Consider the following 57,671-nt stretch of genomic DNA (forward strand, 5'->3'; position numbering starts at 1 on the left):
TGCACCGGTAGAAATGCGAGAGGTATCTTGTAGCGTTCTCCTCTTTGCAAGCGAGGTATGCTGGTGTCATCGCGTGTCGTGGACGCTCACGTCGAAGGCTAAAGCCAGGCCCGCCGACGTCGTGAGACAAATGCAACTCCAACCCATAGAGCAATCCAATAGACATTCCGCCGCAGTCGGCTACTACTGGATCGAGAGCTCGCATATCTCTAGTTGATGCGGGCCGGACCGGTTGGGTATGTTGATGAAGATACTGCAAGTCCGACCGCGGAGAGGTCAGCGGCGAGCTTATCCGGGCTGATCTCGGCTGCCATTGAGGCGGAGTGTTCCAAAAGAGCTAGGAGATCATTCCTATGCTTCGAATGAAGGTTCTCTGAGTACATTTCGATCTTTTGCGCGATGACGTCCGAAAAGCTTGCCCGGGTCCCCAGGTGCGGATCTTCTATTATTGCCCTTGGCCGTTCCTGTACAAGAACCCAATTCATTGCCAAGACCCCTTCCAATCCAGAGAACACAATTTCCAGCTCCGAGACAGTAGACTGCCCTGACACTATCAGGAAGCCCAGATCCGCAAGGGACCTGCAATCCTTGTCCACAGCGTCTGTAAATGCGGCAGGATCGACATGATGAATGTCAACATCGTTTGGCACACGCTGGATGAATTGCGAAAGGACGCTGCTTCCAGCGAGCCAGCTATCTTGTGATCGATTGGACGAAATGGCGGCTAGAGCAGTCCGGAGAAGGTCGGAAATCATAGGCTCGTCGCCTTCCGGAATAATGAGAACAGCCTATATATTACGTCCACTTTGAGATACGTCCCGGACCCCAGCATCAACGAAGTGATCGTTCTCAGCTGTGATTTGTTCGAGAAGGTCGTCACGGGCGTTAGTGCCGGCGAACGGGGGAAAGTTCTCGCTAATCCAACGCCAACTCTGGAAATCTTCGGAGGAAAACACCCTCTCGTAAGATCAGGTCCAACTCGAACTCTCCATCTGCCGCGGGAGGTTTGCTGTTGGCTTGCCGTGAGTTTTGTCCTGATTCCATTCAGTTCATTCATATGTTCTCGCCGATGTGGACGCGATAATCGTCGCTGACTGGCCCCACAGTTCGACGTCTTTGACCGAGAAGGCAATTCCAGAGAGGCATCGAATACAGACCGGCCTCGAGGATAAGGCGGTCCCAAGACGAGAGGAGAGATGCGTGCCGGATGAGGCCTTCTAAGCCGGCGCGATCGCCACGAAGGTAATCTTGGACCGTCGATGTCAGCCCCGACTTCAGTGCGAGCAGGACTGCTCTCCTGTAACAGAAGCGCGCGTGAGCAACGGCGCTACCGTCACTCCAATTGTCCAGCCTCCGTGTACCGCCCCTGCCGCTGAGAACTTTTAGCAACATTTGGAAAGATGAATGGGCGATGCAGCCCGAGTTGAGAGAATTCCAAGCGGCCACTTCGTCACCCATGAAACGTGTCCGAAGTATTCCCAGCTCGGCCTTCATTATTTCATCACTGTCGCTCACATGGACGAGGTTCGTCACCGGGTTGTCGCAGAAAAAAAGACTGCGTACGGTGCCACTCCTAGCCTGGGCTGGCTGACTGTTACCCTTAAGTTCTTGCGAGAGTGGCAGCGCATTTGGTCCGCTCCAGATTGTGACGCAAACCGGACGCATGTCAAATAAGTCCAGCACGAGTGGCCAGTGCCTCCCTCCGGTCGAACCTGTCAACGAATAGAATGCGTCAATCGATCCACGACTATGAAGTGAGAAGAACCGTTCCGCGAGTTCAAGACCGGTTCGCTGGCGAATAAAGTCGTCGAGCAGGCAGGTAAGATCAGATCGTGCGACCTCTGGGCCATAGACTATCAGCGCACTAGAGGCCATTATGTATCCCCATGATTTGAGAGTCGATACGCGCTTCTTCGCTTCGATTCACCGTAATGTTGGTGGCTTTGACGGGCCTCCCTGCGAGCCAGTCGGCGAGACGTGCTGGATACCGAGCGTTAATTACGGCGCCGGGGAGATGCTTCTGCGCCATGAAATCGACGGCACATGCATCAATCGATGTGTGGCCGAAACGGACAAGGTCTTGGGCGGTAATCTGTTCTACGAGTGCGGCAGGATCATCTATCGCGCCACCGCGATGCACGCCATCCACACTCGTCCAAATCACCAGCCTCGGCGTGCTAGTAAGCCAAGCTATCCACGCGGCCACGGCGTCGGATGTGATGTGCCAGGTCCATTCCACTGGGTCAGCCGCAAATAGCAAGCGGGAAGGCAGTAGGACTGGGACTTTCCCGTCTTTCGCGACAGCTCGGCATTCGCCCAGGCTCGCCGATGGGACCAGCTTGGAAGAGAAGGCAGGGTCAGCAAGCATGTATCCGGTTTGGTCCTGCGCCAGAGCGCACGCATGATGCGCGGTTGATGGAGTTAATGAAGCTGCCGCATCGATCGCCTCTATTGCTTTGTCCGGGATGCCGCCGCCGGGAACAACCAGAATTCTATGACCATGATCGGCAAGACGCTCGAGTTCGGCTACAGCGTGCTTGCATACTGCAAGATCGCGCATGATGCTCCCGCCGAACTTTACAACAGCCGAAAAGCCGTATGGCGGAAATCCTGTAATTGCGCCGTCCATTTCCTAGCCCCCCCAATCCGAAGCAACAAGCACGATCCTGGGATTTCTCGAAGTATGGCTTAAAGCCGCCGCCCGCACCTTTTTTGGGCGATCTGCGGCACACAGAAAAGCCACCCTTCCTATTCTCATAATGTTTGGAGGACACCATTCTGACCACTTCCGCGGACGTCCGGCAGATACTTAGAAACTAGATGAGCTTGTTCATTGCGCAAGCTTATGCGATCTCCGGATCCTAATCGGACGATTCTTACGATGATGTCCTAAGAACCGTGCCCTCAGCGGTCGCAGGTAGCGCTCCTCGGCCAACCTTTGCTCGTCGCGACGATTAGTTGAACAGCTCGCTGGCCGGCAACTTGGTCGTTGATGGCTGCAATGCTTCCTTCCTATTGAATGCAGCCGGAGATCTCGCGCATCCCGACAACCATTGCCCGCATGGAATGGTCAGCCCAGATCACGGTCGAGATACCGGCGTCGCGGTAAACTGAGACGGGTGCCCTGTAATATCCCGTCGGGACGATGACGACCGGCAACCTGTTGTTCCACTCTCTGGCAAAGTCCAGAATATCATCCGGGACAACTTTGCGGGAATGGATCAGGATGGCGTCGGCGCCGGCCTCCGCACAGGCATCGGCGCAAGCCATCGTTGCGTCCAATCCATGGCAAGCGATTTGGGTTTCGACGCGGGCAACGAGGACGAAGTCCGGTCCAGTCGTATTCTTAACAGCCTTCAGATGACCGGAAAAATCCTCGATAGCGGCCAAGGGGTAACTGTCCCCGTCAAAAGAGTTCATCTTCGGAAAGCGTTTTCCATCAAGGCAGATTCCGGCGGCACCGCATTCCTCAAGCTTGCGTGCCACAAAACAGGCGTCTTCGAAAAGACCGCTGTCGCAATCGACAAGGACAGGGATATTGATTGCGTCGCACATGCGGCCGACGATGTTGACGATCTGGGTCCAGTGCACTTCGCGGGCATCCCGATAGCCGAGAGCTGAATAGATCGAACGCCCGGACGCCCAAAGGCCCTTGAACTCGGCACTTTCGGCGATCACCGCCGAAAGGCAGTCATGGGCTTCCGTCAAAAATGTGAGGCCGCTTGAAAGAATGAGGTTACGAAAGATCATCGATGAGCTGTTGGCCGATAACAATTCGGCGTTCGCCGAAGATGTAGACGCCTGGTTCATTGTGATGGCTCCTTCTTTGAACTGAAGGTGAGCCTCCTTCCCAGAAAAAGCAACTAACATACTGAACATAAATACAAATATATCAAAAAATATATCCGCAATGACGAACTGACTTGGCAAGTGATGGTCTGTCGACGCGGTTGGGCCACGCCTGAGTCGTCAATCGAGACCTGAGATTTCGTTCCAGTCGCCGACGGAAACACAGCCTTAGGGCGGCCAGTCGAATTGCCGTCTTAAGCGCGTCAAATTCGCCCGTTAAAATGGCGATTCAGGAGCCTGAGATGGAGATGGAGATGGAGATGGCCCGTACCCTGTTTGATCGCGCAGTCTACGTTCAGCGTAAGTATTTCATTGACGAGATCACCAGCCTTGACGAGGTCTTCACTTTTCTCGAAGCTTGGCCGGAGGCAAAGAGAGACCTCGCCTACGACACGCTGTTGAAGGCGTGCCGAGAAGCGGCCAACGGTCGATTTCCAATTGGCGCCGCGCGTGAGAATGTCCGGCGTTTTCTGAAGAAGGCAGGCATGTTGGCCGAGATCGACGATGTGCCGAATTTAGGCCAGCGGATGGCCGACCGAAATATTGGGAACGCCTAAGCCAAGGCGATCGCGAGCCGGCATCGAGCCCACGCAATTGCCATATAGCGTTGGGTCCAGTCGCCAGAAGCAGGAGCCGATGGGTGCGGCATTCGCTTCTCCGCCGGCAATCGCAGCCTTGTAAAAGTTCATTGGCAGGTCACCCTCGAGACAGCTTCCTCTTCGATATTAAGGCGGCGCACCAATAAGGATTTCACCGCCTCGGTGCCTCGCAATTGTGAGTGATCCTGTCCTTGCAAGGCTTCTTGCGAAAGCACCAAAAATCGCGGGGGTGGTTATATCCAAGCCCTGGATGGGAACAAAAGACGAGAGGGATGCTCAAAAGCTTCTCGCGACACGAGGAAATTCTGTTAGCCGTCCTTTGTTCACCCATTGGACCACGCGCGCGATAGCTCGCTGTTCTACATCGAGGTGATTCATGAGTGCGGATTCCACAAGAGTCGTTGCCTTGCCGCATTGAGACATCGCGTCCGTTAGCCTTGACAGGCTCTCTCTGAAAGCAGCGTGGAGTTCCGACGCGATTATTTTCATCCGGAGAGGATGAGAGCAAAAGCAGAACTTGTCGATGATCTTGCAAACCTCGCAATTTGAAGATCCCTCGGCGATTCCGGCGAAGATCATTTCCGCGCGGACTGTCAGTTCGCCGGGAGACAGGTCATCACAAGAGGTGCCGGTGAATGGAAATTGTGGCCGTCTACGTGTTAGTGCGAACCCCAGAACTTCGCGCGCCACGGCATAAGAGTCTAATAAAGCGCCTTCGACCAGTGGCCGCGTGAAGTAACCCCTTTGAGGAGCGGATAGAATTTTACCCTCGGCTGCGAGCCGGATAAGCGCTTCGCGTACCGGAGTTCGGCCAATGTTGAGTTTACAGGCAAGCTCTTGGTCGCTGAGATGCTGTCCCGGCACTAGGGAGTAGCTGTAGAGCAGTTGAAGAACGGCATCGTAGGCAGTGTCAGCCTTCGCGGGCATCGATTCATTAGCTGGTTTCGGAATGCTGATTCCACGACACTGAGGCGCTTTTTCACAGAGCCACATTTTCATCGTCTCCTTTATCGACGTCGTTGTTTAATGCATTTCAATGTGGAGACCTGCAAGACAAATTGAGACCCGGACGAGAATCCGCCTCGCAATCGCGTGACGGTTCTTGGCTGCAATACTTAGGCGAGAGCGATTGTCGGCAGAACCTTTTTCATCAAAGCTGCTTCGCCATACGGTGTTCGTATACGATCAATTTCCTTCCAGCCGCTCTTTTCGTAAAGGTATTTCGCGTCCTCTGTTGTGAGGTAAAGGCTTTTGCAGCCGAGGCGCATCGCTTCGTGCTCCAGGCTCTCGATTAACAACGAGGCTATTCCTTTATTGCGGTGAAATGGATGGATGTAGAGCGACTTCAGCCACGGGGAAAGATCGGGTCTTCCCTCGAAATCACGCTCACCCAGGGTGATCATTCCTACAGGTTTGCCGTCTTGGGTGGCGATCAATGTTACCGGCATGGAACTTTTCGTTGCTGCTTCAAATTCGCGTGTTGTCTGCTCGTACGAGCCATCCGATTGACAACCCCATTGTCCGAAAGTCCAGCTCGCGCAAACGGGTATTAAATTCGGATATGTTTCCAGATACTCGATCGCTACTGGAGCTCCGGATTGGATTGGTCTAGCAGTCATAGTGTCTCCATTTTTTCTTGATGTGCGCCGACGTATCGGGTGTGAAACTACGGAGTTCGAGTGAGCTTAACGAGGTGAATGACTAACATAAAGGGTACTCCATAGCCATAAATCACAGCCGCTCTCAGCGCCCGTGGGACGTCACCTGCAAAACGACGCCCTTTGCGATTCAAGGGATCGGCTTCCTGAACGATTTTCGACAGTGCGTAACTGTTCGACTACAAACCTGCTAAGGTCCCTGGCAACGCTGTCATACGGTTGAATATCCTCATAGCACCTGCTTCCATCAATTTCTCCGCATGGCCGGGAGGGCAATGAGAGCCCCCAACGAAGCCAATTACCTTCATCCCGGCCGCCACCGCCGCCTGAATTCCAGCAACGCTATCTTCAATAACGACGCTACTGCCAGCCGGTGTGTTCATTTCCTCCGCTGCAAACAGAAAGAGATCCGGGGCTGGCTTCCCACGCGCAACTTGCGAAGCGCTGAAGACATGGGGCGTAAAACTATCGTGCAGGTCTGTGATCTCAAGTGTCAACCGCAACTTTTCAACATCGCTGCTCGATGCCACGCATTTCGCCGCCCAGCTGATAGCTTCCAAAGCTTGATGAATGCCCGCGACGGCTTTGAGATTGCCCGTATATCGCTTGGCGATCTCCGCCGTCACACATTCATGATGGTCCTTCGGCAGACGGAAGCCGGCCTCAGCTTCTATGATGGAGTAACTCTGCTGATCAGTCATCCCTATGAAGCGACTATTATAAGCATCAGCGGATATAACATACCCACATTTAGCCAAAGCATCGATGTGCACAGCCGTCGCGATGATCTCGCTATCGACTAGAACCCCGTCGCAGTCGAAGATCAGGAGTTCTGGGTTTGTCGAAAAGGCCATGCGAGTAATCCTTGTTTAGTAAACGTTCAGGTTCGGCGGGTTGCAGCGCTCGACACATTGTAATCGACGGAAGATTATACGCGTCGAACCGGAAGAAAGTCTGAGCGCTTTTCGACATGGTGACTAGGCAGGGTTGTTTGCCGCCCCGGACGGAGGAAGGTCACTGGTCCCAACATTTGAACTTACGCACCGCGGAGTATGACGCTGGCCGGGTTGGCTGCTGTCGAACACTACAGGCGCTGCCGGCATCAACGATTGGTCGCTCTTTGGCGCTCGCCATAGGTACTCTTCCTCGGGCCATGCGGTCACCAAAATGTAGGGCGAAAAGCGTGGGCTTACCTGGATTTCGCCTTTCTCTCACCCCGCCCGTTGGATGGATGTTGCGATACCGGCTATCTTCGGACCCAGCTTATAAAGAGCCTTCCAAACCTTGTGAAACGCCTCTGCGTAAAGCTTCATCACTTCAGCATCATTGGGCGGCGCGATCTCGGAAACGTAAAACATCGTATCCAAGAGTTGTGCCGTGTTTGGAAAATCGGCGGCTCTCCAATCGTCGCGGATGTCTGGGAGATATTCGAAGACGGGCTTCGTAAGCCAAACCCAGATGGGCACGCCTTCGGCCTGCAGCGATTTGACCACAAAGTCCCTTGCAGCCGCGCCTGGCCCGAAGCCGAGTGCCTCAGGTTCGATACGTAGGGGGAAGTTGAGCATTGATTGATTGCAGTCAGACGGATTGAAAAGCGGAAATATACCTGCAAGCTCCCGAATCATCTCCCACAAAATCCTTCCATTGTCTCTTCGGATTTGGAGTTGCGCGTCCAGCCTTTCGACCCGAAGCTTCGCTATTGAAGAGGAGAATACGTTGGGTCTGTAGTTATATCCCTGGGAATAGGGTGAGAATATTCGCTCGCCATTTCGCGATGAGCTCGTCAGCGATACGCGATCCACGTGTGCAATGAGGTTGGAGTCATCGGTAATGACAAACCCTAGTTCGCCGGCACCAAGGTGCTTGGCGCCGTTTCCGGAAAGAGCGAGTGCGTCGGCATCAACATGGGCCCCGTTGACGATCGCTTTGGTGGCTCCGATCGATTGACAGACGTCGTCGATCACCGCAATGCCTTGAGCACGCGCGGCAGATCTCGCATCGGGAACAAGAACATTATTGCCGAAGAGGTGGGTGATGAGAACCGCAGCGACGTCTGGTCCGAACTTTTCGGTGGCCGCCCCTTGATCGATCCCAGCTAAGTTCATGTCGACATCAACGAAGACCGGCTTGAGACCACTGATTGTAATTGGCCCGACCGCTCCAGGCCAATTCAGCGCCGCGGTAACCACGCGCTCCCCTCGCTTCTTGACGTAGTCGAGTTCGATGTGGATGGCCGCCGTACCACTGCCCACGGCGCGCACCTGCCACTTCCCGGTCCAGCTTGCAAGATTTTGCTCCAGCTCGCTCACAATCGGATGGTTAACCCGGTGATATCGTCCACCATCTACAACTCCGCGAAGAGCATCCAAATGCTTCTTTTCTGCGGCTGGCCAAGGTGTGATACGCCCCTGGGGGACAACAGGCTCTCCACCGAAGATGGCGAGCTTCACGTCGGAGAAAAGACCTCTTGTATTGCTGGCCTCGAGACCTGGTGCGGTATGTCCGTTCATTTACTGCTCCGATCATTAATCATTGAATTGCTATCACCGTGTATGAGATTTGGAATACTCTAGTGTGCTTTGCTTGACGTTCACGGCTGTAATGAAGTATATTATAAAATATATTTTCAGATCCCCCGCGGTTCTCTGTATATTTGCGTGTCGGCTTATGTATATCAAGGATGCGCCCGTTGCGAGAAAGTCCGACATCCAGGCGGCGTCCGGATCACGGCCTGTAGGAAGCTTCAACTGTTTTTTATTGGTTACCCACACCAATTGGGGACATTGGATCGAAGGAGGTTTGAACCGCGAGGCCACAGATTTCCTTTGGCGGCCTTATGCCGATAAAATGGTCTGGAAAGAATGGCGCATATTGCCAGTTACAATCCCATGGTTCTTCAAAGCGCCCCGAGCGACGGTTGAACCTCAGCTAGTCAATAGACGGTGCGAGCAACCGAATTTCGACGAAAGTGGATTTGATGCAATGGATTCGATGATTAAAAGACTGGAAAGTCAACGGATTGGAGAAAGTGCAGGCACTTCTAACGATTTTAATAAGAGCGACGGCATCAAGCGTATGCCGGCCCAAAGGCTGATTTCAACCGGGACCTTGGGGCCTGCAAATCGGGGCCGGTTGCTCCAGGCATTGTACGACATGGGAGCATCTAGCAGGGCGGATCTGGCACGCTTTACCGGTGTAAATCGAGGAACTATCGGCGGGATTGTGCAGCCCTTGATCAATCAGGGCATCCTTGCGGAAGGAGAGGTGGTACCTCCTAGTGAGGCTGGCGGAAAACCGGCTACCAAGTTGTGGTTCTCAAAGAATGCAAGGCCGATCTGCGCGGTCCTCCTGATGCACAATCGTGTGCGTACGTGCTTGGTGTCTCTCGATGGCGAGATTTATGCACAGCATGCCACCGATTTCCCCAAAGGTCTAACAGACGCCTCCGACGCATTTCGGATTGTCAGCACCTGTGTCGAAGAGACCATCGCATCTGTTAACTTACCGATTTTAGGGATCGGTGTTGCGGTTGCAGGAATGATCGATACGGAGACAGGTTCAATTGTGACTGTCAGTCTCGCTCCATATCTTAATGGATTTCCGGTGGGAACAGAGTTGGCCAAAAGATTCGGAGTTAATGCGTGTGTCGACCAGGATACCAGAGCTTTGCTCGTTGGCGACCGTTGGTTTGGGCAAGGACGTGGCCGCAGGACCTTCGCGGTGGTCTATATTGACGAGGCTTTGGGTGGGGCGCTGTACCTTGATGGGCATCTTTATCGGGGACCTGCGGGTGCAGGCGGCGAAATTGGCCATACCATCGTGCAACTCAATGGCCATGTGTGCCAATGCGGCCGACGCGGATGTTGGGAAACAATCGCCAGCTTGAAGTGGTTAAGGGACGAGGCAAAAGCCAGGGGGTTGCCGCAACCTCACTTGTTGAATGCGGGCCGATTGGTGACTTTGGCCGGTGGCGGCGTCAAGGGCGCAAAGGAACTACTTCAAGAGTATGCGTTCAACATTTCGGTTGGATTGGCGAATCTTCAGCACTTAATGGCGCTCAATTGCATTATTCTTCATGGGGATGTCGTACGCGGGGGAAAAACGATGCTCAATCTCATTGAAGAAAGCTTCCGAGAATTGGTATTCCATCGCCCGGATGAAGCGATTACGCTCGCCTTTGGCGATAGCGAAGACGTGGCAGCCCTGCGCGGCGCCGCCAGTCTCTTTCTTTCTGAATTGCTCAATTTCGTCATCTGACCGATGAATGGTCAGATGCGTCGACCGACATTTGGTGCGGCTAGGTCGAGTGTCTCGTGCACAAGAAAGACGGATGACGTGTCTATTTCGGATCCACTCTCGCCAACCTAGAGCTTGCTCAAAGCTCAGGTCCGTTGCCTCAGTCGCTCGCTGCAGACGTCGTAGGCCATCGTCCGCTTTGGCTAGTTTCAGTCCTTGGAGCCGCACGACGGGTACCTCTTTCCTATAGCTTGTTCGATCTCGCGATTTTTGACGAGGCGAGCCAGTGCGACATAGCATCTGCCCTACCGATTTTTGCTCGCGCCAAATGCGCTGTTGTCGTCGGCGATAATCGCCAGCTGTCCTTCATCAGCCAACTGGGGATCGCCCACAACCGAAACCTGATGCAGGCGCAAGACTTGCCTATATCGAAAATGGGTCGTTTCGCTCAGAGTCGCCGATCGCTCTTCGATCTCGCGGACCTTATCCCAGTCCTCGATGTGTTCTACAAGCGCAACCTCACCCCGATCCCGGAAAAGCAGTCTGATGGCAGCGAATCCGTCAAAGCCCGGTTCGCGCCGCTCGAAACCGTGGCCATCAAACCCAACATCGCTTTGGCTGCCGTCGCCGAGTTGATGGACCTGGCGTGGGCCATCACTATGAAAGGAAGCGTTCTCATACCAAATCCCCCGCAAAGAAAGCACCGGTCAAAAAGAGCCCGACAGTTACAAAGCGCAAACACTAAGAGGGCTTAAAGCGATCAGGGGAAGAGTCGTTTATGAATGAATCGAGTTAGCAATTGCACGTCCGATTGTTCGGAAAAGGAGTGTTCAATGACTGACCACAACCTCTTTTACTATCCCTACGCGTCCTTCACCGACGCACAGCTTCCGCTGCTGAAAGTGCCGGCGCTGTGGTTCGACAAGCTCGTCATCCTCGACCCGGTCGGTGCGAGCTGGGACACCATCGGCGCAGACCACATCGCTCGCGACGCCGTACTGCAGCTCAAGGATGCAGGCATTCTCGAGATCGTGACGCCGGCGGCCGTGCTTGCGAAGTACAAGCGGCCCATTGAAGATGCCATCCGCCGCGACATGGCGGACCGCGAGTTCTTGGGCCTGTGTGACACCCAGAGCCAGGCCACAGGTAAGCAACGCTGGACCCTCTCCCTAGCCAAAGTGCCACAGGACCTGCAGAGCGACCAGACCATGCGGCACCTGATGGGCGACTTCGTGCGCGAGGTCGCGCGGGAGTCTGGTCAGTACCGCGAGAGAGCGGGCGGGAATCCGAGCGAGTACTACGAGTACGCCGAGACCGGCCAGGTCTACGACGAGTACCGCGAGGGTTACGGTGGCGACGTCGAATACCGCTACGCCGACTTTCCGCTGGCGCTGGGCGAAGCGATCATGATGAACCACGCGCTTTTCGCAGGGCTGTTGCACGCTGGAGCGACGCCGATCACCGACGACCTATTCCACAACCGCGCACTGTCCCTGAAGCTGCGTCGAGCATCTCGCGATCCAGCGGTGCAGCCGGCCCGCGCCGAGCGCGCACGGCAGCTCAAGCTCGATCTGGTGGCGGCCACCGCTCTGATGGACTCGCAGCTGAATTTGCCGGTGCTGAGTCACGAGCTGCCGCTGGCAGAAGTGCTAGAGTACCGCCGGCAGCACGACGGCGACCTGCGTCAGGCGCGCAACAAACTTGGATGGATGGCGCGCCGCATCGAGGCGGAGCCGTGGACCAGGGAGTTCGCGGAGGAACTCGAACACAAGACCATTCCCGACCTCGCCAACGACTTGGACGAAGCACGCAAGGCGCGCGACAGCTGGCTCGGCAGCAACCGCGGTCGGCTCGCGCTGAGCACAACGGGCATCGCGGTAGGAGCGGCGGCTGCCGTGCTGTCGGTCTTCGCCGCGCCTCTCACGCCCGTCGCGCTTGCCACGGCTGGCCTGGGCCTCGTCTCGGCCGGGCGCCGAATGGCTGCTCGATTGGCGCGACGGGAAGAAGAGCATTCAGGAAAACGGATTGCACTACTTGCTGAACGCATAAACAAGCAGACGAAGAGGCAGGTCCGACGGAGGACGACTATGGGCACACAAGGGACGAATCAGTCCCAGGAGCCTCGCACTTTCGTGGTGACCGGTCACGTCCGCTTCGTCGACGACATTCCGGCGTTCCGGACCATGGTCGTCGCCTTCGATCGGGATCTGCGGAGGGAGCAGCCGCTGGGGAGGCGCAAACGGACCGGAATGGTGCCTTCAATCACAACTCCAATGATTTGAGAATCCTGAATCACAAAATGCGAAACGCTTGAGGTCATTGATTTTGTGAGAAAAAGATGATCTTGGGCAGGGTTCCGATCGGCGCGGATCGGGACCCCGTAAGGGATGAAATTCGCTAAACATCTGAATCGGCACCGAAGGTTGGCTCTGACGCAAAGTTGGTGCACCTTGCTCGTGTGGCACCTTATCCGGGCTTGAAGATCGTCGAGCGTTCCGCCGCCACTGACGCTTCACGAGCTTGAGCTTTGTGATCGGTCCTTCGGTCTGTCCACTCGACCACGATGAGACGATCGCTGCTCGATCCGCCTGCATGTCTTTCGCTACCCCGTTGCCGAATGAAGCAACCAGACTATCGCGGGCGCGGTCGATCCATGGGTTAAGCTGACACTCTGCTTTGCGCCGGATCATGATGTGGAAGTCGGCGATGATATCGCGAGCGACAACAAGCCGTGGCACACCACTTTCGATGGCGGCGATCGTGACGGTTTCCGATTTGGTCAGGCTATCTCTGCTTGTCGTTAGCAAACGGGCAATAGTCCGGGCGGATGGAATGTAAGCGCGTAGGCTACCCCACGTAGCTTTAGGGCCGCAGAGCGCGCATTTTCTGCATGAGTCATGCGGAGAATCCTATGAGCGACAGTGTGAATCAGCATCGAACATTCGAGGTTTTGACAGCGGAGCCGGTGCAGTCTCGACGCAAGCCGCGTCATTGGTCGGATGAAGATAAGGCACGGCTTGTGGCGGAGGCGCTCTCGCCGGGGGCCAATATCTCGGCGATTGCGCGTTCTCAGGGACTAGACCCATCGCAGCTCTACGCGTGGCGTCGTAAGGCGCTTTCGTCGGGAATGGTTGCCCCATTGACGGAGAGACCGAGGGCGCCAGTCAAGTTCACGCGCTTTGAAGCGGTGGGCAGTTCCATGGTGGAAATCGTCGTAGGCGATGTCGTGGTGCGCGCCGGCGGCGATGTTGACCCCGATCACCTGGCGAAGATTCTCTGGGCGGTGCGCAAGACATGATCGCCTCCGGTGTGGTGGTTTACGTGTCGTGCCAGCCGGTCGACTTCCGCAAGGGAGCCGCGTCTTTGATGGCGCTGGTGAGGGATGGCGGCCTCGACCCGTTCAATGGTTCGCTTTACGTGTTCCGGTCGAAGCGGGCGGACCGTGTTCGGATCGTCTGGTGGGACGGCAGCGGGGTCTGCCTCTATTCGAAAATTTTGGAAGAGCAGAGCTTTTGCTGGCCGGGCATATCGGCGGCGCGAATGCGTCTGGACCATTCGCAACTGATGGCGCTTCTGGCTGGGCTTGATTGGAAAAGGATCCGCCCGGCCAAGATCAGGCGGCCGTTGTTGACGGGCTGAAACCGACCTGCGACAAGATGAATCATGCGGCTGTAATGGTTGGGAACGGCTGTTTTTGTGCTCTATTACCTCTCATGGTTTTACCCGCTTCCGACCTGCCGGACGACGTCGATACGCTGAAGGCGATGATCCTGGCGATGGTCCGCGAGCAGGCTGCGAACGAGACGCGGCTTGCCACCGCGGCTGCGGAGATCGCCCGGCTGGAGGCCGTCGAGAAGAGCGCCAACGAGCGGATCGCCAATCTCACATCGATCCTGAAAGTTTTGCAGCGCACGCAACATGGCAAGCGTTCCGAGCGGCTGCGCCTGGGTATCAACGACGAACAGGTATCCTTTGCTTTCGAGGAGGTCGAGACCGGCCTTTCGGAAATCCAGAGCGAACTCGACCGCGCGGCCAAGGACAAGCCGAAGCGTGCCCCACGTCCGCGCAAAGGCTTTGCCGCTCACCTCGAACGCATCGAGGAAGTTATCGAGCCGGAAATCCCGGCCCACTGCGCGGGTCTTGAAAAGGGTTTGATCGGCGAAGACCGCTCCGAGCGGCTGGACGTCGTGCCACCGAAGTTCCGGGTCATCGTGACGCGCCGCCCCAAATACGCCTTCCGGGGTCGTGACGGCGTGGCTCAGGCCTTGGTGCCAGCACACATCATCGAAAGCGGCCTACCGACGGAACGGCTGCTTGCCTATATCGCTGTCTCGAAATACGCCGACGGTCTTCCGCTTTACCGGCAGGAGGCGATCTATCTACGCGATGGCGTCGAGGTCAGCCCGTCGTTGATGGCGCAGTAAATGGGGCATCTGGGCTTCGAATTGCAGATGCTCGCCGATTATATCCTGAAACGCGTCAAGGAGGGCGAAAGGATCTTCGCCGACGAGACGACCTTGCCCGCTCTTGCCCCTGGGTCCGGGAAACCACCAAGGCCTGGCTATGGGCCTACGCACGCGATGATCGACCATATGGTGGAACCAGTCCGCCGATGGTTGCCTATCGCTTTGAAGACAGCAGAGGCGCCGATTGCGTGGCGCGTCATCTCGCCGGATTCAGCGGCATCCTGCAGGTTGATGGCTACTCGGCCTATACCAACCTGGCCAAGACGCGGGCCAAAACCGGCAGCAGTGAAACGATCCAGCTCGCAGGGTGCTGGGCGCACCTGCGCCGCAAGTTTTACGATCTGCACATCAGCGGTGTCTCACAGGCCGCGACGGACTCGATCTTCGCCATGACCGAGTTGTGGAGGATCGGGGATGAGGTTCGGGGCAAGGATGCCGGGAGCCGCGCGGCGTGGCGCCAGGAAAAATCCGCGGCCATCGTCTCCAGCCTGTTTGACCTTTGGGAAAAGGAGCTGGGTAAGGCCTCGGGAAAATCCAAAACCGCCGAGGTGATCCGCTACGCGCTCACCCGGCGCGAGGCGCTGGAACGCTTTATAACGGACGGCCGCATCGAAATCGACTCCAACATCGTCGAACGGGCGATCAGGCTCCAAACAGTTACGAGAAGAAATAGTCTTTTTGCCGGCAGCGAGGGTGGCGGACGAACCTGGGCGACGGTGGCCACCTTGCTGCAAACGGCCAAAATGAATAGCGTCGATCCCCTCGACTGGCTCTCCCAAACATTGACCCGCATTGCTCAAGGCTGGCCAGCATCCGAAATCGAAGCGCTCATGCCCTGGAGCTTCAAGCCTGACGTTATCGGCTGACCGCTTACGATGGAATGCGACTTAGGCATTCCGCATCGGCCTATCCGCCCGTCGGCGTCGCGTGGCCCATTCGCTGACCACCCGCCGCGAGCCGCGGAAGCCTGGCGTTTTTAGACGTCGCCATAGCTCGGTGGCGTTCCGCTTGCCGGCCGTCCACTGCGCGTCGAGCCATTCCAGGTAGAGTTCCAGTGAGCTCTCGTGAGCGGAATACATCGCTACGTTGACCTCTGAGAACCTACCTGACAAGTCCTCGGCTATGACCGGTGCAGCGCACGATTTCCTTGATCGTTGTGCCATCCGTCAGCTTGGCGTTCTTCTATCCAGTTGGCGCAGCCGCTTCATCTTCGAGGGCATCAGATCGGCATATTTTTGCGCCAATTGTAAAAGGTCGCGTCCGAAATGCCTGCCTTGCGGCAGACCTCGCCGACCGCCGTTCCGTCCTCCGCCTGCTTCAGCACGAACGCGATCTACGCTTCCGAAAACCTCGAGGCCTTCATCGAATTCTCCTCCTCTTCCCCATGGGGGATCATAAGTGGAAAATTCCAGTTCCAATTGGCCTAAATTAACGGGGGGGCATGTCAAGTGTAAGGCATCCATACTGTGAATGGGCTACATCCAAACAATCACTTTGGGGGACCTCAAAAAACTCACTATGGTCCAAACGCTACCAGCATGCGGTTAGGATCCGGTGCGCATGAGTAGCACGGAATTAAGAAGGCGAGGGTGACAATTGGCCACGTTCACAGTAGTTATTCCATTCTACCAGAAGGAGGCCGGCATTCTGCGCCGGGCGTTAGCGTATTTAGTCAAACCTACACTAGCACAACTAGCAAAAGGTAAGTTGACGGGTGCCCAATGGTGAGAAATGCCCCTCATTTTCTCGCATCCTGCGGAGGCAATGAGACCATCTCACTGAGAATATCATCAGGACAATCTTCGCGCTTCTAGGAAGTCGATATATTCCTCCGCGTCACGGCGCTCGGACAAACCCGGCGTGTTCAGACGCGACGCAGCGATGGATTTGTCAAAAAACCTGTCATTGCACTGCTTCACCTCTACCGCGCTGGAGGTGGCCTTGATGCGTGCATAACGAACATGGATGGGAGAAAGAAAACATGCGTCGGTTATGGCGGGCCCGAGACCTTCGTCCGGAGATCGCGAATGTTGACGATGTCTTGTGCCTGATTGCACGACACGGAGGCGTCTATAAAGTTAGGAGAGGCAGTGCGCTGTTCAAGGATCCGCTTGTCATTCAAGCGAGGCGCCACGGTCTGATTGATATGACTTCGGCCGCCTTTGGTCGCGTCGCTCTCACATTCACTGAGCGGGGGGCAATCCTGGCCCTTGCTACCGAAGCGCGGCGGCAAAGCAAAACACAGTCTGTCAGTCAGATGTGAAAGGCTTGCGATCTTCTTCACGCAGTCGCTAGGCCCGTTTCGCAACCCTGAAGATCGTCGGCGATGAAGCCAAGACGGAACCGGCAGGTCCGACCGTCGATGTCAAAACGCTCCATGCCAAGATCGGAGAACTGACGTTAGAGAATGATTTTTTATCCGGTGCGCTCGGCAAAGCCGGATTGCTGAGCGGAAAGAAATGATCAATCGCGTGCACAAACTATCCATCGTGCGTCAGGCGAGGCTTCTCGGCCTCAGCCGTGGCAAACACTCTCGGCATAATTCCAGGAATCTTCGCCCGAAGTGATCATGCTAGAATTTTTAAGCAACTATCCCATTTCTCGCGGCGACAGGTTTCATCGATCTTGTCGATTTCCCGCGGCATGCAGCAGCAGGATCGACGTCCACTCTATTCGTCAGCCCCTAACCCATTGGACGCGGCGATAAAGCGGAACGCCGCCATCGCGCAAGAGAGGGCGGCCTCGGATGAGCGTTGCGATTGTCCGAATACCAGGGTTTCATGCTCCCGTGACCTGCGCTGTCGGCATGTGAAGACTGGCGCGGCTACTAACGCAAAGAGGAGCTTGAGCTCGCTCCGGCGAGCGTACCGGACGTGTTCGGCGTCGATCCCACCACTTTGTGCTTGATTCATGCCGCAGCGCATGGTGCAAAGGTCCCAAGTCTAGTGTGCATCCATCGAAATCGCCAGCTGCACGTTGCTTTCCTGGCTTCCCGGCAGTGGGGTGTCGTCGAGGCGCGCCGGATTGGCATCGACCTCGAGAAAACAGCCGAAACCATGATCGACCCGAAATGATGCGGATCCATGTCCACCACATTTCCCCGCCATCATACCCGCCGGATTACGCCCGGGTATTCTCTCGGCCGCAACCCCGCGAGGCGCAAATGGCCACGCGGGATCGTTCACGCTCAGTGTCCGGGATGCCATCGACGCTTCTGTCGGGTTACACAAACCGCGCCGGCGCAAAGTTAAAAATGTGACTGTCTGCTGCCTATTTCGTCGCTCCAATCGGGTTGGCCGGGCAGGGCGGAGACCCCCGTATCGCAGCCTGACCGGCCACCTGAGGGCCGCCACACGGCATTTCTCGACGGCCGGGTCGTCTGGGCCTTCGGTGATAATCGATCTTCGCGGCTCTTCGGATTCTCGGGGCCGTTGAGGAGATCGAGAGAATGACAAAGCATGTTGGCGCATCAGTCGGTGGGGTGGACGCCAGCATCGGCTGTGTACCACAGTTGACAAACTATGCAATCTGCGTACTGTAATACACATGATTGAAGTTCGACTGACAGTCGTTTTTTCCCGATGGCTGGAAGATCTCAAAGACCGGCGCGCGCGTGACAGAGTTCTCGCCAGATTGCGCCGTTTCGAATTAGAAAATTTCGGAGACGCAAAGCCCGTGGGGAGCGGGGTGAGCGAGGCACGAATAGATTATGGGCCGGGGTATCGCCTATATTTTGTGAGGCAGGCTGATGTTGTCGTGGTGATGCTGTGTGGTGGCGACAAAGCAAGCCAGAAACGCGACATAGCGACGGCGAAGGCAATGGCGAAGGAGCTATAAGATGGCATTGGAAACAACGCGCTTCGATATTCAGAACTACATCAAAAGTCACGAGGATCAGACTGGCTATCTCGACGCTGTTCTGGAGGATGGAGATCCTGCTCTTATTGCAGCGGCCATCGGCGATATTGCCCGCGCACGCGGCGCATCACAATTCGCGAAAGACAGCGGACTCAGTCGTGAAACCATCTATAAGGTTTTTCGCCCAGGGGGAAACCCGACGCTCGATACGATCGCCAAAGCGGTGAAAGTGCTTGGCCTGCGGCTGTCGCTGGTACCGGCATCCAACTCCACCAAAGGCCCGATCTGACAGATTGGTATCTCCCGCAAGTCGCACTTCATCCTTTGAACCCACCCCCGTTACACACAAAATGTGGCGGGGAAGTTGGAATGTCCGTTTATTCGCAAAGTTAAAATGTCACTTTGGGCGCGTCGGCAGCCAGTTAGAAATGCGACACTCAGCATCTCCGCTGGCGCTGACGGCAGCCCCCGATCCGAGCAGGTGAGACGCACCCCTTCGGCTTTAGCTTTGAGACGGTGTGCTGACGGATCATTCCGCAGCATCAAGCCGGGAAAGCGCTGCCTCTCGCCGCGCAAGTACCACCGGATCGTCCATGAAATCCTTCCGCCGTCCCGGGCCGCGAGCACGTCGCACATAGCCGTTCTTCTCGCTGTTGGTCTTCACCACCGGCTCCGATTGCTGCTCCTGACGCTCCTTGATATAGGCCAGGACATCGCCGAGCCGCTTGTTCTCGGTGATCGCCGCATGCGTCACCCGCTGGTCCTTGTCGAACGTCCTGTGGGGCAGGGCCCCTTCCACCGCACATCCAATCGACCATCCGCATAGGCATAGGTCTCAACATAGCGACCAGCCAATCCGCAGCGTCACCTCGGTCTCCTCCAGCATGATCCGCTGGCGCTCAAACGAAAACGTCAGCTGCGCTCCGACATAACGCTGCTCACGCTTGCACAGGATCTCCTGCAGTCGATCCGGTGCCAGATTCATCAGCCGGTGCAGGTCTTCGGACCGGGCAGGGACAATCGCAAACCGCGCATTGTAGTGCTCCATGAAGCCAGGCAAAAACGCATTGCCAGTCTCCATGGTGTCGATGCCGGCCAGCCGTAGCTCCTTGACCAATCGGTCCTGCAGCGTCCGGTTCATCCGCTCGACACGACCTTTGGCCTGGCTCGAATTTGCACAAAGAATCTCGATGTTTAGCTCGCACAGCGCCCGCCCGAACTGGGTCATGCCCTGGCCACCCTTGGCGTCCTTCTTCGCCACCCGGAACACCGAATGCTTGTCGGAGTAAAAGGCCACAGGCGCGCCGTGATGCTTCAGATAAAGCGCCAGCGCCTCGAAATAGCTGAAGGCGCTTTCCGAGCGCACGAAACGCAGCTGCATCAACTTGCCCGTCGCATCCTCGACGAACACCAGCAGCGAGCACGGTTCACCACGATCCTCGAACCAACTATGCTCGGAGCCGTCGATCTGCACCAGTTCGCCATAGGCCTCGCGCCGCGAGCGTGGCTGATGAAACGTCCGCCGCTGCTGGCGCGATCGCCAGATGCCGGCCGCCGGTCCAGCACGTTCGGCATGATGACCGAGCGCTCACCGCCATCTTTCGGCAGCCCACGTCGCCTCGGCCTCGCCCTCAGCGCATTTTCGCGCATCAAGCGTTCGACGCGATGAAGGCCGCAGAAGAAGCCTTCGGCAAGGAGGTCGTGCCAGACACGCCGGGCACCATAGGGACGGTCGCTGGATTTGAAGCTTTCCCGGACCTCTCCAGAAGAACTTCGTCATGGCGGGCACGTTGGATCGGTGAGCGATTGAGCCAGGGATGGAAGCCGGAACGAGAGACACCCAGCGCTGAGCAGAGCCATGCCACCGGCCAGATCGAACGGCGCTTTGCAATGAAGGCGAACTTCATATCGCGTCCTTTGCAAAGTGGGCCGCCGCGTTTTTTTAGGATATCGCGCTCCGCCTTCAGCTTCGCGATCTCACGGCGCGCCTCTCAATCTCAAGCTGCTCCGGCTTCATCTGCCCATGGCCGGGAAAGGCCTGCGTCGGATCAGCCACCATATTCCTTGACCCATGTGCGCAGGACATTCTCATGAACATCCAGATCGCGGGCCGTCTCCGCTACGCTGACGCCGCGACGCTCCCTAACCAACTTCACCGCTTTAAGCTTGCATTCGCGGCTGAACTTCCGTCTCTGCATCCACACTCTCCGGTTTCGGAGGAGCACCTTATCTCGGTGTCCATGAAACCGGCAGCAGGCCAGCCCTTTACGGTCGGCGCCGAAGTGGGAAGCACCAAGCAGGAGCTGGATCTGGCCGAAGATGCCAGATTTCCGGCTTGATTCGAAGAGAGTTAAAGCAGTGATGCCAGCATCTATAAGTGGAAAGCCAAGTTCGGCGGCATGGAGGTGTCCGAAGCGAAGCGGCTGAAGGCGCTGGAGGACGAAAACACGAAGCTGAAGCGGCTTCTGGCGGATGCCATGCTCGATAATGCAGCTTTGAAGGACCTTTTGGGAAAGAAGTGGTGACGCCGCAGCAAAGCGGAACGCTGTCGCGCATCTGATGAGCCCACATGGGATGAGCGAACGGCGGGCGTGTAAAGCCATCGGCTTTTGCCGGATGACGATTCGTTATGAAACCAGACGCAGCGACGACCTTGGCCTTCGCGAGCGAATGAAGGCGCTGGCCCATGAACGCCGCCGCTACGGATATCGACGCGTTCATGTGCTGCTCACACGCTTGTGAACCACAAGAAGCTCTTCCGGCTCTATCGGGAGGAGAAGCTGACCGTGGCAAGCGCGGCGGGCGTAAGCGAGCGATCGGCACTCGAGCGCCGATGTGATCCCGATGGCTGCCAATGATCGTTGGTGGCTGGACTTCGTGTCGGATCAACTCACGGATGGCCGCAGGTTCCGGGTTCTGACGGTCTGGATGACTGCACTAGGGAATGCCTGGCTCTCGTCGCCGATACATCGCTTTCGGGCCTGCGGGTCGCCCGTGAGCTGGATCGGATTACAGAGGAACGTGGCAAGCCCAGGATGATCGTCAGCGATAACGGCAGCGAATTCACCGGCAACGCCATCCTGCAATGGACGGATCGGGGCAAGGTGGATTGGCATTACATTGGCCAGGCAAGCCTTCATTGAAAGCTTCATGTATGGACGTATATGGACCCGCCCGATTGCAACAGTCGGCTGGATCAGGATCGATGGTCACAACTGCTGACGTATATCCGGCTTCGTGATGCGGCTGGACAACGTCTTTGCCGCGAGCCTCGATGGGTTTTCGCCCGCTTCCAATGCCATGCTCGGACAGAAGACCGCGTATTTGATTGACGAGCCTGACCCTGTCGGCGACCAGAATGATCCTCGCAAGTTTGTTGGCCACTGCGACTGCCACAATCATTGGGCGTCGTCGCTGCAATAGGGAATCGATCCAGTGTCCTGCCATATTGGCTCGTCTTCGATGAATGCAGGCTCCTACGCCGTCAAAACCTACTTTTGAGCCCGAAGGAGATTGACGTCCTTTGGAATGTGGCGCCGGCGCCATCCTTGTAGAATTCATTTTTGCGCGTCTTCCCGTCGTACTTTTTCGTGTCGCCGCGGCTGCCAAACACCCGGTCGAAGGACCCGGACAGATAGAGCGAGGTGGCCGGCGTCAACGCGTAGTTGACCGCGACAGTGGCGCCGATCGCCGGCGCCGGATCCATGTAGTCATGATACCGGTCATTTAACAACCAGTGGTCGTCGATGTCCTTTATGCCGAAGCTCAAGCCCGTCTGAAGGGCGCCGCTGATCGTGAGATCGCCCAGGACGTGCTCGCCGCTCAGGCTGAGGAAGCCAACCCCAATCTTTTGCCGGTAGCTGCTTAATCTTGCCCCGTCTGGGACCTTCCAGGGGGCGTCTCGGAATTTTCCCTCGCTCGAATAGATGCCCGATCCGCCATACGCATTCCACTTGACGTCGGTATAGCGATAACCGGCGCCGACCGCGATACTGCTGGTATCATCGCCGTAGATGATCCGGTCCAACTCGATCGCTCCGGCGACATAGTGATCGAGTTCGGTCTTGGGGTGGATGGAGCGGTTGCTCCAGTCGTCCCGGCTATAATACATCCAATCGAGGTCGACCATGTGACCGTTGCCGCCGGTGCCGACGTTGACGCTGCCCTGCAAGCTCCAGTCGTTATCAATCTGCGCGTCGACGCCACCGGTGAAAAGGGTCACCCCCTTGCTCTTCCAGTTCAGCTGGCTGTTCTTGTGGTCGCCGTCATAGACAAACTCCTGGGCCTTGATGTTAGCAACGCCGATTCCGCCGAAAAGGATGAAATTGCCGCCGTCGGAGGAAAACAGAACGTCGTCCGCGGCGGCGAATGACGGGGTGGCCATCAGGAAACACGAAGTGACTACTGACCCGACAATGACGCGATTTATAAGCTGACCGCGTGCTTCGTCGTCCAGCACCTCCGTGTTGGCCCTGAGCTTCTCCGCCTCGCATACTCCTTGTCCAGACTTGCCCACGGCGCGAGCCGCTGCTGTTGATGGACCGGTTTCGCCGTGCTGTTGCGAGGCAGGCCGCGTGAGCCGCTTAAGTGAAGGGAAGTATTCGCAGAACATTAGTCTTCCTTTGCTGGAGAGCGATGGAATTGTCAGGACTGGGTAGGAGCGCGGCGTACGCCTAGCGATCCGCGGCGCCGATGTGGAAACTGCCGGGCGCGTTCAGACGAGGCGCTCTACAGTGTCGCTCCGCCGGGTTTCATCAGGCGGCGGGACGAGCGAGCGCCTTGTTGTCAGGCGTCGACCGCGTCGTGAGATCTTGGCTTCCCCACATGCGGCGGGAGATTGACGGTTGCAGACTTGGCCACATGGCGACCGGTGGGTGGCTTCGCTTGCATTAATCTCGTCGTGGCGACTGCCTGGCCGGCGAGGCTGTTCATGGCGGAACTCCTGTTGGCTGTGTTAAGTGTAGCTCTCTTTATCGAAGCAACTGCTGTGCCAACCCGAAAATCGTTTCAAATCAATGCGGTCACGCTGACATGCAGTGTCTCATTTCCGACTTTGTCGAATATCCGACAGTGTCGACAACTCGACAATGAACGCCTGATCGCCTCTTGCACACCATGAAGAACTAAGCTGCGAACTTCAGTGTCTGACGACGCAGCAGCACGGACTGAACTGTCTATGTCAAACGGGACCGGACCACAGGTACTTCGGCATTCTTAACCATAGGCCCTATTGCCTTTGTTCGCATCCATGACAGAGAGCTCAGCAGGGCGGCCCGGAGGAGGCCAGTGTCGTGCGGTTGGATAGAAATGACAGCAGCCTGCGTGGGATGCGGTGCGGGTCATGGTGGGCGGCGAAACTGTGCTGACGGGTGAGAAGCTGATCAGCCTCTTCCATGCCGAATCATCATCAAGCTCAGTCGTGCCGGCGACTACGGTCACAAGCTCAAGCTGACCGCCGGCCCGGAGCGGCACCGCCGTCATCCAACTGCGCAACGTCTCGCGCGACACACGCAATCCATCGCGTTCGGAAAGCTTCTCGGCCGCCAGCGTCGGACCGAAGTCCGCATAGCGTTCGCGAACCAGCGTCACGGCGTAATCGCGAACACCGTCGCTGATCCGGTTGTTCGACGGCCGGCCGATCGCCTTGTGTCGGATCGACGCCGCACCGCCAGTGCTGATCCGCTCCAGCAGACGCACCTGGCGCGTGCTCAGGTCAAGCACATGCGCCGCCGACACCAACGTCATCATCCGGCCGTCGATCACCTTCGACAAAACTTCGATCCGCTGCAGATCGCGCTCGCTCATCGCAATCAGTCCCATCCGCAATCTCCCACGTCATTAAAACGCGGGGAGTGTGACATTCTAACTTTGCAGAATCAGGACACTTCAACTTTGCGGCTACATACAAATTGAGTCATAATAGATATTATGGAACTAAATGATTGATATTAAAGGACAGTATATCATCACTGGTTAATTCCGGTACGAATGGAAACGGCTCGGTTGCACCTCATCCTGGACACATGAACTCCCCAGCCTGACAGACTCATGCGACTGCTTGCAAAAAGGAGGGCTTGCCGCGACGGGCCTCGGCCGCCACGATGAGATGCTGGAGCATCTATGCGAACTCGAGGCTGAAGCCAGTCAGATGCCTTTCGTGCGGTAAGTTCGTGCGTTTTGCTCCACTACCAACTTTGGGTTTTGGCAGCCAATGGCATTCGACCGGGGCCGCGTACGTATGTGTCGTGGGAGGGCTAGCGCCTGTGATTTTTGCGCCACGGTCGAGGCGGGGGTGGTCAAGCGCTAGGGGCAGGACCGTCAGCATTATGCTGAGAAAATGACTATAGATTACTAGGAGGTCACCATGGGAGCCGCTGCTCTCGAAACGTCACCGATAGCCCCCGCTCGGAAGGGGCTTTACGAAGTGGGGGAGATTCCCCCGCTCGGACACGTTCCTGAACGCATGTACGCTTGGGCCATACGCCGAGAGCGTCACGGGCCGCCGGAGACCTCGATGCTCGTCGAGGTGGTACCGACCTGGCCTATAGCGGACGACGAGGTACTGGTGTTCGTAGTGGCGGGTGGCGTCAACTACAACGGGGTGTGGGCCGGGCTAGGTCATCCGATGTCGCCGTTTGACGTGCATAATGCCCCTTACCACATTGCCGGCTCAGACGCGGCCGGAGTAGTGTGGGCGCTGGGCGCCAAGGTGCGGCATTGGAAGGTCGGAGACGAGGTTGTCGTCCACTGCAACCAAGACGACGGCGATGACGAGGAGTGCAACGGCGGCGAGCCGCTGCTCTCACACTCCCAGCGGATCTGAGGATACGAAACCCCTGACGGCTCGTTCGCCCAGTTCTGCCGTGTGCAATCGCGGCAGCTGATGCCAAAACCGGAGCACCTCACCTGGGAGGAGGCCGCGTGCTACCCACTAACCCTCGCCACAGCTTGCCGCATGCTGTTCGGGCATGAACCGCACATCCTCAAGCCGGGCGATAGCGTGCTGGTGTGGGGAGCCTCGGGTGGGCTTGGGGTGTTTGGGGTGCAGCTGGCCGCCGAGGCCGGCGCCAGCGCGATTGGCGTCGTGTCGGACGCCAGTAAGGCTGAGTACGTGTTGGCGCTGGGCGCCAATGGGGTCATTAACCGCAACGAATTCGACTGCTGGGGCGCCATGCCCACAGTAAATTCGCCCCAGTATAACACCTGGATCAAGGAAGCTCGGCGGTTCGGCAAGTCGATCCGGGATATCACTGGACACCGCGACGTCGACATCGTTTTCGAGCATCCAGGCGAACAGACATTCCCAGTCTCAACTCTGGTCGCTAAGCGCGGGGGCATGGTGGTATTCTGCGGCGGCACGACAGGGCTCAATATCACGTTCGATGCCCGATACGTCTGGATACGCCAGAAGCGAATCCGGGGCTCGCACTTCGCGAACCTCAAACAGGCCAGCGCGGCGAACCGGTTAGTGATCGATCGCCGCATCGCCCCCTGCATGAGCAAGGTTTTTCCATGGGATGAAATCGCCAAAGCCCACACGAAGATGTGGAAGAACCAGCACAAGCCGGGGAATATGGCGGTGCTGGTCAATGCGCCACGCGTTGGCCTGCGCAACTTCGAGGACATCGTCAACGCGGCCAGCGCCTAACCAGCAACAATCGTTGCGCCTGCGGCGTGGCTTCGAGCTTCCTTCTGCGCCCTCATCGAGATTCGCTCCGCCGGATATCCGCGCGGGGGCGTTCGCAGACGTCGTTACCGCCATCCTGACGATGCGCTGCACGGCCAATTCCTTGATGATGTTTTGTCCTCGCTGTTGGAACGTCCGGGCATCATTGTCAGGTCGCGATTTGCGCATTGTATTGCGTAAACCAGGACGCAAAATTCAAAACAAGCTCCCCCTCTATGTTGCTTATCAGACCATGCGACGCTGTCATGCCGGCGGCGCCTCGTCCGTCGAGGATTGAAGGGCTGAAAAAATCGCGCAGCCGAGCGCGCTGATCGCTCGTCAGCGCGTCGATCTGGCTTGCGATCTGCGAAGAATAGGTTGGATCGGGCACAGAGGGATAAGGCGACTTCTTCCTTTCGAGGACACCGACCGGCAGCATATCTTTCGCAGCTTGTCTCAACACGGACTTTTCTCGGCCATCGGCCGTGTGGACGGCTGCCGGCAAGGTCACCAGGTGTTCGACGATGCGGTGATCGCAAAAGGGAACACGCACTTCCAGCCCGGTTGCCATGCTCAGGCGATCGTTTCTATCCAGGAGTGTCGGCAGAAAGTGCGTCACCGCGAGATACATGATCTCGCGATGACGCCGGTCCGCCGCAGACAACCCGGGATCCAAATCGAGCTTGCTCAAAGCTGCAGAGTAATGGTCCTGAAGATATTCCTCGAGCTGCAGCTCAGCAAGCAAGGCCGGTTGGAATGCGTTGAGGATTCGTTGGTGAAGATATCCGTGAGCGGGACTGTCCGCCAGCCACGGAAACGTATCCGCCCAGACTGCGGTTGGCTCTTGGAACCAGAGATACCCTGCGAGAAGCTCGTCGGCAGACTCACCTGAAAGAGCGACGGTCGCGTGTTCTCTGACTTTCCTACACAGAAGCAAAAGGCTTAAGTCAAGGTCGCCGATCCCGTTCGGAAGGTCACGTGCGGCAACGCAAGCGTCTCTGGTTTCAGGCGCTGCCAGGAGCGAGGTGTCCAGGACGATGTTACGATGTTCCGACCCGATGAACGCTGCCGCCTCATGGGCAAATTTCCGATCCAGTGCTGAGCGGGAGGTTTGGGAATCTGCCGCGTCGTTAAAATCGACGGAAAAGGACCTAACCTTGCTGTTCCCCGTCTGGATTTTCTGGGCCCCAGCTGTGATCGCGGATGAATCCAGACCGCCGGACAACAGTGTGCAAAGCGGAACATCGGCGATCGTTTGACGTTCTATCGTGTCAATCAGAAGTCCACGCAGGGATGCTCCTGCTTGCGTAATTTCGATCCGTGGTGGAGCCCGGGAGATGATTTCCTCCAGATTCCAGTAGCGAATTGAGCGGAGCCCGTTTCGCGAGAACACAGTTGCGCTTCCTGGAAGAACTTCGAAGACATCCTTGTACGGGTTGGCGCCAGGGAATTTGATCAGCGGCAGAAGCAGTTGAGCGACGCCTTCAGCATCGATTACTGCATGAACGGATGGATGGGCAAAGAGAGCCTTCACCTCTGAAGCGAAGAGGAGACTGGAGCCTCGCCAGTGATAATAAAGCGGCTTGATGCCGAGATGGTCCCGCAGGAGCCACAGCTCCTCACGACTGGCATCCCATAGGGCAAACGAAAACATTCCGTTCAGCCGTCCCAAGGACTCATATCCCCATTCGGACCAGGCGGCGAGCAGAACCTCAGTATCGCTTTGCGTTTTAAATGTGTGGCCACGGGCAAGCAGTTCCTGCCTGAGTTCCCGGTAGTTGTAGATCTCACCATTGTAGGTGAGCGTGATGCTGCCCCTCTCACGGGAGAGCTCCATAGGCTGGGCTCCTCCCTCGAGGTCGATCACGGAAAGTCGGCGATGGCCAAGACAGGCGAATTCCGATCGCCAGACACCGCTTCCGTCGGGACCGCGCCGCGCCAGCACATTGTTCATGGTTTCTACAAGTTGATCCGCGTTGGACGGTAGTCCGGCAAAATCTATCCATCCTGCAATCCCGCACATGTTGTTTTCCTTCGATCAGATGCATTCAGTGGTGGATTAGCCGCCCGGTTCGTTCTTCAGGCCAGAGACGCAACACTTGATGCCACGCTTCAGCCTTTCCGGCATAGCTCGCGGCATTTGGATCAGTTTGAACGGTCAGACAAACCACGAGTCTAGAACACGGGCCGTCTGCTCGGGATTAAGGCGAGGGTCGAGCAAGGATGTGTACCGGTGAGTTGCGTCGGGTTCGACGAAATCATCCGCGCACTCGTAGACGTCGTCTGGTGTGGCTTCGAGATGCAGGCCGGAGGCAATCAGCTTCTCTTCCTGAAGGATCTTTTGGAAATCCTGCAACTCGGAAATGATGTGGGCGAGGTGCCGGGTTTTGAGGCCGGACCGCGCTTTCACGGTATTGCCGTGCATGGGGTCACTGATCCAGAGGACGTTCTCAAATTCTCGGCGCACGGCCCGAACGATCGGCCGGAGCTTTCCGATTTGCTCAAAGCCCATGCGGATCACGAACGCGAGCTTGCTGGGCTCATCAAGCGGGTTGAGCTTTCTCACCAGGGCCACAGCCTCGGTTGGGTCCGTATCAGGTCCGATCTTCACGCTAACGGGATTGCTGAGCCTGGCGGCCACCGCGACATGGGCACCGCCCAGCTGGCGCGTTCGCGCTCCGATCCAGGGCCAATGCGTCGTGGCGAGATGGCGGCCCCGGCTCCCTCGAGCCAGAAAGCGAAGTTCGTAGTCGAGAAGCAGCATCTCATGGCTGGTCCACACATGGCCGTTTTCGCCACTCGTCCGATTGTAGTCAGCAACCACCCGATGCGCGACTCGCGGCAAGGCCACATGCGCCCGCTCGATTCTGCCGACATCAGGCAGTCGGGCTTCCATCGTGGGTTCAGCGGAGTTAACGATGGGACCCCTATAGACAGGAAGCTGGAGACCATCGATCTGCTCGGTGTCTACGGAGCGCGGTTTGGCATATTGTCCTGCAATCCTGCCAATTGCAGTGACGCTCTTTCCGGTGCGCGCCCCGAGTTGGGTGCGGCCAGCATCTATGAAGCGCAGCTTTTTGAGGGTGTCGGCCCGGACGTCGAGCTCAAGATCTTCCACGCAATCTCCAAGTTGGAGGATCAGCCCGTCCTTCCCGAGCTGGGCGAGTTCTGTTCGCAGGGCCTGAACGGAGTGTTCGCTCACGAGCCCATCGGACGAAAGGCTCGCAAGCTTGGTCGCGAGCGCCTTTCTATTGGGCCAATCCGGTTGCTGATGAGCGACAATGCGCGAATTCAGATTGGGCGGCAGCATCGAAGAAGCTGCCTTGCAGTTGAAAATACTGCGTCATCGCAAACTCCAAATTGTCCGTTGTTCAATATCGTTAATCAGGATCGAACCTGAGACGCCGTCCATTTGCACCCGCGTCCGTTATCGCCCTCGATCAACTCGTGGGAGGCATGGAGCCCTTTGTTGGTGATCATGGCCGTTGTGGCGGGCACGCAATATTCGCAAGGCGCCTTAAGGGTGAGTTCGACGCCCCGGCTCCGGGCTTGTTCCCGGTAATCCCAGATTGCGCAATGATGAATATGGAGCGTCGACTGTCCGCTCTGATGCTCGATCCACTGGCGTTGTCACGTTGTTTGAATGTGGCCACGTGAGGCCGACCCTGCGCTTTTCAGGCAGGCCGTGCACTCACAGCTTCCCACGCGGCCATTGCCTGGCGTCGATGGGTTCGAATTTGTGCTGCGGAGCGGTTGGTCTGGGATGGGACGAAGAGGTTTCGGACGGCGGAGAAGATCGACACGAAATGTTGCAATGAGCCAACCGACCGGAAACCCTGTCGCGTTCGCTCCCGTTTTCTCAACGGCAGGTGAGAATTCTCCGCCCGGTTGTTCAAGCCTTTATGCGAGCGGTGTTCCACGTTCGGCATGACCTGGCGTTTGGCCGCCCCGTAGGAGCGCAATTTGTCGGTGATCATACGCTTTGGCGGCATGCCCTGCTTCTTCAGAAGTCGCGTCAGCAGGCGCTTGGCCGCCTTGGTGTTACGGCGCGTCTGGACGATCTCGTCGAGCACATATCCGTCCTGATCAACCGCTCTCCACAACCAGCATTTCTGACCGTTGATGCGCACCACGACTTCATCGAGGTGCCAGACATCGCCTTTCGTCGGCGCCTTGCGGCGTATGCGGCGCGCATAATCAAGGCCATGCTTTCGGCACCATCGGCGGATGGTCTCGTAGGAAACGACGATCCCGCGATCGAGCAGCATTTCCTCGACATCGCGCAGGCTCAGATTAAAGCGAAAGTAGAGCCAGACAGCACGGGCTACGATTTCGATCGGATAGCGGTGGTTCTTGTAGGTCGGTGCACTCACGGTCATGGGTGCGCTGCTACCTCAATTTCCTTACCGCTCAATCAATGTGACAGTACCCGAGAGATTGCATGGAAGGGCCAGGTGCGACTTTGCGCGCGCTATCGCAAGCTGATGGCGGCAGGCAAGCCGAAGGTCGTCGCGGTCACCGCCATTGCGCGAGAAATGGCAGCGTTCCTGTGGGCGATCGGGCATGAGGTCGCTCCCACAGCAAAGCCCTAAGCCGATAGTCAGCTTGAAGAGCAACGCTTAACCGAAAAATTGAAGTCATCTGCTGTTGGACAAAGATGGAGGCAGGGCTCCGGTGGGAAACCCTCGTCAAAGCTATGTGGCGGATAAAATCCACGCCCGATCCTAGACCGAGGCAGCCCCAGACGAACACACGGAAATGCGGTACCCAACCCGCGCATAAGAGTATGCCAGCCGTCGTCGAAACGCCCTGTCTCCTGCTTTGTTCAACAGCTTCACGCATGTGCTTTCGTCGTCAAAACCGGAAAGGAAAGAGTCATGATTAAAGAGCTTGCAAATGAACATAAAAGCTTTTTCGCACTTGAGCTCGGTCAGAGCATGCTGCTGCTTTATTGGTCCTGACCTGCCACTGAAGTTTCATCCAGCGGCGACTAGAGCTCCAGTGGTTCTTGAACCGCCCCCAAACGCTGGACCAGCGGAGGCGGTTCAGATCACTACAGACAAGCCGCTGTTTGTTCGACTCTTTGGTTGATATTCACAGAAGCGCCCTCCGGCATCGGCCTTTCATTCCATCGCTTTAACAAGGTGGATTGGTTCCTCAACTTGTGCAGCAAACCACCTACGTCACGGCACTTGCATCGTTCGTCTAGTGCTCGCGGACGCGTTAGAGCGTATTTACTTCAGATGAAACCAAAAGATGGAATTGCAACATCCTAGAGTAACAGACCTCCCCCAAAACGGCGACTGACAGATGACGCTGATTCTTTCTGGCAGCCGCAACTGAGGTGATAGGAAAATGTTACACGCAGCTTGGCCATTGGCCCTCGTGGTGGTGACCTCGACGTGCCCATCAGCCGAGGCCGCTCCATTCTCCTTTCGAGAGTTCGAGCGCCTCGCTCGCAAGTGTGCTCCGCGGGTTGATCCTTCAACGCTTGCCGCAATTGCCAAGGTTGAAAGCGGCTTTGATCCGCTTGCGGCACACGACAATACAACCGGTGAAACTCTTCACTGGAATGATCAAACGCAAGCGCGCCAGAGCGTCAAGAACCGCATCGAAGCAAAACATTCAGTCGACGTTGGACTTATGCAGATCAACAGTAAAAACTTTTCCGTCCTCAATCTCACGATCGAAAAGGCCTTTCAGCCCTGCATGTCACTTGCGGCTGCGGCGCACTTGCTAGAAAGCCGCTATGCTGGCGGCGGCACTGCCGCGGCAAAGCAACTGGCGCTTCGCCAGGCGATCTCGGCTTACAACACGGGTGACCTGACGCGCGGGTTTGCGAACGGTTATGTGCGGAAGGTTGAGGCGGCCGCTCGAGAGATCTTGCCACCGCTGGTCGAACCACCGGAAGAGGCCGAGGAAAAGCCGATCTCGGAAGACAAATGGGATGTCTGGGGTTCGTATGAGCGAGACCGTTCGGCACACGACATTCCAGCACTCCAGAGGTCTGGAGACCATGAATCCTCGAACAAGAAACAATTTGTATTCGATTGAATGGAGATACAATAATGGCGTCATCTAACAGATATCGTTCGCGTTTTAATCCTTTTTCTCTCCGGGAAGCTATGTTGCGCATGGCGGCTAACTATGCGCCAGCTGGTGGCGGCGCGGCGGCTTGGAGCCTTATCTGCTCCGGGCCAGCGATGGCGCAAGTGACAGGGGGGACCGACCCTGCCACAATGGTGAATAATATCTGCGCATTCATCCTTGGTCCCTTCGGACAGTCTCTGGCTGTGCTCGGCATCGTCGCCATCGGCATATCATGGATGTTCGGCCGTGCTTCACTCGGTCTCGTTGCCGGTGTCATCGGGGGGATCGTCATCATGTTTGGGGCCAGCTCCCTTGGTAAAGCCCTCATAGGGGGGGGCTGATGAGCGACCGACTGGAAGAGAGTATTCTATACGTAGCGGCGACACGCCCTGCATTATTCCTAGGCGTGCCGCTGAACTTGGCGGGATTGCTCATGATGTTAGCCGGCCTGATCATCGTCGTCGTCCAGAACCCTCTGTACGAAATTATTCTTGTGCCACTGTGGTTCGGATCACGGATTGTTGTCGAGCGCGACTACAACGCCGCGAGTGTAGCGCTACTCTTTCTCCAGACGGCTGGAAGAAGCGTGGATGCGCCGTTCTGGGGCGGGGCAAGCGTCAGCCCCAACCCTATCAAAGTGCCGAGACGAGGAAGAGGAATGGTTTAATGTTCGGGACAAGTGGGAGGACCGAGAGGTCTGGTGAGATATATCTACCATATGTTGGCCACCTCAGCGACCAGGTTGTCCTTCTCGAAGACGGCTCAGTCATGGCCATGGCACATGTCAGAGGTTTGCCCTTCGAACTGGAAGACGTTACCATCCGCAATGCACGCTGCCGAGCGTTTAATGCGCTCTTGCGCAACATTGCCGATGACAATGTATCAATATGTGCTCATCTGGTCCGACATAACGATGTGCCGTCGCCCCCGGCACGGCACTTCCATAGCGCGTTTGCTGGCAGTCTGAGCGAAGCTTATGAGCGGCGCGTGCTGTCCGGAAAACTCTTTCGCAACGATCATTTCCTCACCTTGGTCGTGTTTCCCCGCACTGCAGTTGGCAAACTCACGGGCCGGTTCATCAAGCGCAACAATAGAAACGAGAACGATCTAGCAAATCAAACGCGGAACCTGGAAGATCTGTGGCACGTCACTGGTGCCGCCCTCGATGCCTATGGTCTCCGCCGGCTCGGTATCCGCGAGAAAGATGGCGTGATTTTCTCAGAAATCGCGGAGGCGCTCCGACTGATAATGACCTGCCGTGTTACCCCGGTTCCAATGGTTAGCGGCTCACTGGGCGCTTCGATTTATACCGACCGAGTAATCTGCGGTAAGCGGGCACTAGAGATTCGAACCCCCGGAGATAGCTACGTTGGCTCAATGTTTTCATTTCGAGAATATCCGGCAAAGACGCGGCCGGGCATGCTCAATCCGCTATTGTCCGCGAATTTCCCGCTTGTGTTGAGCCAGAGTTTCTCCTTCCTCACGCGTGCACAGGCTCATGCCAAACTCAGTCTCAAGTCCAATCAAATGACGAGTTCCGGTGACAAGGCCGTCACCCAGATCAATGAACTCGCCGAGGCAGAGGACGCATTGGCAAGCAGCGAATTCGTAATGGGCTCGCATCATTTAAGCCTGTGCGTCTATGCCGATGATCTTAATAGCCTTGCCGACCGCGCCGCAAGCGCCCGCACGCGATTGACGGATGCGGGCGCCGTTATCGTCCAAGAGGGTATTGGTATGGAGGCGGCTTACTGGGCGCAACTTCCGGGAAACACCAAGTGGCGCACGCGACCCGGGGCGATCACCTCACGAAATTTCGCGAGTCTTGTCTCATTAGAGAATTTCCCAAGCGGCACCGATTCGGGCCACTGGGGCAATGCGGTTGCGCGCTTCCGCACCAACGGTGGAACTCCTTTCGATTACCTTCCTCACGAGAATGACGTGGGTATGACGGCAATATTCGGACCCGTCGGAAAGGGCAAAACAACGCTCATGACCTTCGTCCTTGCGATGCTCGAGCAGAGCATGGTTGGACGCAATGGTACGATTGTTTTCTTTGACAAGGACCGCGGTGGTGAATTGCTAGTACGTGCCACGGGAGGCACGTATCTGGCGCTACGCAGAGGCGTTCCCAGCGGCCTGGCGCCTCTACGGGGCTTAGACGATACATCGGCCTCCCGGGACTTTCTGCGCGAGTGGGTGACGGCCCTGATCGAGAGCGACGGACGCGGAGCTATTTCGCCGGAAGAGAACCGCCGCCTCGAACGCGCTATCGTCCGGCAGCTTTCATTTGAGCCCAGTATGCGTTCACTCGCGGGCCTACGCGAATTCCTGTTACACAGCCCATCCGAGGGCGCGGGAGCGCGACTGGAGCGGTGGTGCAGAGGAAACGCGCTCGGTTGGGCCTTCGATGGCGAGGCGGATGAAGTAAGGCTGGATGCCTCGATTACCGGCTTCGACATGACTCAGCTCTTAGAGTACGAAGAGGTTTGTGCGCCGGCCGCTGCATACCTCCTGCATCGAGTGGGCGCTGTCGTGGATGGCCGTCGCTTTGTCATGAGCTGCGACGAGTTTCGGTTTTATCTATTAAACCCCCAATTCGCTGCAGTCATCGACAAGTTCTTGCTCACTGTTCGCAAGAATAACGGCATGTTGATACTCGCAACACAGCAGCCTGAGCATGTTCTCGAATCGCCCCTTGGAGCCAGTCTCGTTGCACAATGCATGACGAAAATCTTCTACCCATCACCGACAGCGGACCGATCAGCCTACATCGGCGGCTTAAAGTGTACCGAAGGAGAATTTCAGGCCATCCGCGAGCAGATGGCAATCGGCAGCCGCAAATTTCTGCTGAAGCGCGAGAGCGGAAGCGTTATCTGCGAGTTCGATCTCGGCGAGATGCGCGAATATGTCGCCGTACTGTCGGGGCGGGCCAACACGGTGCGTTTTGTCGATCAGCTCCGTGACAAATACGGAAATGCCCCTGATGCGTGGATCGACAAGTTCATGGCACGTTACAACGAAGTGCAAGATTGACGGAGGAAGTTTCATGAAATTCACCCAATTGACAGTAACGACGCTTGCCGCTTGCCTTATTATGCAGGCGCCGGCCCGAGCGCAGTTTGTCGTCTCCGACCCCACTACAAACGTGAACACGTGGCTGACTTATGTAAACTCTGGTCTGTCCCTTTTGAAGACAGCGGATCTGCTGGAACAGACGATGACGATGGTGGCGATGTTCACGTCGACCTTCGCGGTCACCGGGCTGTTGAGCCAGCTCAACCAAGGGAATAAGTACCCCTCGACGAATAACCTAAGCGAGCAGATGTTTGACAGTAAGAGACCAGTCTCGGCCACAGCACGCTCGATCGCCATGGATCGCGATCGCGTAATCGATGGCGGCGACGCACATGCAGAGTTGCTCCGTGAGCAGATAACCGGTGCTGCTAATACCGCGAGTATTGCAGCCGACAATCTGGAGTTGATGGACAAGCGCCTTCGGGAAAATGGCAACACGCTAGGTCAGCTGTCGCGTTCACGGAACATTATGCAGGCTACCGTCACAAACGGATTGCTTCTCAAACAGATCCACGACGCAATTATCCAGAACAGCCAGGCTACGAGTCTGCTGACGATGGCCACTGCACGGGCCAGCCTCCACGCCGCAGAGGAGGCCGCAGCCCAGCGACGAGAACGCCAGGAAACCTCGAAGATCTTCTTACTCCCATAGTTGAACGGTGGGCAATGCGGCTCAGATAGGAGTTCAACTCCGCCCAACTGCGGTGGAACGAGCCAAATCAGGTTGGAGCGATGAAATTCTCAATTTCTGCGCCGTTTACGGCTATACATACGGTCTTCGATAGTGCCTTTACACTCGCACTGAACTCAGTGCTCGAAAAGATCCAGAGCGCAGTCAATGCGCCTCTGGTGGCGTGCGTCACGCTTTGGATCATAGTCCAGGGCATTCTGGTGATGCGCGGCGAAATCGATGCTCGTGGTGGGATCATGAAGATCATCAAAGTGTCGATCGTTGTCTCCCTTGTCTTGGGGCAGGCGAACTATCATGGTTACGTAGTCTCATTCTTTGAGGATACAATTCCGGGCTTCGTTCACAAGGTCAGCGGCAGTGATATTCCGCTGATTAAAATTCCGCAAAAGCTTGACATCATGTTTGCTCTAAGCCAGGTCGCCTTTCAGAAGATTGCGTCCGAAATCGGACCAATGAATAGCCAAGACATTCTCGCCTTTGAAGGCGCACAGTGGGTTTTCTACGGTGCGCTTTGGGTAGCGTTCGAGATCAATGACGCCTGTGGCATTCTTACCAAGGTACTCTTAGCGATCGGTCCGCTGATCCTGGTAGGCTATCTCTTTGATCACACCCGCGACATGGCTTCCAAATGGGTCGGCCAGCTCCTCTCCTACGGGCTGCTGCTTCTCCTGTTGAACATCGTGGCGACTATAGTCATCGCGACGGAATTAGCCTGTCTCACAATAATGCTCGTGGTGATCAACAATGCGGGCACGACGGCAGCCAAGATTATCGGGCTTTACGAACTCGACATGCTCTTTCTAGCTGGTGACGCCCTGATCGTCGCGCTTCCGGTGATCGCCGGCAATATTGCAGGTGCCCATTGGTCAGGCTCAAATAAATCTCTCGGCAGCCTTAACCGCCAATTGGCCCAAGTTGCGCGCCGTTAAACGCAATGATAACGAAACTAGTAGGTTGACTGCATGAAGTATTGTTCTTTGGTTTTATTCCTCGCATTGGCCGCTTGCAAGACAAGTGATACACTGGCGACCTGCAAGGGTGCTGCGTTTCAGCTGAATGTGGAGCGATGGCAACCCACGGCGTCGGATCTTCAGTTCGAATGTGCGGGAGAGCCTAATGAAGGGCGCTGAACATGCTCTCCTGGTGGAGCGAGAAGCGCTTTCCGCGCACTATAGGGAAGTAGAGGCCTTCCAAACGTCACGTGCGAAGTCGGCGCGGCGTCTTTCCAAGATTTTGGTGGTCATTGCGGCGGCCGCAGTTGTTGGAAATATCGCGCAAGCCTTCACTATCGCCACTATGGTTCCGCTGACCAAGCTCGTGCCTGTGTATCTCTGGGTACGAGCGGATGGAACCGTTGACAGCGAAGTATCTGTGTCTCGACTGCCCGCAACGCAAGAGCAGGCCGTTATCAACGCTTCACTCTGGCAATACGTCCGTCTGCGTGAGGGCTATACAGCGGACACAGCTCAATACGCCTATGATCTCGTATCGAGTTTCAGCGCACCATCTGTGCGCCAGGAATATCAGCAATTCTTCAATTACCCTAATCCGACGTCGCCACAGGTCACAATCGGTGAGGGGGGGAGACTAGATGTCGAGCACATCTCCTCAAATGATATTGCGCCGGGCGTCCAGCAGATTCGTTACAAACAAACGCTCATCATGGATGGCGAGAGGCCGGTCGTGAGCACTTGGACTGCAACCGTCCGTTATGAAAAGGTGACAAGCCTGTCCGGTGAATCGAGACTGTCCAATCCAGGGGGGTTGACGGTTATCTCCTACCAGGCCTTAGAAGATACCGTATCGAACGAGGGGCGTAGCGAGCCATGACAACAAGGACCTTTCTCACAATAATCTGTTTGCTTTCCTTAGCGATAGGCGCGCATGCGGAAGACACCCCTGCAGCCGGCAAACTAGATCCGCGCATGCGCTATCTGCCCTACAATCCCGACCAAGTGGTCCGACTGTCGACCGCTGTCGGGGCCACTTTAGTTGTTACATTCGGTGCCAACGAGACCGTAACAGCTGTCGCCGTTTCTAATAGCAAAGATCTGGCAGCCCTTCCGCGCGGCCACTATCTCTTTTTCAAAGCAAGCCAAGCCCTCCCGCCGCAGCCAGTCGTCGTGCTGACCGCGAGCGAGGCAGGTACCCGACGATATGTCTTTAGTATCTCCACCAAGACCATGTCTCGGCTCAACAAAGAACAGCCTGACCTCTATTATAGTGTACAATTCGTCTATCCTGCCGACGAAGCTGCTGCTCTGCAAAAAAAAGTAGAAAAGTCGTCGGTCGTCGAACGGCTCCGAGCGAAAGCGCAGTATCAACAGAGGGCCCAGGATTTATTGGATCAGCCGGCCGGAATCGCCGATCCCGGATCCAACAATTTTCATTACGTCGCACAGGGCGACCGTTCGCTCACGCCGTTGGAGGTTTTTGATAACGGATTCAGTACTGTTTTCCGTTTTCCAGGTAATGTGCGCATTCCCTCCATCTACATGATCAATCCGGACGGCAAGGAAGCCGCCGCCAATTATTCGGTCAAAGGAGACTATGTCGAGGTTTCCGCAGTTGCCGGTGAATGGCGTCTGAGAGATGGCCGTACAGTATTAGGCATTTGGAATAGCGCATACGATCCCATTGGACGAAAGCCGGGCACCGGTACAGTGAGACATGATGTGTGGCGCGTTCTGAAGGGGGCAAGTCGATGAACGCCGTCAATCCACAAACCGGGCACGACGTAGATGCAGCCGGATCCCTGGTCTCTGAGCCAACTCGCCGGCGCCTTTCGGGACCGCAGAAGTTGATGATTGCAAGCGTTATTGTGGCATCATCACTATCCCTCATCTGGGTTAGCGGACGTTCAAAGAAAGAAGTGGAATCCCCTGCGCCTCAAAGAGCAGTTCTCACCAACACCGAGCCCTTTCGTCCGGCACCGATTGAGGTTGCTCCTGATCGTTCAGCACCCCCGCCGGCTGAGCAGCCGGCAGTTTCCCCGCCAGCACAGAGCTCCTCGGAAGCAAATGATCCGCAGGCCGAGCAATCGCCTATTTTTGCCTATGAAAGCGGTGAGCAACCCGCGGACGTCGGTCACACTCGCGAAGACAAAGAGGATTCCACCTCGGAAAAGTATGCCTCGATGCTCGCGGACGAAGCTTCAGTCGATAATGACCTATCACAGCGGATGAAAGCAGGTGTGCAGGAGCCAAGCCGGGCCACACTCTTGCCGCACCCTGACTTCATGATTACGCAAGGAACGACTATTCCCTGCATTTTACAAACCGCGATCGATACAAGTTTGCCTGGCTATGTAAAGTGCGTCCTACCTCAAGACGTCCGTGGGGCAACGAACAACGTTGTGCTTCTCGATCGCGGGACAACTGTCATTGGCGAAATTCAGCGTGGACTTCAACAAGGGGACGCGCGCGTTTTTGTGATCTGGAATCGCGCCGAAACACCGCACCATGCCGTAGTCTCGCTCGCGTCACCAGGCGCTGACGAGCTAGGGCGCTCAGGTATGCCTGGCACGGTGGACAATCACTTCTGGCAACGTTTCGGAGGGGCAATGCTCATGAGCGTCGTCCAAGGTGCGTTCCAGACTGCCAGTCAATACACCGAAAGCTCCGGCGGGCCTAACCTCAACAGCTTTCAAAGCAATGGGGCACAAGCCGCCGACACAGCGCTTAAAGCAACCATCAACATTCCGCCAACCCTGCGGAAGAACCAGGGGGACGCAGTATCAATATTCGTGGCTCGGGATCTTGACTTCTCAGATATATACGAGCTTCGCACGACCACTGCGACAATGAGAGCGCGCAATCGACGGCCCTAGCCCAAGCAGTCCAACGACAACGAAGATCGGAGATCTCAATGCAAACCGAGGCAGATCCTCAATTGCGTTTGCTCCTCAAACCGGTTTTAAAATGGCTTGAGGACCCAAGGACCGAAGAGGTCGCGATTAATAGACCAGGAGAGGCTTTCGTCCGGCAGGCCGGCGCATTTACTAAACATCCTTTACCTCTGACCTATGATGATCTCGAAGATATCGCGATCTTGGCGGGAGCGTTACGAAAGCAGGATGTTGGACCACGTAGCCCTCTCTGCGCCACCGAGTTACCAAATGGAGAGCGGCTGCAAATCTGTTTACCGCCAACGGTGCCGTCGGGCACCGTCAGCCTGACGATCCGGCGCCCATCCTCACGTGTTTCGGAACTTAAAGATGTGTCATCTCGCTATGATGCTCCGCGCTGGAATCAATGGCAGTCGCGCAAACAGCGTCAAGCTCAACAGGATAAAAAGATCCTTGAGTACTATGACCGCGGTGATCTGGAAGAATTCCTGCATGCATGTGTGACTGGGCGGCTGACAATGCTGCTTTGCGGACACACGGGTAGCGGCAAGACGACGATGAGCAAGACTTTGACCAACGCCATTCCGCCTCAGGAAAGACTGATCACTATCGAAGACACGCTCGAACTCGTAATTCCGCACGAGAATCACGTTCGCCTACTATATTCGAAAGACGGAGCAGGTTTGGGTGCGGTCACGGCGGAGCAGCTTCTACAGGCCAGCCTGCGTATGCGGCCGGATCGAATACTGCTCGGTGAGATACGCGACGATGCCGCTTGGGCCTATCTCAGCGAAGTCGTTTCTGGCCATCCAGGATCAATCTCCACTATTCATGGCGCCGATCCGGTTGAGGGTTTCAAAAAGCTCTTCTCGCTCGTCAAGAGCAGCCCACGGGGAGCTGCCATGGAAGATCGCACGCTGATTGATATGCTATCTGCCGCTGTCGATGTGATCGTGCCGTTCCGCACCTTCGGTGATGTATATGAGGTAGGCGAGATCTGGCTCGCGGCCGACGCGCGCCGACGGGGAGAGACGGTGGCTGATCTTCTCAACCCGCGTTAGGCTTATTCCAGCGCCTCCGACCGCATCCTTCACAGTGCTAATTGCTCAAGAGGCCGTCGGCACAGCGGGAGCTACTCGTCGGGCGATGTGGTCATCCGAGCCGCTCGGTATCGAAGATTATGTGGTGCCGGTAATCCCCCGCGGCGCGGATGCACGATGATTGCTGGCAGCGAGCACCTCAGGTTCTATGAGCGATTAGCCTCCAGCATCAGCGGTCATCCGCAAATTTGCAGCAACAATCTCATGCCCCGCGCATCCAAAACCATCTCGCACCGGCCGGGACTGTTCTGCAACGGGTTCGCCGACCTTCTTCCGGTGATAGCGTCGTCCAGTTCCGTCGCAGGCGCTGATGATGCTGGCGTAGACTAGTCGTCGTCATTGCAGTTGCTGTGCAAAAAAACACGGTCTAGAACCGGCCATCCCTCCCGCTTCCGCTTTCCTTAATCTCAGTACGTCTTCCTTGTGCACGACGGCAGCCTCACGTCCTGATCATCGTACGAATTGCACATGCCATGGTCCTGGATGAGACTGGCTTAGCCAGGGCAATCGCGGAGGCCCGGTCATCAGCCGCAGGTGGCATGTTAAGGTTAGCTCCACCAATGATGATGACGGGCACTGTTTTAAAAGCTGCATGTATGGCTTCGGCGCGCCGTCGCTCGTGAAAAGACAAATGATCCGCCACAATAAGATCGACTGCTTTCCCCCTAAACATCCAATCGAAAAGATTGTCGAATGTCTTGAAGCCAACTGGCTCATAGCCTAATGCGGCAATCTTGTCCTCATACATCCCCAGCGTCCCTCGATCGGGCTCTACTACTGCGACGATCTCTCCGTTACCATGTGGTATTTCACAGGGCCCAAAAAAGCTGTCCGCACTCACCGGCTCCTTTGAAGAAGGCGGTAGATAAATGTCGAAGCGCGTACCGCGCCCAACGGTTGAGACGACGTCAATGTATCCTGCATGCGCTTTCACATACCCGTGAACTGCAGCGAGACCGAGCCCCGTCCCGCCCCTGCAAGAGCGCGTGGTGAAAAAGGGCTCAAAAATATTCGGTAGTACGGCTTCAGCAATACCTTTGCCGTTATCGCCGACAGAAAGGAGGACATAGTCCCCGGGTGGTAAAGTGCCAGTAGCAAGTGTCTTCGATTGGGAGACATAAATGCGAGAGACGCTGACCTCAACGCGGCCTCCATTCGTGAAAGCCTCCGAGGCATTCTTGCAGAGATTCATCAGGATCTGCTGTATTTCCAATGGGCTTCCTTCGATTACCGTTTGCCTTTCGTCAATTTTGAAATTCAGCTCTACGTCCGCACGAAGCGTAACGCGCAGCAACGGAGCCAAATCCATTGTCACCTCGGAGATGTTGAAGGGCTTGGTCATACGTTTTTGGTTTCGGCTCAGTGCCAAGATCTGATCAATGATCAGCCTTGCTCGATCGCCTGCAGTGATGATTTGGCCGATGTAACCTCGTGTTCTCGAGAGGCGGTGCAGAAGACTGTGGGCCATCTCGGCATAGCCGAGGATTGCCCCTAAAAGGTTGTTGAATTCATGCGCCATGCCACCTGCAAGTGTGCCGACGGCCTTCAGCCGTTCCGCATGCTCCAACCGCCTCTCCAGAAGGCTATGTTCCATCTGCCTACGTCGAAGATCGATGTAATCGCAGACACGACCAGTCGCGCACTCAAGAAGTTGAACCTCAGTGGAAGAGAGCCGTGGACGGTCTTGCTCATAGGCAAGGCAACAAACGGCGATTAGCTGATCGGAGGCCTTGAAGACAAGCAACTGAGAAAGACCAGAAGTCCCCTCCGCAACGCCGCGAACTTTTTGCTCGGGAACGATGCCAAACAGTGGCAGTTGCTCCCCCGCCTGGACAAGCGAGACAATTTCAAGCAGCAACCCATCGTTCCAGTTAGACCCAGGATTGTTTGCGGCGAAGCACCCAGCCGCCCTCCCGGCATTCACTTCGACCAGTGCCAGCGTGCACTGATCAGCATTGAAAAAGCGTTGAACGACTCGAAGTGCGGCTTGGGTTGAGGAAGTTAGCGACATCTTTGTTGCTTCACAATCTCTGAAGCAAGCCCCAATCTCCTTCATCGCCGCTTCAAACTGCAAGCGCCTTACCAACCGATTCGTGTGCAGATGCAACCTTGACAGGAGAACGACTATACAAAAGCAAAGGCATATTGAAACTAAGATCAGAAACATTCTTGCCCATTGCTCGCTCAGATTGATCAAGCTGTGGCGATTTAAATATTCGCGCTCCAGTTTCGCGGCTTCAGCAATAGTGTCGGATGACGCAATGCTATTTACGGCTTCGTTCACCTGCGGCAACAAAGACAGGATGACCCGACCATCGCGTACAACATATTCAATGGCTTCACTCTCATCCCCCGTCGATTGAAGCCGGTCGAGTTTTTTATCGATCTGTGACGCAAGGTTCGAACTCGGACGAAGCAAAAACTGCAGAATCAAATCGCCGAGTTCGAACCTTCTCGACGGTGATCCCGGAAGCAAGCTCACAAAATGATCGAAACTTGAGAGAGCATTTTGCAAGCGCGCGTTCTGTGCGCTCAAGTTGCCGACGATAGCATCTGTCCTTTCGACCGACAGCTTTACCCGAGTTAGCAGTCGAGAGAGATCACTGGCATTCTCGTGAGTCGCCTTTTCAAACAACTCCTGTAGGTCAATCAGGCTCTTCTGCACTGCCCGTAACTTTTCTGCAACAGGGCTGTAGTCCCGTAGCATGCCGGCGCGAGCGCGAAGCACATCGCGCTGCACTAATGCACTATTGGTCTGAATTCTTCGCAATTCACTTAGTATTACCTGATTAGTCTGGTTGTCCTGCCCGCACCTGCTTGCCAGCACTGTCAACAACACAGTCGTGAACACCAACACTAGAACTATCTTGGTGCTGAGTTTCTTCTCCCAAGGAGACAGCGACGAATCATCCGCGTTCGCCCGCCTTCCTGAGCATCGCGATCTGAACATTAGCTCCGTTTCGCGCTGATGGATGCATGGTAGGTGCTGAACCTGAAACACCACGCCCCTCCCCGTTCAGTAGCGTCACTACGCCTATTCGCCACTGCAATCGATATGCATCGCAACGCGACGTCCGGGACGCATAGGCGAGGAAGGTTGTTTGTCTTTTTGGGGATCTCGAAGGCACCGCTCATAGACATAAGTTCATCGCTTTATGTATATCTGGGGCATATCGCGGCGACGTTGCTGTGCATCAGCGCCTCCGCTGTCAAATCCAGGCATTTTCGCTTGGATCGGCTAGAGATGTCCGATATCCAACAAACGCTGATTACTTGACCCCTCGCCATTGAAGCTTGACGCCCACAGTCGGAGGGCTCTCTGCTTCTGAAGGACGCCATTAGCTCCGCTCGGGCGCCATCGCAGGCTTCGCTGATGGACTGCGTGACTCGACCAGCCATCGACGCCTCTCCAACGATTGCATTGGCTGGCCTATCATCTGACGGACTGAAGTCTATTTTTGTGCGAACACATGCGCCCGTGGACATCAGGAGCCTCCAGCATTTCGATGAGGCGATTAACAAGGCGATTTTTTTCTTCGCTATCAAACTTGCCAAAGTCCCTCGCAACCAAGCTAGTTGCAACTGCAAGGTTAAGTTCCCAAAATTGCGTGCTGTTTCGCGCGGGCTATCAGTTACTAAGCGTTCTGCAATATTGGTCAGTGGCCTATCTGGGAGATCAGAGAGGTAACTTCGTACCTCGGCCGCCCTCCCGCCATTGCGGGATGAACTTTCAGGTGTGCGTATCCGTTTGCTATCGTGATCCATTAGTAGGACTCCGAAGTAATCTCGACTGCCCGATGAGGCTACCATCGAAGCTTGATCTGCTAAATCGATATAGCGTTACATTTGTAGTCCTACTGAGGGTCCCCGTCGCCACATACGCCGTTGCCGCCACTTTAGGTATATAGTTTGCGCCGAAGAACAAGCGACGCGAGTGTGACAGACGAACGGTGTTTCGCAATCCTATGGCCCAAGGGTACGTTGATGCCGCACTTCCGCTTCGCCGACGGCAGCCTTCCGGGAGGCCCATTACCGATAGATCAGCAGAGCTTTATCAATTTGGCTGACTCTTAATCGGAGCCCTGAGCTCAATGACGCCGTTTAGGCCCCGACAGGCCACGTTTTCCTTTGCCGGTCCTGCGATTCGTGAAGGGCGGCATAAATCTCCCGCTATGTTCGGACAAGTAGCTAGCAATAGCGCACGTTACAAAACGGTTTCTAATTGATTGACGTTGCAACAGAATTTCATTCTTCCACCTTGATTCCAATACCTTCAGTGCTTACAGTCTTATCGATGGTTGGCGGATATTTGCATATCGGGCAGGTCCGAATCTTCCGCTCTTCACGAGGGCGTCGGCGCCATAAAGTAGCGACCTCCGGTCGGAGTGTCGCAGCATCTTGCAGCCGCTCGAATTATACGGTGGACGACGATTTCAAGCAAAACTACGATTTCAAACAAAACTACGCCCTCAAGCATCGCTTTGAGCATCCTGTGTTCACTGGCTGCAGGTTTTTGTGCGGCAAGTCTGTACGCAACATTCCGTCACGGAATTAGCGGTGAAGCTTTGATGGCGTTTGACATCCTCGCTTTTTGGTACGAGACGCCTTTCTATTTGGGCTATACAACCCTAGCCTTCTATCACGGCTTAGCTGTCGTCGTCTCAACATCGGGAATCGTTCTGCTGATTCAGCAGATGCTTTCCGAAGGCAATCGCGAGCATCACGGCACGGCGCGCTGGGCTGGCGTGGATGAAATGCGCCGCGCAGGGTATCTGCAGCGGTACAGTCGCATCAGGGGTCCAGTATTTGGAAAGACGAGTGGCCCTTTTTGGTCCGACTATTACCTGACCAATGGCGAGCAGCCTCACAGCCTTATCGTTGCGCCAACCCGCGCGGGAAAAGGCGTGGGAATTGTCATTCCAACGCTACTTACGTTCAAGGGCTCAGTGATAGCTCTCGACGTTAAGGGTGAGCTTTTTGAACTCACCTCTAGGGCACGCAAAGCCGATGGCGACAGTGTGTTGAAATTCGCACCGCTAGATCCAGAACGGCGGACGAGTTGCTATAATCCTCTGTTGGATATCATAGCATTGCCTCCAGAGCGGCAGTTCACCGAGGCGCGCCGTTTGGCGGCGAACCTCATTACGACCAAGGGACAGAGCGCGGAAGGTTTCATCAACGGCGCTCGAGATCTTTTTGTCGCCGGCATTCTTGCCTGCATCGAGCGCGGCACGCCAACAATCGGGGCCGTTTACGACCTCTTTGCTCAACCGGGCGAGAAATATAGGCTCTTTGCGCGCCTCGCGGAGGAGACCCAGAACAAAGAGGCTCAGCGGATCTTCGACGACATGGCGGGCAACGATACAAAAATTCTAACCTCCTATACTTCTGTGCTGGGCGATGGCGGGCTCAACTTATGGGCGGACCCCCTGGTTAAAGCGGCGACAAGCCGATCAGATTTCTCAATCTATGATTTGCGTCGCCGGAGAACTTGCGTTTATCTTTGCGTTAGCCCAAACGATCTTGAGGTTGTCGCGCCTCTGATGCGCCTACTCTTTCAGCAGGTCGTTTCAATTCTACAACGCTCGCTGCCTGGCAAGGATGAGAAGCACGAGGTGCTATTCCTGCTCGATGAATTCAAGCACTTGGGCAAGCTGGAGGCGGTTGAAACGGCAATCACGACCATCGCGGGCTACAAGGGCCGCTTTATGTTCATTATCCAAAGCCTCTCGGCATTGTCGGGAACATACGACGAGGCCGGTAAACAAAACTTTCTCAGCAATACTGGCGTGCAAGTCTTCATGGCCACGGCGGATGACGAGACACCGAATTATATTTCGAAAGCGATCGGTGAATATACGTTTCAAGCGCGCTCCACTTCCCATACCCAAGGGCGAATGTTCGATCGCAATATTCAGAGTTCAAATCAAGGAGCACCTCTACTGCGGCCCGAACAGGTCCGTCTGCTCGATGACAAATGCCAGATTGTCCTCATTAAGGGCCAGCCACCATTGCAACTGCGAAAGGTTCGATATTACTCCGATCGCGCACTGAAGCGCATCTTTGAAAACCAGACAGGAGGACTTCCGGAGCCCGCACGCTTGATAATCACCGAGGAGGGAGTCGGCGCAAATTTCCAAGCTTAACGACCGCTGCCGACACGCCCATTTCGGGGAACCGCACTAGACCGGCGGCAGCTCGCGAACAACAGGCCGAGCCGCCGACCCTCGCATGGACTACCGATCAGGCGGCCAATGTGCCCCCGTAGTCGGTATCCACATCAGCGTCGAAGAAATAACCTGCACCCCGGGATGTTTTAATCAGACGAGGGTTGGCCGGATCCGGCTCAAGCTTTCGGCGCAAGCGCAAGATGAGGACATCAACACTTCGGTCATGCACCTCTTCTCCACGCACTCGGCTTGCAAGCAAAAGCCGCTCTCTAGATAAAACGTCGCGTGGTTTTTCCAGAAAGGCGACTAGTAGATTGAACTCACCTGCGGTAAGCTTGACCTCGCCGCTCTGTTCAAAGATCAATCGGCGTTGATTAAGATTGAGCTTCCAACCAGCAAAATAAAACGAACGTCGATCTTTTGCCCGTGGATTGATGGGCCGCTGGCGCAATGCTACTCGAATGCGGGCCAAGAATTCGCGCATTCCAAAAGGCTTGGAAACGAAATCAGTTGCCCCGAGCTCCAGTGCAACGACTTTTTCGGCCTCCTCAAGACGATCGCCGCTGATGGTAATGATTGGAATATCCGATTTCGTCGCCAAATTGCGGATGATTTCCAGACCATCTTCGCGACCCAGATTAAGATCAACAACCACGAGATCGACCGGCGCACACGAGAGCACGCGATTGAGCTGCCTACTATCGCTTACTGCGGTTACCTTAAAGGCATGTATCGTTAGATATTCGACAATGAGGTGCCGCATAGCGACATCGTCATCGATGACAAGAACGTGTTTCAATGGCTCTCCTTTCATTTTTCAACCAGGCTGGCAAAAACCTCTCGGAGGGCAGATGAACAAGATCTGTACGCCACAGCTTCGCCACTCCCAAACCCACTCGCCGTCTCCTGCCGCGCTTACATTCGCCGAGATGAAGACGATCTGTCGCGTGACGACTCGGGGCTTCGCATATGAGGATGTTTCATAGCTCGGACCTTTCCGATCGATCAGTGTGTCGGCCGGCCACTCGCTCATCGCGCGTCCAATTTGAAATACCACGACGAGTACGTCTTCGATGCGCGTGGGGGCAGGTACACGTCTGAAAGGTTGGACCACCTCGAACCCCCGCCACAATTGTCGCCACACCGTGTCTGCAGAGCCTTTCAATGTACTTGTGCAGCGCGTGCCGAATGGTGCCGAATACGAATGGAATGCCAAGCTGCTGCAGCACTGAATACCCCCTGTTGGGCAGCGAATGGGTAACCGGAGACCTTTAAGGTCTGGACGGACCCCACAGTCCCTGTTCGCCCACCATTAACTCAACCACGCCAAATTTAATGAAACGGCGCAACAGGCCCACAGGAGCCGCTACGCCGCGCGAGTTGTAAGCGATTAGACGAAGCTCAGCCCCCGCTCCGGCCCAACTTCGACTCCCTTCAAATTGTTTTGCATTAAAGCCTCCAGTCGGACCATATATCTTTCGAAAGAACTCAGCGAGCTCGGTGTGATCCGAGAGCTACAGCTGATTTTCCCAGCATAGTTTCCACCGCAGCGCATGTGCTTCCTCCTGCACCGATCGCAAGTCTTGCCACCTGATGCTTGATTGGAATCAAAATTCAGCGTCTTCTAAGGGTACCAAGCGACATCGGTAAAATTGATTATTTGGATCACTGGCATCCATGCCATGAACATAGGGTGCCTTCATGGGCTTTGATCCAAATCTTTTGTAGCCGCAGTAGCTTTGCCCTACGCGGCTGAAACACCGACTAAAGCTTGTCGCATCTAAATCGCCTCATACCCTGCGGCCTTGAAGTAGTTTCGACATTCCTCAACGGAGAACAATGCGCAGATGTCGCTGAGGGCATTCGATATTGCGTCGAAGCTCCTTGCGGCTTTCTTTCGTAGGAGCGACTTGAGTTTCGAGAAGGCCATTTCGATTGGGTTCAAGTCGGGCGAATAGGCCGGTAGGAACAGCAGCCTGGCACCGGTTTGTCTGATGAGTTTTTCGGCCTTTTGGCTTTTGTGGAAACGGACATTATCGGCAATGACGATGTCGCCCTTTGATAGAGTTGGGACAAGTTGCGTTTCGATCCAAGTCTCGAATATCTCGGCATTCATTGGTGCGTTGACAATCCATGGCGCCACCATGGAATGCGATCGGAGGCCAGCGATAAACGTCTGCGTCTTCCAGGATCCGAAAGGCGCATGACTGCGGTAACGGTGACCCCGTAACGACCAACCGGAGCGTTTTGTCAGCTTTGTGTTCGTCGACGTCTCATCGATAAAAGTGAGGCGTGCCAAAGCCTTATCAAAAAACGGCTTGCGTCTTTCGATCCATAGACTTCTCGCCCGAGCGATTTCCGGACGAAGCTGCTCGCTTGCCATCAGGCTTTTTTTGTGGCTTAACCCGAGCCGGTGCAACATGCGGCCGACGCTCGAGCGATGCACAATTACGGCTTTGGTGCATGAATAGTTTCTGAACGGTTCGGCGATAGGCAAACAGGATCGCAATCAGCTTGATCCGAGTGCCATGCCGTACAAACACAACGCCGATCGTCATCACATCGCAAAGATGAAATTCAGGGTGACGAATTGGCCGGAGTACGAGGCAGGCCTGCGTCGGCGTGGCAGTCTTACACTGTGGATGACGCCGGAAGCATTGGCCGGATGGCATGCACCACAGCGAAAACGCGAGGTGGTCAACCCCGGTATTCCGATCTTGCCATCGAAACGGCCCTGACCCTGGGCTGTGTGTTCGGAATGCGGCTGCGCCAGACCGAAGGGCTCATGAATTCGTGTTCGATCTTATGGGACTTGATATACCCGTCCCCGATCATACGACGCTGAGCCGTCGGGCACAAACGTGGAAGCTGCCGGCCCAACGAAACCCGCCTCTGCCGGACGGCCCGCTGCATGTGCTGGTCGACAGCACGGGGTTAAAGGTGTACGGCGCCGGGCAATGGCTTGAGGAGAAACATGGCGCCAGATCACGCCGCAACTGGCGCAAATTCCATCTGGCAGTGGATGCCAATAGTGGCGAGATCATTGCCCATAGGCTGACCGATCAGGGCACGGATGATCCTTCCCAGGTGGAGCCGTTGCTCAGCCAGATCGACGGCGAGATTGACCAGTTCACAGCCGACGGAGCCTATGATGGCAAGCCAACCTATCAGACGGTCCTGCAGCACAGCGCAACCGCGAACGTCGTCATTCCACCGCGTTCGACGGCGGTGGAAAGCAATGGTGATACAGGGCCACCTGATCAAAGAGACAAGCACATAGCGGCGATCGCAAAAGACGGTCGGCTGCAATGGCAGGCGGCCACCGGCTACGGCAAGCGTGCACTGATCGAAACCGCCATCGGGCGATACAAGGGGCTGATCGGGCGACGTTTGCGGGCTCGTTCGTTCGCCACCCAGCAGACAGAGGTCGCCATCGGTTGCATCGTTCTCAACCGCATGCTGGCATGTGGACGCCCGGAGTCTGTCCGGCGTCAAGTCAGGCAGGCATAACCGACAACATCAAAGGCCGAAATGCGTTCGATTTCATATCCGCGCACCAACGCCTCCCTCCGCTGCTTCTGCATTTGCCGGAGAGGCGCTGGGGCATGCTGCGAGTAACGCTAATTGGGTCAGCTATTCAGCTCACGCACCGCAAAGCACGGCAACTCCCTCGGGAATTGCTGCCCCAGATGGGCAGTGGGCAGCGCGATGCTCTGACAGCGGTATGCCGGGTATTGCTGTCACTGACATCAAAATTGATCCAGAAAGCATTGCAAGGTCATGGCGGCGGCGGGCCCGAACCGATCTTTACACGCCTCATCAGGTAAACGGTGATCCGCGGAGCGAGGGCAAAAACCTATTCTGAATCATCTCCATCGTCAGGGGGCCTCTTCGGCGTCGACAAAATCAGCTGCCCTGATTTTTCAGGGGAAATTCTGTCGCAAAAGTCAGATGCAAAAAGTAACCTTTAGCGACCGACTTTTGCGACACTCGGCTTGACGGTTCACCGTCCTTCGCCTATTTGTTACATGTAACAGATTGAGCGGAGATTCCACCATGCCAACGCCTGTCACCCAAAGAGTCCAGAAGCGCCGGGACGCGCTACGGGCTGCTGGATTGCGCCCGGTGCAGATATGGGTTCCGGATACGCGTCTCCCGGGCTTTGCCGACGAGTGCCGCCGCCAGTCACGGGCCGTCGCTGCGGCTGATGCCGCTGACCGCGATCTGGACGCCTTCATGGATGCCGCCCTTGCTGATCTGGATGACGAGGCCGACGCGTGAGGCGTGGCGATCTCGTTACCGTCGCCATGCCGGGGGACTTCGGGAAGCCCCGCCCCGCCCTCATCATCCAGGCCGATCAGTTCGAGGACACCGGCACGGTGACGGTGCTGCTGGTGTCGGGGACGTTAGTGGACGCCCCTTTGATCCGGCCTACAGTGCGCCCGACGCCCGAGAACGGGCTACGCAAGCCGTCGCAAGTGATGATCGACACGGCCATGTCGGTGAAGCGCGACAAGCTCGGCCCGTCCTTCGGGCGGCTCGATGACGGAACCATGCTTTCCATCACCCGTTCGCTGGCCGTTTTCCTCGGCCTGGCCTGAGATCGTCTTTCACTATGTGCGAAATTCAGGAAATTTGCGAAAACTCGTCTGTAGTGCGCCAAGAAGCGACCACATCAGCAGATATTACATCCTCCGCACCGTTTCCGAAACCGGTAATTTTTCCGGGGTTGTACACGGGTTTTTAGGCTGAGACAGGCCATCAGAGTCGCTTTGCTTGGAAAGGAAGCGATGGCATTAGAATGGACGATCACAATCGTGGGCAGGAACGAATTTGGCGACACCTGCCGAAAGGAGATCCGCGTCGACAAGAGCTGGGAGCGCCTGTTCGACGGCGATATTGGCTTGTCCATCGACGATGGCAAGAAGATCATGGCGGCAAAAGTGCTGTCGTCAGCCATGAGGCGGAAACTTATTCTCTCTTTCGCCGCGTTTGCCCGGACTGCCACACTCTCCGATCAGTCAAGGACTATACGACACGAAAGGTCCGAACTGTTTTCGGCGCTGTGAAGGTACGTAATCCCGCTGGATGCTCTGCGAGAAGTGCTATCCCGGCATGGTCGCTGCCTTCGCGCCCTTGAAGGAATCTGCCCCGATCGGGCGACACCGGAATTGATGGAGCTGACGGCGCGCCTGGGGAGCATGATGCCATACCGGCAGGCTGCGAAGGTGCTTGCCGAGTTTCTGCCGATTGAACCAACCGAAACGCATGCGACTGTACGCAAGCGCACCATCAAGATCGGCGAGCGGCTCGACGATCAGATCGCAAGTGAAGAGCAGCACGCGAGGTCGCAAACGGATGAGCGACGCCAGATGGAAATGCAGCTTCCCGGCGACCGGCGCAAAGAGTTCGTCGTCAGCATCGATACCGCCCATGTTCGCAGCGTCGATCGCAATTCGGCGCGCAACTTCGAGCTCGTTGTGGCCCGGTGTGGTCGCGGTGGCCGGGGCGAACCAGGTGGCCGATATTTCACGACCGGCAGTACCAACCAGACCGCTCTTCGAGACCGAGCGCTGCACGCGCTTCAGAAGGAGGGATAGTGCGGTTTTGGCGACTTCACCGTGATCTCGGACGGCGCCGAAATTCTGAAGCGGCTGCCTCGCGCCATGCCGGAGCCGACAGCCCATATCATCGACTGGTTCCACATCGCCATGAAGATTCAGCCCATGCAGCAGATCGTCAACCACATCGTGCGATCCCAATCGAGCCCCTTCGAAGCGCTTCCGACCATCGACAGGGACATCAGAGCCGTGAAGTGGCGGCTCTGGCATGGGCGCATCGACCGCGCGATCCACGACCTTGAGCGGATTGTTGCCGGCTTGCAGCAAGCGCAGGGGGAAGGCGAGTTCTCGATCGCGCGGCTCTACAGCCTCGGCGGGCAACTCCTGACTTACATCCGTTCGAACCGAGGTGCACTCGTCAACTATGGAAAACGCTATCGCTCCGGCCTTCGTGTCGCTACGACCTTGGCCGAGTCAGCCGTGAACTCGCTGGTTGGCAAGCGGATGGTGAAGAAGCAACAGATGCGCTGGTCCATCCACGGCGCTCACATGCTGATGCAAGTCCGAACGGCAGACCTGAACGGCGAGCTTCGTGATCGATTGCGGGCACACTTCCGGCAGCCAGAACCGAACGTGCCTCCATTGTTCAAACCCAAACCCCCCCCTTTCTCCGAGCCGCCTGACCCCAGAGAAGTTACCGGTCTCGGCCTTCATCGCCACGATCTTTGGCGGATGGCTAGCAAGAAAGGTGCGCAGCTGACCTCGCGTCAGCTTCTTCCGGAACAGTGGCCTGCCGGTAGCGTCTGCACCATGCAATGGAACATGGATTTAGCCAAGTCCTATCCCGATCACAGCGGCACGATCCAGCATGGAGGCGAAATGCTCTCGGCGCGGGCGGTCTAGCCGGAGTGCTGCGGCGCAACAAGCGAACCTGTGCTTTTGGCAACGGCGCCGCTCCAATCACCTGCGGCGGGGAACCCATGCACTGCCAGACTCTCAGGAGCGACAGGCCGCGCCGTTACGATCGATCCGATGAAACCAACCTTTGTTGGTAAATCGTATACGCGCCAGCAGTGGCTTCCCTGCTCGTTCCGAAGCCACAGACGCGCACCATTGGGGCCAGTTTGTCGCGAGAGTGGAACCACGACCTGCGACAGGGGGTGGGCAAGTCCGAGTCCCAGAGCTTTTACTGCGGCTTCTTTACGAACCCAAAGGCGCAATAATAGTTCAGGAGCATTCGTCATCGTCCGAAGCCGTCGCCATTCTGCCGGCGACCAAATGGTCTCAAGCCAGCTCCATTCAACCGCTTGGTCCAGGCATTCGACGTCGATGCCGAGCAAAGGCTGGTGAGAGACAGCGACAAGTGCTAGGTCGCCGCTGCGGCTCAACGAAAAAATAGGCCCTCCGGGAACGTATGGGCGACGCCATTGGCTGTACGCAAATTTCACATCCCAGGGCTCAATAAGCAAGCAACCGGCCAAGATTCGGCGTAGGGCCACGTGCGCCGCTGCAAACCTTCGCGCGTCGTGCCGATGCTTCAAACGATTATATTTTTCCTGTTCTTCGTGATCCAACCAGGCAAGGCAGTCCGGCCACGGGTGGGGCGGAACGTTCAAATCAAACTGCCAGATCTTCACAGATTTCATTTGAGACGCTTGTGTTTCTGTTTTGGTAATTCAACTCTTTCGCCGAAAGTAGCATTGCGATGTTAAACGCGAAGCGAACGTTCATCTCTGCTCAAGCGCCGCCACTCTCGATAAAGGACGAGCGTGGCAGTCAGGCCAGCAGCAGCCTCACTGAGAACGGGACTAATGATGAGACCTTTGACGCCCAGCCACCGCGGCAACACTAGCAGGAGTGGTATCAGGAATAGCCCATCGGGCGTAATTGCGAGCAGCGATGCCCGTGTCACTTCGCCTTTGGCCTGTGCCAGCATAATAGTGACTGCCATTGCGGGAAAGCAAACAGAAGCGGCTAGGAATGCAGCAATTGCGCGTTCCGCGACCGCGATAGCTGAGGTCTCCGTAACAAACCAGGCGGCCAAAGCGTGCGATTGGCCGATGCCTATGAGCGCGCACATCGATGAGAACGCTAAGGATAGGGACAATATTACGGTCAATGCCTGCCGCACTCTGTCGCCCCTTCCCGCACCGATGTTGTAGCCGACCGCAGATTGGGCACCGATGCACAGGCCACTGATTGGTAGAGCCACTATGAAAAGCAGCCGCGTTGCGACACCCACCCCGGCCAAAGTATCGTCGCCAAATGTGCTGGCAGTAGAATTGAGCAGCCACATGGCAGCAATGCCAGCCACACTCGCGAGCGCCGCCGGACTTCCTACCGCCAGAATGACACCTATACGCGCCAATAAACCGGTTGCTGGATGACGGCCTAGCCTCACCACACCGGACGCGGTCGCAAAATGCCAACCGTACACGGCGGCCGCAGCCGCTTGCGCAATCAATGTTGCGAAACCAGCTCCTGCGATCCCCAGATCCAATCCGAAGATCAGCAGGGAATCGAGCACTGCGTTGAGAGCAAATGCCACAATCTGCGTGACCATGCTGAATAACGTGTTCCCCTCGGCCCTGACGATGAAGCCGCAGATCATGTTGAATACGAGCAGCACCTGGGCAAACAGGAGCGGCCTTAGGTATTCGATCGCATAGGGCAGCGTATTGTTGCTAGCGCCAAACCATGTCAGGAGGACGCTGATGCTGGTCGCGATACTACCAGAAGCTAATATCGCAATGCCCAAGCCCAAGACAATTGCTGTCAAGGCGAATGCTGCTGCGGATGCATGGTCATGCCGACCGAGGCTGCGCGCCACGGTCGATGCTGCCCCAGTCCCCACCGCTTGCCCGACAAGCGTCAGGACCATGGTAATTGGGAATGTAATCGCAAGAGAGGCCACCGCCTCTGCCCCAAGACGTCCAACGAAGAAAGCATTCAAAAGCTGGTAGGCCGCACTGACGCAAAGTCCCACAATCGTTGGAACGGCAAGCCTTAGCACAAGTGGCACCATGGGCTCGTTCTCGAGCTGCTCTAACTGGATCGGTTTCATTTGAGCGCCTGCTTTTAGGTAGAATATCATCGGACACTGGAGTCAGTTGAGACTTATTATTGTCTATTGCAAATCTCGCGAATGATTCCCGTCAGGTTGTTCTGCAATTTGTTTGCAGTTGACGTGGCCGATGATCCATCAATACGAGAATAGTTATGTTGTTGCACTATGCGCAAACAGCTATTCACTTCGTCGATTGAGTACTCAAGCCAATGGTGTTTGTTAAAATTCATGTCTTCGCCACACCATAACGGCGCCTCTTGCTGGTCCAAAAAACGGCGCCCGCCGATGGCCGCTAGAGGAGCACGGAAATTGATCACAACACGCGGCGTTGGCAATCGTGCCGCGCGCGCCGCCACTCTCTCATCAGGATGAAATGCTTGGAGAGCACGCAGGCCAAGGCCAAGGGTGGGTATCCGGCGACGTTGGGCGGCTACAGAGCGCAATTGCGCCATCGTTGGTTCAGTGCCATCGACCACCAGTGGCATTGGCAAGAGTTCACAGCAGATTCCAAGGTTATTTGATAGATCGACACCACCCAACACAGGAGTGCGCAGGGCCGTAATGCTGTCCACGTAAAGTCCAAGCATTGGACGATCGCCACCTAATGTCCGCAAAAAAGCCAATAGAATAAGATCCAGCCCATCTATCCCGGCACGATCAGAAAATCCCAGCAGCGCAGCGGTTTCCACTTGAGGGATGCTGAGAAATCGAGTCGCTTGGGATTCACACAACCGCAAGAATTCGTCGTTGTCGACTTCGCCGGCCCGCAACAACGCCTGCATGCGACGCGCGCCGACAGGATCGGATGGGGTTGGGTCTCCTCCAGAACGCGCCGCCGCTAGAGCCAGTGGTGAACCGGAGGGCATTAATGCTGCCCAAGGTCGGGTTTCCCAGTATTCAAGCTCTTCCTCGGCATGATCTATCGCATGATTGCGAAGGAGGTTAAGCCAATTGGCTATGCTGGCGTGTCCTGTGAGGGCGGTTGGCTTGACCTCTAGGCCAGCCGCCGCAGTCCTATAGAGTCGTTCCAGTTCCCCAATTAACAGACGAAAACCGTAGCCGTCTGTAAGGAAGTGATGCACGACAATGAATAGCCAGCTTCGCTGTGTCTGCGGTTGGCCCCCCTCGAATAGCAACACCCTGAGGAGGGGGGTGCGACCGTCGAACCGGAAGGCATACTGTGCCTGTTCGGTTTTTTCTGACACGATCTGTTCCCACATTTCCGGCAAATCGGCGGGGAGTGTGATACGTTCTAACGATAGCGGGTCGTCGGTCGGGAGCGTGCGCGCCGGAGTCCCGTCTGAGCGAACGAGCCGGGTACGAAGCATGGGATGCTCATCACCCAGTGTGGCAACGGCTTGCGATAAGAGCGTTCCATTAAGCTCTCCTGCGCTGAATTTCCACAGGCCATACAAATTGAAGTGCTCATCGTAGCCCATGTGCTGGCTGAAGAAACGCATGGTGGGGGAAAAAGGCGGGGCCACATTCTCGGATTTGATGCGATCGAATGTAGTCTCATTGGGCAGAGCATCCCCGTGTGCGTCAATGAGACTCGCCAGGTCGGCCAGTCGAGGGTTATCGTAGAGTTCGCCGACGGTGAAGCGCAAGCCACGAAGGCTGGCGTCGGACACGCATCGCACACTTAGGATCGAAGTTCCCCCAAGAGCGAAGAACTCGTCCTCGGCTGAAACCTCTTCGCAACCCAACAGACGCTCCCAAAGATCCGCGAGGGCTG

Annotated in this window: 43 protein-coding genes and 14 pseudogenes (1 of these 57 running past the window's edge); 31 read left to right on the plus strand and 26 right to left on the minus strand. The window is 56.2% G+C overall.

The features are described 5' to 3' along the window. Positions 1-209 precede the first annotated feature (209 nt). From ISN39_RS35305 to ISN39_RS35320, 4 genes are all read right to left on the minus strand, one after another. On the minus strand, positions 210-755 hold the full coding sequence (locus ISN39_RS35305; RefSeq protein ID WP_194732526.1) for a hypothetical protein: 546 nt from the start codon (positions 753-755) through the stop codon (positions 210-212). A 298-nt stretch (positions 756-1,053) separates the two neighbouring features. Further along, positions 1,054-1,875 carry a nucleoside-diphosphate kinase gene (locus ISN39_RS35310; RefSeq protein ID WP_194732527.1) on the minus strand — a complete coding sequence of 274 codons (822 nt, stop codon included), beginning with the start codon at positions 1,873-1,875 and terminating at the stop codon, positions 1,054-1,056. Continuing rightward, positions 1,865-2,629 (minus strand): aspartate kinase, encoded by a 765-nt coding sequence (locus tag ISN39_RS35315; protein ID WP_194732528.1) that lies wholly within the window; start codon positions 2,627-2,629, stop codon positions 1,865-1,867. The genes ISN39_RS35310 and ISN39_RS35315 overlap by 11 nt, the downstream gene beginning before the upstream one ends. A 383-nt stretch (positions 2,630-3,012) precedes the next feature. Next, positions 3,013-3,930: an isocitrate lyase/phosphoenolpyruvate mutase family protein gene (locus tag ISN39_RS35320; RefSeq protein WP_348652042.1), complete on the minus strand. Its 918-nt coding sequence runs from the start codon at positions 3,928-3,930 to the stop codon at positions 3,013-3,015. Positions 3,931-4,109: 179 nt separating this feature from the next. Between ISN39_RS35320 and ISN39_RS35325 the strand changes: the two genes are divergently transcribed. Beyond that, on the plus strand, positions 4,110-4,406 hold the full coding sequence (locus tag ISN39_RS35325) for a DUF982 domain-containing protein (RefSeq protein ID WP_194732641.1): 297 nt from the start codon (positions 4,110-4,112) through the stop codon (positions 4,404-4,406). A gap of 318 nt (positions 4,407-4,724) precedes the next feature. Here ISN39_RS35325 and ISN39_RS35330 read toward each other — a convergent pair whose 3' ends face one another. From ISN39_RS35330 to ISN39_RS35345, 4 genes are all read right to left on the minus strand, one after another. Further along, complete coding sequence (locus ISN39_RS35330; protein WP_194732642.1) at positions 4,725-5,441, minus strand: GntR family transcriptional regulator; 717 nt, start codon at positions 5,439-5,441, stop codon at positions 4,725-4,727. A gap of 122 nt (positions 5,442-5,563) precedes the next feature. Beyond that, positions 5,564-6,067: a GNAT family N-acetyltransferase gene (locus tag ISN39_RS35335; protein ID WP_194732529.1), complete on the minus strand. Its 504-nt coding sequence runs from the start codon at positions 6,065-6,067 to the stop codon at positions 5,564-5,566. Between the two features lie 218 nt (positions 6,068-6,285). Beyond that, the gene (locus tag ISN39_RS35340) at positions 6,286-6,960 is read right to left on the minus strand and encodes an HAD-IA family hydrolase (RefSeq protein ID WP_194732530.1); all 675 of its coding nucleotides are present in this window, start codon (positions 6,958-6,960) and stop codon (positions 6,286-6,288) included. A gap of 357 nt (positions 6,961-7,317) precedes the next feature. After that, positions 7,318-8,616: a DegT/DnrJ/EryC1/StrS family aminotransferase gene (locus tag ISN39_RS35345; protein WP_194732531.1), complete on the minus strand. Its 1,299-nt coding sequence runs from the start codon at positions 8,614-8,616 to the stop codon at positions 7,318-7,320. Between the two features lie 157 nt (positions 8,617-8,773). On the opposite strand from ISN39_RS35345, the gene ISN39_RS35350 reads away from it, so the two are divergent. From ISN39_RS35350 to ISN39_RS35360, 3 genes are all read left to right on the plus strand, one after another. Next, complete coding sequence (locus tag ISN39_RS35350; protein WP_246763628.1) at positions 8,774-10,363, plus strand: ROK family protein; 1,590 nt, start codon at positions 8,774-8,776, stop codon at positions 10,361-10,363. 230 nt (positions 10,364-10,593) lie between these two features. Further along, positions 10,594-11,097 (plus strand): hypothetical protein, encoded by a 504-nt coding sequence (locus ISN39_RS35355; RefSeq protein ID WP_194732532.1) that lies wholly within the window; start codon positions 10,594-10,596, stop codon positions 11,095-11,097. A 78-nt stretch (positions 11,098-11,175) separates the two neighbouring features. Beyond that, positions 11,176-12,624 carry a hypothetical protein gene (locus ISN39_RS35360; protein WP_194732533.1) on the plus strand — a complete coding sequence of 483 codons (1,449 nt, stop codon included), beginning with the start codon at positions 11,176-11,178 and terminating at the stop codon, positions 12,622-12,624. Here ISN39_RS35360 and ISN39_RS35365 read toward each other — a convergent pair. After that, positions 12,601-13,149 carry a transposase gene (locus ISN39_RS35365; protein WP_194732534.1) on the minus strand — a complete coding sequence of 183 codons (549 nt, stop codon included), beginning with the start codon at positions 13,147-13,149 and terminating at the stop codon, positions 12,601-12,603. The two genes, ISN39_RS35360 and ISN39_RS35365, sit on opposite strands and share 24 nt — an antisense overlap. A gap of 104 nt (positions 13,150-13,253) precedes the next feature. Between ISN39_RS35365 and ISN39_RS35370 the strand changes: the two genes are divergently transcribed. The 3 genes and pseudogenes from ISN39_RS35370 (at position 13,254) to ISN39_RS35380 (ending at position 15,674) form a co-directional block, all read left to right on the plus strand. Beyond that, a complete protein-coding gene (locus ISN39_RS35370) occupies positions 13,254-13,640 on the plus strand; it encodes a transposase (protein WP_194732535.1) in 387 nt (128 codons plus the stop codon). After that, positions 13,637-13,981 (plus strand): IS66 family insertion sequence element accessory protein TnpB, encoded by a 345-nt coding sequence (gene tnpB / locus ISN39_RS35375; protein ID WP_194732536.1) that lies wholly within the window; start codon positions 13,637-13,639, stop codon positions 13,979-13,981. The genes ISN39_RS35370 and tnpB overlap by 4 nt, the downstream gene beginning before the upstream one ends. Positions 13,982-14,055: 74 nt before the next feature. Beyond that, positions 14,056-15,674, plus strand: a pseudogene (locus ISN39_RS35380) (IS66 family transposase). A 7-nt stretch (positions 15,675-15,681) separates the two neighbouring features. On the opposite strand, the pseudogene ISN39_RS37520 reads toward ISN39_RS35380, so the two are convergent. Together ISN39_RS37520 and ISN39_RS35385 are read right to left on the minus strand one after the other, a co-directional pair. Beyond that, positions 15,682-15,960, minus strand: a pseudogene (locus ISN39_RS37520) (ISL3 family transposase); the annotation flags it as partial. Positions 15,961-15,989: 29 nt separating this feature from the next. Beyond that, positions 15,990-16,141: pseudogene (locus ISN39_RS35385) on the minus strand (transposase); the annotation flags it as partial. A gap of 1,019 nt (positions 16,142-17,160) precedes the next feature. On the opposite strand from ISN39_RS35385, the pseudogene ISN39_RS35390 reads away from it, so the two are divergent. After that, positions 17,161-17,333, plus strand: a pseudogene (locus ISN39_RS35390) (IS3 family transposase); the annotation flags it as partial. 417 nt (positions 17,334-17,750) lie between these two features. Here the strand turns inward: ISN39_RS35390 and ISN39_RS35395 are convergent. Beyond that, positions 17,751-17,993, minus strand: coding sequence for a hypothetical protein (locus ISN39_RS35395; RefSeq protein WP_194732537.1), 243 nt, complete (start codon positions 17,991-17,993; stop codon positions 17,751-17,753). Positions 17,994-18,354: 361 nt separating this feature from the next. Here ISN39_RS35395 and ISN39_RS35400 point away from each other — a divergent pair, with 361 nt between their 5' ends. Then, a complete protein-coding gene (locus tag ISN39_RS35400; protein WP_194732538.1) occupies positions 18,355-18,645 on the plus strand; it encodes a type II toxin-antitoxin system RelE/ParE family toxin in 291 nt (96 codons plus the stop codon). 1 nt (position 18,646) lies between these two features. Next, positions 18,647-18,955, plus strand: a complete 309-nt coding sequence (locus tag ISN39_RS35405; RefSeq protein WP_194732539.1) for an addiction module antidote protein — start codon at positions 18,647-18,649, stop codon at positions 18,953-18,955. 240 nt (positions 18,956-19,195) lie between these two features. Here the strand turns inward: ISN39_RS35405 and ISN39_RS35410 are convergent. Both ISN39_RS35410 and ISN39_RS35415 read right to left on the minus strand, forming a co-directional pair. Then, positions 19,196-20,218: pseudogene (locus tag ISN39_RS35410) on the minus strand (ISNCY family transposase); the annotation flags it as partial. After that, positions 20,194-20,864, minus strand: a pseudogene (locus ISN39_RS35415) (IS3 family transposase); the annotation flags it as partial. The pseudogenes ISN39_RS35410 and ISN39_RS35415, both read right to left, overlap by 25 nt. Here ISN39_RS35415 and ISN39_RS35420 point away from each other — a divergent pair. Further along, entirely contained in the window at positions 20,757-21,005 is a 249-nt protein-coding gene (locus ISN39_RS35420; protein WP_194732657.1) for a hypothetical protein, read from the plus strand. The pseudogene ISN39_RS35415 and the gene ISN39_RS35420 overlap by 108 nt on opposite strands. 18 nt (positions 21,006-21,023) lie before the next feature. Beyond that, positions 21,024-21,788: pseudogene (locus tag ISN39_RS35425) on the plus strand (IS3 family transposase); the annotation flags it as partial. Between the two features lie 362 nt (positions 21,789-22,150). Here ISN39_RS35425 and ISN39_RS35430 read toward each other — a convergent pair. Next, positions 22,151-23,278, minus strand: a complete 1,128-nt coding sequence (locus tag ISN39_RS35430) for an omptin family outer membrane protease (RefSeq protein ID WP_246763629.1) — start codon at positions 23,276-23,278, stop codon at positions 22,151-22,153. Positions 23,279-24,144: 866 nt separating this feature from the next. Beyond that, a pseudogene (locus ISN39_RS35435) lies at positions 24,145-24,486 on the minus strand (helix-turn-helix domain-containing protein); the annotation flags it as partial. A 544-nt stretch (positions 24,487-25,030) separates the two neighbouring features. On the opposite strand from ISN39_RS35435, the pseudogene ccrA reads away from it, so the two are divergent. After that, positions 25,031-26,314: pseudogene (gene ccrA, locus ISN39_RS35440) on the plus strand (crotonyl-CoA carboxylase/reductase). 187 nt (positions 26,315-26,501) lie between these two features. Here the strand turns inward: ccrA and asnB are convergent. The 3 genes from asnB to ISN39_RS35455 all read right to left on the minus strand — a co-directional run bounded on the left by asnB (position 26,502) and on the right by ISN39_RS35455 (position 30,711). Then, on the minus strand, positions 26,502-28,355 hold the full coding sequence (gene asnB, locus ISN39_RS35445; protein WP_194732540.1) for an asparagine synthase (glutamine-hydrolyzing): 1,854 nt from the start codon (positions 28,353-28,355) through the stop codon (positions 26,502-26,504). A gap of 135 nt (positions 28,356-28,490) precedes the next feature. Continuing rightward, positions 28,491-29,642 (minus strand): 3-deoxy-7-phosphoheptulonate synthase, encoded by a 1,152-nt coding sequence (locus ISN39_RS35450; protein WP_194732541.1) that lies wholly within the window; start codon positions 29,640-29,642, stop codon positions 28,491-28,493. A 364-nt stretch (positions 29,643-30,006) separates the two neighbouring features. Continuing rightward, positions 30,007-30,711, minus strand: coding sequence for an IS6 family transposase (locus ISN39_RS35455; RefSeq protein ID WP_194732542.1), 705 nt, complete (start codon positions 30,709-30,711; stop codon positions 30,007-30,009). Positions 30,712-30,768: 57 nt separating this feature from the next. Between ISN39_RS35455 and ISN39_RS35460 the strand changes: the two are divergent. The 12 genes and pseudogenes from ISN39_RS35460 to virB11 all read left to right on the plus strand — a co-directional run. Next, positions 30,769-30,924 (plus strand): annotated as a pseudogene (locus ISN39_RS35460) (IS110 family transposase); the annotation flags it as partial. Positions 30,925-31,687: 763 nt separating this feature from the next. Further along, positions 31,688-32,386, plus strand: a complete 699-nt coding sequence (locus ISN39_RS35465; RefSeq protein WP_194732543.1) for a type IV secretion system lytic transglycosylase VirB1 — start codon at positions 31,688-31,690, stop codon at positions 32,384-32,386. Positions 32,387-32,400: 14 nt separating this feature from the next. Then, positions 32,401-32,763, plus strand: coding sequence for a pilin major subunit VirB2 (gene virB2 / locus ISN39_RS35470; RefSeq protein ID WP_194732544.1), 363 nt, complete (start codon positions 32,401-32,403; stop codon positions 32,761-32,763). Further along, positions 32,763-33,089 carry a type IV secretion system protein VirB3 gene (locus ISN39_RS35475; RefSeq protein WP_194732545.1) on the plus strand — a complete coding sequence of 109 codons (327 nt, stop codon included), beginning with the start codon at positions 32,763-32,765 and terminating at the stop codon, positions 33,087-33,089. The genes virB2 and ISN39_RS35475 overlap by 1 nt, the downstream gene beginning before the upstream one ends. After that, complete coding sequence (locus ISN39_RS35480; protein WP_194732546.1) at positions 33,089-35,458, plus strand: VirB4 family type IV secretion/conjugal transfer ATPase; 2,370 nt, start codon at positions 33,089-33,091, stop codon at positions 35,456-35,458. The genes ISN39_RS35475 and ISN39_RS35480 overlap by 1 nt, the downstream gene beginning before the upstream one ends. A gap of 13 nt (positions 35,459-35,471) precedes the next feature. Then, positions 35,472-36,152, plus strand: coding sequence for a pilin minor subunit VirB5 (gene virB5, locus ISN39_RS35485; protein WP_194732547.1), 681 nt, complete (start codon positions 35,472-35,474; stop codon positions 36,150-36,152). A gap of 80 nt (positions 36,153-36,232) precedes the next feature. Beyond that, complete coding sequence (locus ISN39_RS35490) at positions 36,233-37,120, plus strand: type IV secretion system protein (RefSeq protein ID WP_194732548.1); 888 nt, start codon at positions 36,233-36,235, stop codon at positions 37,118-37,120. A 33-nt stretch (positions 37,121-37,153) separates the two neighbouring features. Beyond that, on the plus strand, positions 37,154-37,321 hold the full coding sequence (locus tag ISN39_RS35495; protein WP_194732549.1) for a type IV secretion system lipoprotein VirB7: 168 nt from the start codon (positions 37,154-37,156) through the stop codon (positions 37,319-37,321). Beyond that, the gene (locus ISN39_RS35500) at positions 37,308-38,021 is read left to right on the plus strand and encodes a type IV secretion system protein VirB8 (protein ID WP_194732550.1); all 714 of its coding nucleotides are present in this window, start codon (positions 37,308-37,310) and stop codon (positions 38,019-38,021) included. The genes ISN39_RS35495 and ISN39_RS35500 overlap by 14 nt, the downstream gene beginning before the upstream one ends. Further along, complete coding sequence (gene virB9 / locus ISN39_RS35505; protein WP_194732551.1) at positions 38,018-38,899, plus strand: P-type conjugative transfer protein VirB9; 882 nt, start codon at positions 38,018-38,020, stop codon at positions 38,897-38,899. Before ISN39_RS35500 ends, virB9 begins: the two co-directional genes overlap by 4 nt. Next, positions 38,896-40,020 carry a type IV secretion system protein VirB10 gene (virB10, locus tag ISN39_RS35510; RefSeq protein WP_194732552.1) on the plus strand — a complete coding sequence of 375 codons (1,125 nt, stop codon included), beginning with the start codon at positions 38,896-38,898 and terminating at the stop codon, positions 40,018-40,020. The genes virB9 and virB10 overlap by 4 nt, the downstream gene beginning before the upstream one ends. Positions 40,021-40,058: 38 nt before the next feature. Then, positions 40,059-41,099 carry a P-type DNA transfer ATPase VirB11 gene (gene virB11 / locus ISN39_RS35515; RefSeq protein ID WP_194732553.1) on the plus strand — a complete coding sequence of 347 codons (1,041 nt, stop codon included), beginning with the start codon at positions 40,059-40,061 and terminating at the stop codon, positions 41,097-41,099. Positions 41,100-41,577: 478 nt separating this feature from the next. Here virB11 and ISN39_RS35520 read toward each other — a convergent pair whose 3' ends face one another. Continuing rightward, a complete protein-coding gene (locus tag ISN39_RS35520) occupies positions 41,578-44,088 on the minus strand; it encodes a two-component system VirA-like sensor kinase (RefSeq protein ID WP_281438364.1) in 2,511 nt (836 codons plus the stop codon). 1,498 nt (positions 44,089-45,586) lie between these two features. Here ISN39_RS35520 and virD4 point away from each other — a divergent pair. Continuing rightward, complete coding sequence (gene virD4 / locus ISN39_RS35525) at positions 45,587-47,284, plus strand: type IV secretion system ATPase VirD4 (RefSeq protein WP_194732645.1); 1,698 nt, start codon at positions 45,587-45,589, stop codon at positions 47,282-47,284. Positions 47,285-47,381: 97 nt separating this feature from the next. Here virD4 and ISN39_RS35530 read toward each other — a convergent pair whose 3' ends face one another. The 3 genes and pseudogenes from ISN39_RS35530 to ISN39_RS35540 form a co-directional block, all read right to left on the minus strand. Beyond that, on the minus strand, positions 47,382-48,107 hold the full coding sequence (locus ISN39_RS35530) for a response regulator (protein ID WP_281438360.1): 726 nt from the start codon (positions 48,105-48,107) through the stop codon (positions 47,382-47,384). An 18-nt stretch (positions 48,108-48,125) separates the two neighbouring features. Then, positions 48,126-48,879: pseudogene (locus ISN39_RS35535) on the minus strand (NodA family N-acyltransferase). A gap of 209 nt (positions 48,880-49,088) precedes the next feature. Beyond that, positions 49,089-49,805: an IS630 family transposase gene (locus ISN39_RS35540; protein ID WP_246763630.1), complete on the minus strand. Its 717-nt coding sequence runs from the start codon at positions 49,803-49,805 to the stop codon at positions 49,089-49,091. A gap of 31 nt (positions 49,806-49,836) precedes the next feature. On the opposite strand from ISN39_RS35540, the pseudogene ISN39_RS35545 reads away from it, so the two are divergent. The 5 genes and pseudogenes from ISN39_RS35545 to ISN39_RS35560 all read left to right on the plus strand — a co-directional run. Beyond that, a pseudogene (locus tag ISN39_RS35545) lies at positions 49,837-50,818 on the plus strand (IS5 family transposase). Positions 50,819-50,873: 55 nt separating this feature from the next. Then, a pseudogene (locus tag ISN39_RS37525) lies at positions 50,874-51,173 on the plus strand (carbon-nitrogen hydrolase family protein); the annotation flags it as partial. Between the two features lie 191 nt (positions 51,174-51,364). Next, positions 51,365-51,589, plus strand: coding sequence for an antitoxin MazE family protein (locus ISN39_RS35550; protein WP_194732556.1), 225 nt, complete (start codon positions 51,365-51,367; stop codon positions 51,587-51,589). After that, the gene (locus tag ISN39_RS35555) at positions 51,586-51,909 is read left to right on the plus strand and encodes a type II toxin-antitoxin system PemK/MazF family toxin (protein WP_194732557.1); all 324 of its coding nucleotides are present in this window, start codon (positions 51,586-51,588) and stop codon (positions 51,907-51,909) included. The genes ISN39_RS35550 and ISN39_RS35555 overlap by 4 nt, the downstream gene beginning before the upstream one ends. 189 nt (positions 51,910-52,098) lie before the next feature. After that, positions 52,099-53,472 (plus strand): annotated as a pseudogene (locus tag ISN39_RS35560) (ISKra4 family transposase); the annotation flags it as partial. Positions 53,473-53,768: 296 nt separating this feature from the next. Here the strand turns inward: ISN39_RS35560 and ISN39_RS35565 are convergent. The 3 genes from ISN39_RS35565 to ISN39_RS35575 all read right to left on the minus strand — a co-directional run. Next, the gene (locus ISN39_RS35565; RefSeq protein ID WP_194732161.1) at positions 53,769-54,515 is read right to left on the minus strand and encodes a 4'-phosphopantetheinyl transferase superfamily protein; all 747 of its coding nucleotides are present in this window, start codon (positions 54,513-54,515) and stop codon (positions 53,769-53,771) included. 62 nt (positions 54,516-54,577) lie between these two features. Further along, on the minus strand, positions 54,578-55,933 hold the full coding sequence (locus ISN39_RS35570; protein WP_194732558.1) for an MATE family efflux transporter: 1,356 nt from the start codon (positions 55,931-55,933) through the stop codon (positions 54,578-54,580). A gap of 56 nt (positions 55,934-55,989) precedes the next feature. Then, positions 55,990-57,671, minus strand: partial view of a non-ribosomal peptide synthetase gene (locus ISN39_RS35575; RefSeq protein WP_210388724.1) — the final stretch only. 4,888 nt of this gene lie beyond the right edge of the window; 1,682 of the gene's 6,570 nt are visible here — the last part of the coding sequence; the start codon falls outside the window, past its right edge; the stop codon is at positions 55,990-55,992.

Origin of the sequence: Rhizobium sp. 007 (assembly GCF_015353075.1) — a bacterium.
Taxonomy (GTDB): Bacteria; Pseudomonadota; Alphaproteobacteria; order Rhizobiales; family Rhizobiaceae; genus Rhizobium.

Excerpts from the sequence above, each read along its gene's own strand:
- ISN39_RS35405 (WP_194732539.1), top strand. The coding sequence starts at position 18,647 with ATGGCATTGGAAACAACGCGCTTCGATATTCAGAACTACATCAAAAGT.
- ISN39_RS35400 (WP_194732538.1), top strand. The coding sequence starts at position 18,355 with ATGATTGAAGTTCGACTGACAGTCGTTTTTTCCCGATGGCTGGAAGAT.
- ISN39_RS35430 (WP_246763629.1), bottom strand. The coding sequence starts at position 23,278 with ATGTTCTGCGAATACTTCCCTTCACTTAAGCGGCTCACGCGGCCTGCC.
- ISN39_RS35335 (WP_194732529.1), bottom strand. The coding sequence starts at position 6,067 with ATGACTGCTAGACCAATCCAATCCGGAGCTCCAGTAGCGATCGAGTAT.
- ISN39_RS35315 (WP_194732528.1), bottom strand. The coding sequence starts at position 2,629 with ATGGACGGCGCAATTACAGGATTTCCGCCATACGGCTTTTCGGCTGTT.
- asnB (WP_194732540.1), bottom strand. The coding sequence starts at position 28,355 with ATGTGCGGGATTGCAGGATGGATAGATTTTGCCGGACTACCGTCCAAC.
- ISN39_RS35420 (WP_194732657.1), top strand. The coding sequence starts at position 20,757 with ATGAACATCCAGATCGCGGGCCGTCTCCGCTACGCTGACGCCGCGACG.
- ISN39_RS35475 (WP_194732545.1), top strand. The coding sequence starts at position 32,763 with ATGAGCGACCGACTGGAAGAGAGTATTCTATACGTAGCGGCGACACGC.
- ISN39_RS35345 (WP_194732531.1), bottom strand. The coding sequence starts at position 8,616 with ATGAACGGACATACCGCACCAGGTCTCGAGGCCAGCAATACAAGAGGT.
- ISN39_RS35550 (WP_194732556.1), top strand. The coding sequence starts at position 51,365 with ATGCCAACGCCTGTCACCCAAAGAGTCCAGAAGCGCCGGGACGCGCTA.
- virB5 (WP_194732547.1), top strand. The coding sequence starts at position 35,472 with ATGAAATTCACCCAATTGACAGTAACGACGCTTGCCGCTTGCCTTATT.
- ISN39_RS35325 (WP_194732641.1), top strand. The coding sequence starts at position 4,110 with ATGGCCCGTACCCTGTTTGATCGCGCAGTCTACGTTCAGCGTAAGTAT.
- ISN39_RS35360 (WP_194732533.1), top strand. The coding sequence starts at position 11,176 with ATGACTGACCACAACCTCTTTTACTATCCCTACGCGTCCTTCACCGAC.
- tnpB (WP_194732536.1), top strand. The coding sequence starts at position 13,637 with ATGATCGCCTCCGGTGTGGTGGTTTACGTGTCGTGCCAGCCGGTCGAC.
- ISN39_RS35350 (WP_246763628.1), top strand. The coding sequence starts at position 8,774 with ATGTATATCAAGGATGCGCCCGTTGCGAGAAAGTCCGACATCCAGGCG.
- ISN39_RS35455 (WP_194732542.1), bottom strand. The coding sequence starts at position 30,711 with ATGACCGTGAGTGCACCGACCTACAAGAACCACCGCTATCCGATCGAA.
- ISN39_RS35450 (WP_194732541.1), bottom strand. The coding sequence starts at position 29,642 with ATGCTGCCGCCCAATCTGAATTCGCGCATTGTCGCTCATCAGCAACCG.
- ISN39_RS35310 (WP_194732527.1), bottom strand. The coding sequence starts at position 1,875 with ATGGCCTCTAGTGCGCTGATAGTCTATGGCCCAGAGGTCGCACGATCT.
- virB11 (WP_194732553.1), top strand. The coding sequence starts at position 40,059 with ATGCAAACCGAGGCAGATCCTCAATTGCGTTTGCTCCTCAAACCGGTT.
- ISN39_RS35370 (WP_194732535.1), top strand. The coding sequence starts at position 13,254 with ATGAGCGACAGTGTGAATCAGCATCGAACATTCGAGGTTTTGACAGCG.
- ISN39_RS35305 (WP_194732526.1), bottom strand. The coding sequence starts at position 755 with ATGATTTCCGACCTTCTCCGGACTGCTCTAGCCGCCATTTCGTCCAAT.
- ISN39_RS35480 (WP_194732546.1), top strand. The coding sequence starts at position 33,089 with ATGTTCGGGACAAGTGGGAGGACCGAGAGGTCTGGTGAGATATATCTA.
- ISN39_RS35565 (WP_194732161.1), bottom strand. The coding sequence starts at position 54,515 with ATGAAATCTGTGAAGATCTGGCAGTTTGATTTGAACGTTCCGCCCCAC.
- ISN39_RS35570 (WP_194732558.1), bottom strand. The coding sequence starts at position 55,933 with ATGAAACCGATCCAGTTAGAGCAGCTCGAGAACGAGCCCATGGTGCCA.
- ISN39_RS35465 (WP_194732543.1), top strand. The coding sequence starts at position 31,688 with ATGTTACACGCAGCTTGGCCATTGGCCCTCGTGGTGGTGACCTCGACG.
- ISN39_RS35500 (WP_194732550.1), top strand. The coding sequence starts at position 37,308 with ATGAAGGGCGCTGAACATGCTCTCCTGGTGGAGCGAGAAGCGCTTTCC.
- virB9 (WP_194732551.1), top strand. The coding sequence starts at position 38,018 with ATGACAACAAGGACCTTTCTCACAATAATCTGTTTGCTTTCCTTAGCG.
- virB2 (WP_194732544.1), top strand. The coding sequence starts at position 32,401 with ATGGCGTCATCTAACAGATATCGTTCGCGTTTTAATCCTTTTTCTCTC.
- ISN39_RS35490 (WP_194732548.1), top strand. The coding sequence starts at position 36,233 with ATGAAATTCTCAATTTCTGCGCCGTTTACGGCTATACATACGGTCTTC.
- ISN39_RS35495 (WP_194732549.1), top strand. The coding sequence starts at position 37,154 with ATGAAGTATTGTTCTTTGGTTTTATTCCTCGCATTGGCCGCTTGCAAG.
- ISN39_RS35520 (WP_281438364.1), bottom strand. The coding sequence starts at position 44,088 with ATGTTCAGATCGCGATGCTCAGGAAGGCGGGCGAACGCGGATGATTCG.
- ISN39_RS35330 (WP_194732642.1), bottom strand. The coding sequence starts at position 5,441 with ATGTGGCTCTGTGAAAAAGCGCCTCAGTGTCGTGGAATCAGCATTCCG.
- ISN39_RS35340 (WP_194732530.1), bottom strand. The coding sequence starts at position 6,960 with ATGGCCTTTTCGACAAACCCAGAACTCCTGATCTTCGACTGCGACGGG.
- virB10 (WP_194732552.1), top strand. The coding sequence starts at position 38,896 with ATGAACGCCGTCAATCCACAAACCGGGCACGACGTAGATGCAGCCGGA.